A 57,671-nucleotide genomic window follows, 5' to 3' on the forward strand; every position below is an offset into this window, starting at 1 on the left:
AGCTAGCTTTTTAGAAAGAATAACGTTTTTTGTCACTTGGGGGTAGTGAAAATTCTTAAGTTGATGGGCATGGGGTCCCACCCACATTTTAACGAAAATATACACTAAATGAATTTTATCATAAAACGAGACATCTTTTTTCTTAAAATAAAAAGATGTCTCGTTTTATTTGAACTGTTGAATACTTACTATTTATTCCACTATTCATAGCCAAAAACCTTACAACACAAAAATATTTCTAACTATTTTTACGTATTTTCATTTTTCCAGAGGCAACTGTATATGGGCTTTTCTTAGTGCAAGTTCTCTTCGTTCATTGGCCATGCCAAATCTATGTTTGTTCATTGCATAAGCATAACTTAGCTTTTCATCTGGATCAGCAAAACAGAATGATCCTCGGTGCTGTACAAAACGTTCTGGGGGTAGTATGAGCTTTTAACTTGATGAGTATGGGTTATATACCCTATCTATACAAGTATTGTCTACATAACACATTATTATCGGTAGCAAGGACAAGAAGGCCTCTTCCCTTTACAACGGAACCTCCTTTCTTTGTTCTATCGATCTATGTATTTTTTTATACATTCCTATCCCGGCACGGTTTTAGGATTCTTTTTGTTGTTAGATAAATAAAAAACTGTATTACATCTTGCATCCTCCTAGGTGTAACTATATATGAACAGTACTTATTTGAACTTTCTCAATGACCAACATTACTTAACATAGTAAAATAGTATTCGGATGGAAATCCAATGTTATTAAAATTAAAGTGGTTATCAAGTCGGAGGAAGGCACCTTAAGGTGTCTTTTCTTTTTAAAATATATAAGCGAAGCGCAACTCTCCCTTCCCTCATGCCTCCTTACAGGGAGAATGATAAAGCTTTTTTTATTTACCCAATTACCGAGCTCTCAAATGTTTTAGCTAGTTACAATACATGTATTGCTTCAATAACATATAATCATTTTTAAGAATGTCATTGAAATATACCAATAGATGTTAGTGCAGTAAAATAAATTATGTTATGATGTGAGCAAATATAAAGCTATCTAACGGAGGGATTCATATGCCGCATGTTGTATTTCGTGGAATTACTACTGAACAATTAAAACGCATAAGCAAGCCATTAGTAGAAGAGCTCGCAGAGATTTGTGAGTGTGGTACGGATAATTTTACGTTGGAACTACCAAGTTCTACATTTGTATTCAATGGAGAAGAAATAGAAGCGTTTCCTCTTATTGAAGTGAAATGGTTCGAGCGCGGACAGGAAATTCGTGATCGATTTGCCAAGGCCATTACTACATATGTAATGGATTTTGGACTTCCAGAAGTAGAGGTTGTATTTACGGTTTTCACAGAATCAGCGTATTATATTAACGGGAAGCATTGTGCAAGTTAGAGCTATTTGAAAGATTTTTGTACGGTTTATAAGGGGGAGGGCCACATTTCCATCAAGCCAAGAAAAGCGAATATCCACACACAAAAAATGAACTCTATTTTCATAAACAACTAACTGTGAAGAAACAATTTTTTTGTTTGGGGGACATCAAAATATTATCTTGATAGGTATGGGTACCGCCAGTATTTCTAAAAAAACACGCTAAGCACATTTCAATACAAAAAAGCCGAGTTTTATCCCACTAAGGATAAAATTCGGCTAATTGTAATTTCCATTGAAGGACTCGTTATATAAACTCGCCATTTTCATAGAAAAATATAACTTTAGCTAATGCATCGGCCTCACTCTTACCTAATTGTTAATTAACATACACATGTCGTTTAAATTGTCCTTTTTATATAAACCAGTCATTTTCCACATTTCTTTTTACATATATTTTTTAAAAGAAGGTTTCCATTCTGACAAATCTTGATAAACAAACGTTATGTTGTTACATATTTCCTCTGCAACTTCGTACATATGTTTTATATCATTAGCCGTAAATAATATAGACCCTTTGCGTTGCGTGCTATCTACAATAGTTGGTATGGTGTCGCCCTCTTTTACTACTAGATCAATTAATACGACCTCGGATATGTTAGTTAATCCTTTATACTTGATTTCTTTTAAGCAACCTGGTTTTGGAATCAAGCTTAAAGACATAGCTTGACATTTTGAAGGTACACATCTAAATTCATCTATAGTCTCAGTAGCTAGCGCATCATAATAGTATCCAAATTGAGATATGCCAGTTGTTAGTTCCACCATCTTCCAGATGTTGCCGCCACCTATTCTAACTTGAGACTCTATAATTATTGGTTTATTGTGTTTGTCTATCTTTATTTCTGTATGAGTAATGCCGTTTTCCATTTGCATATCATCCAAAAATAACATTACTTTCTCCATAATGAATTGCTTTTGAGATTCATCTATAGGTGCCGGCATAATCGTATAGTTTATTATAAATGTATCTTCTTTAAATACTTCAGCTGATATAGCAAGTATAGAATGTTTTTTGTTATAAGAAACGGTTTCAACCGTATAAACTATATCACCTTCAATATACTCTTCCACTAAAACAGGTAGTTGAATACCATTTTCTTTAATAAACACTCCTACGTCATCTCTCGAGTTTAGCTTACATACTCCTTTACCCCCTGCCCCAATCGGCGGCTTTATTATAACACTATCTTTTTTATTCAAAAATTCATTAATATCTTCAGTGTTATTACAAACTATCGAATCTATTGAAAAGTCTTTACTTGCTAGCATTTCACGCATCATGTCTTTATTGCGAGTTATCATATTAGCATTGTAAGAAGGCCCTTGAACATTAAAAATCTTTGCAATTATGCAAGCTGTATCTAATGCTATTTCGTTAAAAGATACGACCACATGAAAGGGTTTCTCTTTAAATAATTCTTCAGCATAGTATATAGACAAGGGTATGTTTGTTGTGTCTATTTCTTTTTTATAGAAACATTTTTCTAAGATAACTCCATCAAAATATATGTGTTTAGCGTAAGATCCTATATACGAAACGGTATACCCACTATCTAATGCATCTTGTATAGGTTTTGTCCATCCCCCTATAAATAAAATGTGTGGTTTATTTTCTATGTCATTTTCTTTTAATACCTTATACATCATAATCATCCCCTCTCAAATGAACTCGTATATTCAATGTCAGTTCCTTTTGATACGCCTCGTCTTAACAACGCCACTAAACACAATGTTGTTCCGAAACCTCCTATAAATAACGTAGTTTGAAGGCCGAATATAGAAATTAAAAATGCACTAGTAAAACTTCCCAATGCCCAAGCTCCCCAATTAAGCGTGCGCTGTACAGCATTTACTCGGCCCAGCATGTGATTTGGTGAGGCAAGTTGTCGTATAGTTGCAGCGTAAGGGCCAAATACACCTTCTCCCATACCATGTATGATACTTGCGGCTACTATACCGTAAACTGTTCCCATATATCCCATTATCGGTATAAAAGCCAAACCGGTAACTGATACAGTAGCGCTATAAATAAGCATTTTTGTATTATTAATTTGTTGACTTTTTTTCATGAGAACCGTATTACCTATTAAAAATCCGACCGCTGCTGAACCTACAACAAACCCTATTTCAATTTCAGATAGACCCATTACCTTATAAAGGAATATTACTAAAATACTATTTAATATGTATTTAAAAAAACCGTAAACAGCACCACATGTCACAATTGGCTCTAATACAGGGTGTTTTTTGAAATATATCAAACCCTCATATATGTTTTCGTATATGGATTTTATATTTACGTCTTTTAAAGAACCCTCTGTATGCGGTTTAAACTTTGAAATAAATAATACAAACATAAAACAAACAAAATACGTTACTGCGTCAACAGTGAATGAACCTGTTAATCCGACTAGAGTAATGACGATTCCAGCTAGCATAGGACCAATTACTATAGAAAGAGACTCCGAAAGTGCTAGTTGAGCATTTGCTTTTTTTAAGTTGTCTTTATCTGTTACTATTTCTGGTAAGAAAGAAGGAATGGCAATGTTGTAAAACGTGGTGAATATTCCATTTAAAAACATGATAAATACCAGTAAAGGGAACGTTATTATATTTGTTACAGTCAGTATGAATACTGATAAAAACAATATGCCTTGACATATACTACAAATTAGCAAAACATTTTTCCTATGAAAAATGTCTATTAAAGCACCGGCTACTAACCCAAAAATTAGGTAAGGGACGAATATAACCCCACGAAGCATAGCAGCATTTGCTTCACTTGTTTGTAACACCTCTAATGCAAAAAGTGGCAAAGCTACTATTGTAAACTGAGTACCTAACAAACTTATAGACTGTCCTAGCCAAAGCTTGTGAAAATTAAAATGTTTGCTACCTTTCATAATATCCCCCCGTTAAATCCATCTTTATAAATGATCAAGTTTACGATATAAGTCAGAGTAGGCAAAAACTATCTTTCAACTAATGTCTGTACCACATAAAAATTCGAAACCTGCTATACAAGCGAGTTTAGTTTCAAAATGAAAACTTGATGTTTAAAAATTACCTGGCTAATGAAAAGCTCATCTTCCGAAAGATACTTCCGCATTTGTTTATAAACCAATTGGTATACTGATGGAATTCACTTGTAAGAATCTAATTGTTAATTAGTTTGTTTCGAATTCATTTCCCAATCGTATGTCACTTTGCATCACCTCCAGCATCAGTATAACCTTGAAGGCACGCTATTGTACGCATTTTGGAATGTAACCGCAAGATAACGAAGCTACGATGACGAAATGAATGGATTTAACCTTGTCATTGGAGGACATATTTACATGACATTTGATTAAAATAGATCATGCACTATGAAATAAATTTTTAGATAAACCAAAATAACATGCAAAAAGCCATTACCATGTTTGTTTAGATACTTCGCTTCTGTTAAATAACAATAAAGTTTTTTCCGTAGTCTTTTTAGTATAAATTAGTTAAAAACAAAGACTACTCACTATACGCGAAAGAGTATAAAATGGATGAATTATATAAACAAGTTTTCAAACAATATTTTTAGTCTCCTTAAGTTAATAGCTATAGACTGAAACCATACCCGCAAAAAGCGTTAGCCTAGAACGGACATAAAAAAGCGAGTCCATGAACGAAATTCGTTCATGGACTCGCTAATCATCTTTATTGGAATTTTCAGTGCCCTCCTATGCAGGTAGAGGAATTTTCATGGGAATATCAATCCCATGTTATGATTGCAGGCGTTCAAGAGCCGAGGTGCGGTAATTTGCATTTTGCTCAACAGTAGCTTCTGAAAGTGCCCTCTTCAATGCCACAGCGTTCAAATCCTTCTCGATAAAATCAGGCGTTCCAGACGCAGGGGTGCCAAGCTGAACACGCCATGAATCGTCTATGGAACCGCCATCGACAGGAGCGAAGCCGATTGAGTTGACAAGCTTCATCACAACCGCTTTGGCCTCAGGATTATCTGCAAAAACCGGTAGTGCAATCCGGTCCTCAGCGCCTTCCGGTTTCGCCAGATCAATAATACGCTGAGCTACGATGTTGCTGAACGCTCTGACGACTGGGGCACCGATTTGCTGCTCTACCCAACGGCTTTCCGTTTTTATGCTGCCATCAAGGAGTTGTTCAATTCTGCCATCCCGATGTATAGTATAATTGTTGGTATCGATGATAAAGGCTTTTGCTTGTCGAAGATCGAACAATCCACGAGGAAGTGACGCAATTTTGCCGAAAGGGATCGCCAGAATAATAAGCTCGGCTCCACGCACCGCTTCTTCATTAGTCACCGGACTCGCTCCAGTAAGAGTTGCGACCTCTGCCAAAGTGTCTGGCCCGCGTGAATTTGAGATGTTAACCTGATGCCCCAAAGCGACAAGCTGTTTCGCCAAAGTTGACCCAATAAAGCCAGCACCAATAATCCCAATATTCATACCCATATTCCCCCAACTCTAATATTCTTAACCGCTTTACAAATTTTTCATCTCCACAAATTCATTTATCTACAATAAGATTAATGTGCGCCACTTAATTTAACTAAAATTTTCGCTTGAGATTTATCATGAATTAACGCTTCAAAGCCTTGTTCAGCAATATTATCTATATCAATTTTGCTTGTAATAATTGATTGCGCGGGTAATCTTCCATTAGCAAATAATTCAATAACCTCATTGTAAGTTTCATTGCTGTATCCTACAGATCCCATTAATTTTGCACCACTAAAGATTAGTGAAGCAGGAACATTAAATTGGATATCTTGCGTGTGGAAGCTGATAACTATCATTGTGCCACGAACTTTAGTTGATTGAATAGCTTGATTAAATGTTGACTCGACACCTGCAGCTTCAATTGTCACATCTGCTCCATTTGGGAATAATTTTCGAATTTCTTCAACAGGATTTACTTCTTTAGCATTAAAGACGTGTGTCGCACCCATTTCAGTTGCTTTATCAAGTCGACTATCAAATAGATCGATAACAATAATATTAGAAGCACCTGCAGCTTTTGCACCTAAAACAGCAAATAGCCCAATAAGACCCGCTCCATAGACAACGACAGTATCCCCTTCTCTTACATTTGAATCCTTAATGGATTGGAAAGATACAGCTGCTGGTTCAACCATGGCTGCCAATTCTAGCGGTAAATGATCTGGAATTTTAAAAATCGTTTTTTGTGGAAGTATCACATATTCAGCAAACCCTCCGTCGATTTGTGCACCAACTGCGTCTAAAGTGATGAAACGTTCAGTTTCAGCATTTGAAGGATCTTTAAGCATCATTGGATAGATACATACTCTGTCACCTTTTTTAAATTTTGTTACATGAGAACCAACCTCTGCAATTTCACCAGAAAATTCATGTCCCATTACCGTATTCATATTTATTGGTACTGAACCTGGATGCAAGTATGCATGCAAATCAGAACCACAAATACCAGCCCATGCCACTTTAACTTTTACGTCATTCGGTTGTAATTCTTTCGTTTCTCTTTCCTCAATACGAATATCTCTTTCACCATACCACACTGCAGCTTTCATCAAAAATCCTCCTTTAAACAATTCAACTGTTGTATATTTTTTCATTGAGCATGAGATTGCAATTCATTTTTTTTAATATGAAAGCAGCTCTCTTTTGCTATGTTCATTAATCTATCATAGGTTTTGGAGGAATTCGATGAGCAAAAAATAATATATGTCTCAAAGTGAGACATATATTTTGAATTGGTTCATTTATTTAGAAATTTTTAGAAATCCTAATTAATTCTTCTTTTGAAAATGGATATTCATTCCCTATCCATTTCTTTATAATCTCAAAAAAACCACTACAGTAGAAATCGCATAGTACCATTGGATATTCAGAGTTTTGGATTCGTTTGGAAAGTGGGTCATTATATTTCATTGAGGTTTCATATAAATCTTTCGAACCATACTGGATCAATTTTTCGTATAACTCAAGGCTATTATTTTTACTGGTAATATTAAAAAACAATGTACGATTAACATCGATGTATTCAATTATTTCTTCAAATAATGTACGTTGTAAATCCATACCTTGCTTTGTTTGTTCAAAGAGGCTAATTGCGATGGAATTTGAAGCATCACTAAATAGCTCATATTTATCTTCGTAATGCCGGTAAAATGTGCTTCTATGAATCATTGCTTTTTCACAAATATGATTAATTGTGATGGATGAAAATGTTTTTTCTTTTAATAACTCCATGAACGCATCTTTTATTATGTTTTGCGTGCGTAAACGTGTAAAATTGCTCAATTCAAGTATCCTCCTATATTTAGCTCCCAAGTAATGCTTAAAATTATAATAGTTTAGACCGCATAGTCTTTTTTCTTTTAGTATGCCTAAATCCATAATAATATGGAATTCTTTTTCCTAAATATAATACTTTTTATAAAATAATTTTTAACTTTAGCTCGATAGCTCTAATTTATGAATAAAATTGGCCCTGGCACTTAAGCCAGAGCCAAAATGCTTATTTTATATGGAGTAGTTCACTTTTCACAGGGAAAGAACTTAATCCATATATAGTACTACTATTCGAGATAGGAGTAGGAAGATTCTCGTCAATAAACGAAAATGATTTATATCTTTTTATTAATTCTGTCAATACAATTTTAGCTTCTAATCTAGCTAGAGGCGCGCCTAAGCAAAAGTGGATACCATGCCCAAATGTTAGATGAGGATTTCGCCCACGATAGATGTTGAAACTATCACCATCTGTGAATTGATGCGAGTCACGATTAGCTGATCCTACCCAAGCTGAGATGATTTGATCTACTTGTAAAGTTTGTTCCTTTAATTGAATCTCTTTTTTTACTCTTCGTGTAATTCTTTGAACCGGTGAACGATACCGCAATACTTCTTCAATTGCTTTTGGAATAAGAGATATATCCTGTTGTAATTGCTCATAAACATTTGGATATTCTATAAAACAATATAATGCGTTTCCAAGTAAATTGGTCGTTGTTTCATTTCCCGCTACTAATAGTAGTTTACAAAACGATACTAATTCTTTACCTGAAATGCTTTTTTCCGCTTCACTTTGAACTAATAAAGAAATAATGTCTTTTGCATCTTTTTGGGATTTTTCTCGATTGAGTTGTATGATTTCTTCAAAAAAATCTCCTAATTCATTTTCTGCTTGTAAACGTGTATGAAAAAATTCTGCCAAATAATCCGGATCATCATGACTCGGTGAACTTACGATAATATCAGACCATTTCTTAAACCTTTCCATATCCTTAGCAGAAACCCCTAACATTTCAGCAATTACTATAACTGGTAACGGATAAAATAACTCCCTTACAATATCAAAAGTTTTACGATTGGATAATGGATTAAGTATATCGTTTGTAATTTGCTGGATTCTCGGCTCCCATTCTCTTAATGATTTAGGAGTGAAAGACCGATTTACAATAGAGCGAATTTGCGTATGTTTTGGCGGATCCATCCCAAGAATACTTTGTGGAAATGGAGACTTTTTCTTCTCGGGCATAATATTAGAGAAATGCTCTTTATCCTCTAAAACAGTTTTTACATCTTCGTACAAAAAAACATTCCACATATCAGCCTGATGGTTAAAACAAATGGGCTCTTTTTCCCGCATCTCTTTATACCATGCAAATGGTTTATAAGGATCTTCTAACGCCTTTTTTCCTATCAGCTTACTTGTAGGAATCATATCAATTGATTGGTAAGGTGTTTTCATATATAACAGTCTCCCCTCTAAAAATATTTTCACACCGAATGAAATTCACCGAATAACATTCGACGCATTGAGGATTATACACCAAAAAACAAAATATTCAAACTGATTTTCTGTTTTTAAGATATCAATTCATATATAATCAGCCTTCACCAATCGGGCTTTTATGGGTAGTTGATCCCCCACCTAACTTCTTTGCTTTCGCTAAATTTTGAGGTGGGGGTCTTACTGCCCATTAAAGGGGGATACATGTTGTATAAAAAATCCGGCACAAAGAAAACAACAAGCTCTACGAATTTCCACTTCATTTTGTACATTTAAATTCCACATTGATCCATTCCCTTTGAAAAGGAGAAGAACAAACAAATTACATGTAAAAAGAGACGCTACTTTAAAAACTCAGCATGATGATTAAAACAGATAGGTTCTTTTTCCCGCATTTCTTTATACCATACAAATGATTCAAATGGAGTTTCGAAGTCCTTTGTTCTATTCGCTTATTCGTAGGAATCATAACGATTGATTCATAAGTGGTTTTCATATGTAACATCTCCCCTCAAAAAAACATCTTCATTACACAGAATACAATTCACCGAATAACATTCTGTGTAATGAAGGTTATATAACAATCAACTATATTTTCAAACCACTTTTTCATTTCTAAAATATCAGTTAATATATAATTAAGGAGGAATAAACTTTGTGTAAAAAAAATTTGACCAAAAGAAAACAACAAGCACTACTAACACAGAACAATATATTTCATGTGTTTTTAAATTTAACGAAAGAAAAAAAAATTGAGAATATAACAATTGAAGATATTTGTAAAAAAGCAAATGTTTCAGTAGGAACTTTTTATCATTATTTTTCTTCCAAAGAGGATATTTATAAAAAAATATTTCAACAAATTGATGAAAACCTACATGCTGAATTAGAAAATATAGATCAAAATAAAACAGTGCAAACAACTATTTTAAACTTCTTCCACTGCATAGCTGAATATACGACTAAATTGGAGTTACATATAAATCTTCTTAATGATTTAAACAAAAGAGCATTTATATATGAGCCTTCATTAATTTACAAAGCTCTAAATGGTTTTGTTTATAAAGGACAACTTGAAAAAGAATTAACAAATGATATGAGTGTAGAAGAAATAACAACGTATCTTTTTACATTTGCTAGAGGGCTTATATTAGATTGGTGTATTTTAGAAGGAACATACTCTTTAGAACAGAGGATGGATACTTATATGAAATTAGCATTAAACTCTTTAAAACCCTAAATTTTAATCACATTCTACATTCTTTTGCTTCATTACATTAAATTCTGTTTTATTTTTTCTAGGTGTCAAAATATACAAAATAAAAGAAAAAGCATGTCTCTTCTTTATATCGCAAGAAGAGACATGCTTTTTTTATAATACACCCTCATCAATCCATTTCAAGATAGTTCATCCCTTCGGAAAGAGAAAAGAACGCTCAAAGTATATGTGAAAAGTTAAGAAAGTGGGTACTTCCTAAATGCTAATTTTTAAATGTACATCATTTATACATTTAAAAATTTATTAAAAAATGAACCATTTTGATATATATGTCTCATTTTGATACATATATACATTTTTGTTTATCGATTTCGATTAATACTTATGATAAATTGCTACACATAGCTAGTTTATAGCTTCAATTTAATTGTGGTGATTTCGTCACAATTAAATTAGTTAAAATAATATTTCATCTTTTATCTTTCATAAAAAATTAAAAAAGGAGTTTTTTCAAATGAAGAACCGAGTAAACCCAGCATTATTACCAGGCTTAGAAATGTATCCAGATCAAGATTTACGCCCAGAGTGTTTGCCAACAATGAGAGAAGAAGCGTCAAAAGTCTTCCCACCTACCATTGTTGATGAAACTCTTTCTGTAACAAATGAGGTCATTGAGGGACCTGATGCGAATCCATTACGATTAAAAATTTATCGTCCAAAATCAAATAATGAATCCTTACCTGCCCTGTTGTGGATACATGGTGGCGGATATATCTTGGGATCTATAAATGATAATGATGATCTTGCTGTAAAAATTGCAAAAGAGGCTAACTGTATGGTCGTTTCTGTAGATTACCGTTTAGCTCCTGAACATCCTTATCCAGCTCCAATTGAAGATTGTTATGCAGCATTAAAATGGATTGCTGATAACGCGGAGACATTAAACATTGATTCGAATCGAATTGGTGTTGCAGGAGTGAGCGCTGGGGGCGGACTAACAGCTGCATTAACATTATTAGCTCGCGATCGACAGTACCCTTCTATTTGTTTCCAAATGCCACTTTATCCAATGATTGACGATCGTAATAATACACCTTCTGCAAATGAAATTAAAAAAGGATTTATTTGGAATCAAAAATCAAATGAAGCTGGCTGGAAAATGTATTTAGGGAAATTACATGGAACAGATCATATTCCTGCCTATGCAGCCGCTGCTCGAGCAGAAGATTATCGTAATTTACCACGCACTTACACATGTGTTGGTCAATTGGACCCATTCCGTAGTGAAACACTAACTTATGTAACCAAACTTGCAGAAGCTGGTGTTGATGTTGAATTCCATTTATATCCTGGAGCTTATCATGGGTTCGAAATGATGCATCCAGATGCTGATATATCTGTTCACGCTTGGAATGATTATGTACGAGCAGTTAAGACTGGTTTCGCAAAAAAGTAGCTAAGGTAACAACTTCTTTTTGCAATGTATCATTTTTCACTTTCAGTTGTTGTACCTCTGTATTGTTAACAGCTTGAGTAAAACAAGCTGTTAACAATACAGCCCCAGAAATCCAAAGATCTCTGGGGCTTCCTTATATATTTAGCTCTTTTTGCTTTTTGTTTTGTTTATGTCTATACAGCAACTTTCGACTTATTAGAGAAATCACTAATAAGATTAGTATCAATACGAACAATTGCATGAATGATAAATCAAAATATTTAGCACCTGTAACGATTAAAAGTGTAGAAATCGTTCCTTTTACAACGAAAAAAATAATAACCCATAATCCGCCTTTTTTCCAATTCATTTTATATTACCCTTCCCTACTTTTAAATTCTTAAATGGGACACCTTATTAGAAATCTACTATATTAATAAAAAGTCATGTCTAATTAAATGCAACGATTCTATATTAAGTGAAAATGATATTCAATGTCAATTTTGTTGATTATATATATCTATTTTTCCATCTCAATCTCTTCCCACTTTGTTTCTTATAAACAATGAACTCTTGTCTTCAAATAAAAACACCTCCATTGCATTTGCACACTTAGTATGCGAATGCAAGAGGTGTTTTTTCCATGTACCATCAGATGCTTTATTTATTCGTTTAAGTTCTTAATACGTACCTATTTTCTAGTACACAATAACTGGATCATACGTGTTCAAGCTATCATACACAGTTTTTGCAACGTTAGGAAGAAGGTTCACACAACCACCTGATCCTCCTGTTAAATAAGCATTACTTCCCCAGTCTTTTCGCCAGCCGGCATCATGGAATCCTTGACCGCTATTTGTGAATGGAACCCAATAATCTACTTTCACTGCATAATCAGCTTTCCCTACTGCACTGCCTCTTAGCGTATATGGTGTTCGTTTGTATAAAACGTACCACACACCTGGTGATGTATCTTCACCTGTGCTATGTTTACCCGTTACTACATTTGTTGTGAGGACTAATTTACCCTCTTTGTAAATCCAAATTTGTTGATCTGCAATTGAAACTTCTGCATATGTGTCTCCGATGCCATTATTCGATGTTGTTTTATAACCGATCCCTTCCTTCTCCCAACCATTTCCGTGAATATTAGAAGCAGAAAGTGATTTTTCGCCTTTCTCAAAGGCTTGTTGAACTTGTTTTGTCTCTTTTTCAACATCTAGTGCCCAGCCGTATCCTTGACCTTTTACTGATATGACCGAACCAGAATGCGTTTTAAAAGCGAAGTCTTTATGTAATGTAGATTTAGCCTTATTAATTTCAGCAACCTTATTCTTAATTTCGCTCGCATCGATTGTCACCTTCATATCTTTTGACATAGAGGCATTTTGAATTAAATCTTTCGCTTTTAATGAATACACTTCATCCTGCACTTTATAATCAACAGACTGCGTAAGAAGATTTTGTAATGCTTTCTCTTCTTTTTTGATAATTGGATCGTCTTCTTTAATAGGCTGTATGTATGCAGACTTTAAATGAATTTCACTTTTATGCTTCTGCTTATCGTAATCTTTTAGTAAACTCGCAACGTCATACTGTTTTCCATCAACACTCTTCGAAATTACAACTTTTCCTTGTTCAAGCTTCGCCATAGCATCTTGAGGTGCTTTTAATTTTTCATTCATAGAAACAAGCTTTTCTTCTACAAGTTTTTTCATCGTTTCACTACGATACTGATCCGCTTCTTTCGATAACAATGAATACTCTTTTTCCTTTGAAGAAGGGAAAAATGTCCACTGGCTTTTTAATAGTTTCTTAACTTGCGGCAAATCTTTTTCCGTCAGTTCCGTCTTTGTCTCTTTTTCATCTAAAATTTGTTGTTGATCAATATAAACTTTGTTTGCTAATCCAGATGTTTTTAATTTCTGTATTGCCTGATCAGCGCTCAAACCACCGACTTTTGTATCATTAATCGTAACATTAGAATTGAAGTGAGTTGCCTGATAATAGCTCATTCCCCCAAGGAGAAGTGCAAGTACTCCGCCACCTGTTGCGATAAGCTTCCAATTTGTAAAACGTTTTTTGGATCTTACCCGTTTTTTCTCAACTTCTTCAACAGATTCATTTACTGTATTGTTGTTCATCAATCTTTCCCCCGTATACATTAACGTCAATTGATTTTAAACCAAAACCATTGATTAGTGTACCTTATTTTTCCTGAAATTTCATTGTTTTAACCAGATTTTATCTATTAAAGTTAGATTTTTTAATAGAAAGATATATAAAGATGGTAAATAACGCGAAAAAGGACCACATCAATCGAGTTATTATGGGACCCATCGCATTTTGAAGAATGAAACTCTATAAACATTTTAACCTAGTAAAGTAATTTTTAGAAGGTCCAAGTTAAAGACAGGTAGCATAGAATATCTCTTATTTATGAAAAATATCCACAAAAAATGACCTACATGTAGACTCTTTTTTGTGAATATTTTAATGCCGCATGTTTTATTAATTTAAATGCAAACCATGCTTCCTGCTTGTCACCAAGTTTCACAACCTCTACTATCGGCCTAACTAATTTCACCTTATGATATCTTTCTCATCAACAATTTCAAGTTTCTTGAAAACTATTATATATGTTTATACCACGCTTTATTGATACGTTTAATCTTTACAGGTGTTGAATTTTTAGACTCATCCTTTGTTGTAACCCTATTATTAGAACATCCTGCAATAGCGAGACAGCATGTAGCCAATAAAACTAATACTATTAATTTCTTCAAATAGCCACTCCTATATAAAGGAAATATTATATTAAGAAAATTAAACATAACATCGAATCTTTATAAAAACAATATATTTCCTAGTTTTATTATCCGTTGGCAGATTAAAGCACACCTTAAGGAGCATGAATCCAATGTCTAATTTCCATTTTATCCGATTCTCAATGTTTATTCCAACATAAAAAGATAGCTATTATTGTTGAAAACTAATTATCTCTCAAAATGAAAAATATAAACTGAATTCCTATAACCCAATATAGTTTACTCAGCTAACTTTTCCCCTGTAACAATCCGAAACAAAGTAGCCGCATTTTTTCCTTCTAATTGAGCGTACCGATTACCACCCGAGATGATTTCCACTTTATCCTTATTAGGGCTTATCCAAATTTGATACAACACAGCTTTCGCCTCTATTTTCGGATTTTTAAATTGAAAAACAAAATGATAATCAGCTGGACGAGACATTTCCACTTTTTTATTTTCAAAAGTAGTATCCTTTAATATTTTCTTTACTTGCATTACTTCATTATTATCTGTCACTACCTTAAAATCTTCATATTCATTATCACCAATATTTTTGTGCACTTCGATTCTTTGCTCTTCATTTTCTAGTCCAATTGAACAGCCGGTTATTATGAATATACAGATACTAATCATAACTAGAGGCCAATTTCTAACTTTCATATTAATAACCTCTTTTCAATACGAAATATTTTAATTTATAAAATAAAGGTAATTAATTTAAACTTAAAAATATAAATAATAAAGAGAAAGGAGTATCGTTCCATGCAGTTACAAACATACACTTGGAAAAGTTATACATTTCTTCTTGTAAGTATATTCGTTACTATTAATCTCTTTCTCTTCACACCTATTTTAGACCGAGTTGGAGTAGAATATATCGTGCCTTTCGCCTACTTCATATTAGCTTCCGCTGTCATAGCGATCCTATTAGCGGTCATCTCTTTTTGTAGCCGAGCTGAGAAAAAAATTTAGCCATTATCGGGTTATGTTTTACTCTATTTAACACAGCGATCATTTTATTTTTCCTTTGGTTTGGTTACCATTTCACTTAAGTAAAATATAAATAAATCCCATAAGCTACAAATAAAATTAGTAAAATAGAAATGCTGAGTACCGTGTATATAATCCATTTTAAGCTTGAACTCATATACGCCCTCCTCTCACCTTCTAATAATTCCATTATATAACAAAAAAGCATTGGATACCCAATGCTTTTTACACTTACACAAATAAAGACGTATTCGCATATAAAGCTGGTGAACCACCTGAATGTACGAATAAAATGTTGTCTTCTTTTTTAAATGTACCTTTTCTAATTAAGTCGATTAGCCCCGCTACTGCTTTACCTGTATACACTGGATCCAGTAAAATACCTTCTGTTTTCGCAAGTAATTGCACTGCTTCCACCATTTCCGGCGTTGGTAACGCATAACCTGGTCCTACATATTCATCAAAGCATGTAACAGCTTCGCGCGGGATAAAGTTTGGAATACCAACGTGAGCTGACGTTTCATCTACAAGTTTTGCTACTTTCTCTTCTTGCTCTGCTTTTCCTCTACTTACGTTAATGCCGATTACTGGAATGTTACTTTGTGTTCCAGCAAAACCAGTAATTAAACCAGCGTGCATACCGCCGCTACCACTTACGCAAACGACTGAACTGAAATCAATTCCTTGGTCAAATGATTGCGCCATAATTTCTTGCGCACAAGCAACGTACCCCATTGCGCCAGTAGGATTTGATCCACCAACCGGAATTACATATGGTGTACTACCTTTTTCACTAACTTCTTTCGCGACTTTATGCATCTCTTCCATAAGATCTGCTCCGTTTCGTACAACAATGACATTTTCAGCACCTAGTAAATGATATAAGAAATAGTTTCCGTTAAAATCTGGCTTCTCTTCTGGCTCAAGCCCTTCTTCTAATACAAGAATACATTTCATTTTTTCTTTTACCGCAGCTGCCAGTGTTAGGCGGCAATGGTTTGACTGAATACCACCAGCTGTAATTAACGTATCTGCCCCCTTTGCCTGTGCATCCGCAACTAGAAACTCTAACTTTCTCGTCTTATTACCACCAGCTGTTAAACCAAGTAAATCATCTCGTTTAAAATAAATAGTCGGCCCGCCAAGTGCCTCAGAAAAATTGTTTAATTTCTCAATTGGTGTATATGATTCTGTATATTTTTTTCTCGGGAATTTAGCTAAATTCATGAATAACGCTCCTTTGTACTTCTTTCACAATGTATGTAACGATACTATTATTGCATGTAAAAATGATGAAGTCATCTTTCTTGGATAAAAATGTGTTGGAATTCGGTTTTGGCGAATGGAATTGCATTAAAGGTTTTATCTTCAATACGGTACATGAAATTATAATAATGATTTTAACCATATTACGGTACATGAAATTTATATCGACGATTCGACATAAGATATCGATTTATCCACAAAAACTGGCAACATAGAAGGACCCACTCGATAAAAAGTAGGCCCTCTTCCAATCATTTATTTGCCGAAAAACGAAGTAGCTGTGTTAATCCTGGTTCTAAATTCATTTCGCCTTTATGGCGTACGTATACGATTTTGTCCCCGTCAAATTTGGGTGGGTTTCCTGGATTATAAGTATGCCACTCGTCCGCTCCTTCTACAGCGTACTCCATGTATTCTGTTGCACCGACGATTACGTTTTTACTATCATCTGCCGTTACATTTGGTGCTATTTGTGCAATTTTCGAATCACTAATTAACAATTTCTTTATTTCCTTATCACGTTTGTAATCGTAAGCTGTCACCATTACATCGCTGCCATATGCTTTCACTTGCAACCCTTGTTTGAATGAAGAGCCATCAGGAGCAGTCTTCTCTCCTCCATTTGGTCCAGCCGACATCCAGCCCGTTTCAATACCACCCGTATTTACAACTGTAAATCCTTTTTCATCTCCGCCTGCAATTTTCTTTTTACCAGCCCAATCCGGTAAATTTAAATCCCAGTGCGTGTGGCTCGTGAAGAAAACAACTTGCGGGTAATCTTTTAATATATCGTACAATTTATCCACGTTTAAATAGTCATTTAAATATGGTGACTGTCTTGATCCAGACACAGTATCAGGTAAAACGTGATGAGAAAAAATGAAAATCGGCTTGTTTTTATCTTTTTGACTATATTCTTCTAAATTTTGCTTTAACCAACCTAATTGTTCATCACTCATATATACTTCATCCCACATTTTTGAATCGTGGTATTTCATATATTTTTCCGTTCCTAAAAATAAAAGCGGATAACCGTCTAATTCTTTTTTATGATATACCTTTTCTTGTCCGCTAAATTTCAGATAGCGGTTAAATAAAGTTTCCTCAATTACACCATTTGGCCATGTACTTTGAGATAACTTCCCATCAGCTGTCCATTTTCCAGCGTAAAACTCATGATTCCCAACAGTTGACCATACATTCTCTGGATGCTTATTTTTGTTTAACACACGCTTCACATCATCATATTGTGACTGTTGTCCAGTTGGCGTTATATCCCCATTCATAATAAGCGCTCTAGAAAGTGGCGTCACTTTGTTCATATCTTTTAATACATGATCAAAATCTCCTAAATCACCTTGAATGTCACTAATAACGTTAAAAGTTGTAGCTGATTTTCGAACTTGCTCTTTCCCTTCCGCATATGCTGAAAATGTCGGTAATAATGCCGCCATAACCACTAACGAAGCAACTGTCTTTTTCATACAAATTCTCCCCCTAATAATAGAATGTACAAACTGACATGTTCTGCCTTCTCTTAGGTGCTTGTCCAATTCACATTATAGGGAGAGATTGTAAAGATAGATGGAGTTAAAAGTTAAGTGTTTTTTAAGAGGATTTGTTGGTTTTCAGTTTATCTCTTTAACTTTTCTTCATTTAATCCAAATAACTCTGGCAAAACAAAATCCCCATCTTTCCTAATCAATACATCATCAAACCAAATTTCACCCCACCATACTCTGGTCTTTGAATGTTTACTAAGTCCCAATGTATCGCTGAATTATTTCCGTTGTCTGCACCTTGCAATGAATCTCCAATCGCTAGATGAAAACTACCATTTATTTTTTCATCAAATAACGTATTATTCATCGGATGTAGTATGTAGGGGTTAAAAGCTAGCGCGAACTCTCCAATATATCTTGCTCTATCAAGAATTCGGTTCATTCCCTCTGTATCATTTGCATATGCCTCTATTATTTTCCCCTGTTTAACATGTAACTTTATATTTTGAAACGCATAACCTTGTTGAACGGAAACTGTATTAAATGTTATTACTCCATTTACAGAATCTTTGACAGGTGCTGTATATATTTCGCCATCCGGGATATTATCCGTACCATCCCCCTTTAAAACGCCTATTTCTTCAATGGAAAACTCCAAATCCGTTCCTTCTCCAATAATCCTCACTCGTTTTGTCTTTTCCATTAATTTTTTTAATGGCTCCATTGCTTTCGACATGTTGTTATAATCTAGCGTACATACATCATAGTAGAATTTTTCATAAGCCTCCGTGCTCATATTTGCTTCTTGTGCAGAAGCCGCATTCGGAATACGAGTTGTCACCCATCTCGTTTTATACACTGCTTCACTATGAGCTTTTCCAAATATTGTTTGATATAACTTCATTTTTTCTGCCGGTACATCCGCTAATTCATATGCATTTCTAGGACTACGAAGATTAATATACACTTGCATCTTACTTAATCGGTAACATTCCCAATCTGCTAATAACTTAAATTGTTCTTCAGATCCTGACAAAATTAATTGCCTCGTAACAGACACGTCGCGCATTGATACATGCGCATATCCACCTGCTTTTTCCACTGACTTAATAATTTCACGAACGACTCCGGGGGCTATCTCTGTAACACTTTGGATCAACACTTGATCACCAGGTCGCACTTTCGTAGAATGGTTGACTAATACATCTGCTAATTTCGATAACCTTTGCTTCACTACTTAATTTGTTACATTCATACTTCATATTCTTTACATTATCGAATTTCCCTTCCTAGTTAATATTTTTCCCACTTGTTCTTCCACAAAAAAAGACACAGAGATTTCTCCCCATGCCTACTAATCCTCTACTTTTTCACCGCATGCACATAATGCACCGTCTCAAAAGCTTTCAAATAATCATTTCGTCCTTCAAAATAGAATGCATTTATATCTTCTGGTGATAAATGCTCATAAATGAGTAAGCCCGCCTTCTCTAACAGTGCTTCCATTTCGGCGTAAGAATAACATGATTTCATCGGTTCTCCGCCTACTGCAGCCATTTTTACCATGTTTTCAACTCGATTAGACAGTCCCTTTTCTGTAAATAAGTTTTCATCTGGATAATCAAAAACGATAGAGCTCCCTTCCGAAACCATCTCGAATAAACATTCTATTAAACTAGAAAGCTCCCCTTTTGTTAAATAATACGACACACCTAAAAGGCTAAAGAACGTTTTTTTATTTTCAAATCCTTCATTCCGTAACTGTTCATAGGAAAATCCTTTCGTGAAATCCATCGCAACAAAATGAATATTATTTGGAACTTCAAGTTCTGCTTCTTTTATTCTTTCCTGCTTAAACTGTTGCGTAGAAGGATGATCCACTTCAAATATTTCTATTTTATTTTCTAATTCTCGGTGTCTAAAACTGAACGTATCTAAGCCTGCACCGAGTATGACATATTGTTTTGCACCTAATGTAATTTCATGTAATAAAACTCTTTCACAATATGCCGCACGCGCTAAAGGTGTTGGTGATAATTGAACTTGCGTAATCCATTTTAATATTTCTTTCAGATTGTCTTGAAACTGCTGTGCAATGTCTGTATTGAAAAAATGTATTCCTTGAACCATGTTCGTTTCAATGTCGTTACGTTCTTTTGGCGATATGAACTCTTTAGCTACATAATCATCAAATATTTTCGGACTATCAAATTCACTATGATATGCTCTTCCGAAAGCTGATACTAGCGACGTTACACTTGATTCACCTTTTTTCACGCACATACACTCCTTCATTTTCACAATAAAAATAGGGTTCCCCTGGCCAGGAGAACCCTATTATACACTTTATTTTTATATTGGTAAATTATAGCATAAATAAGTTTTTTTGTCAAGTTTCCAGCCTACTATCACTTCGGCGCTTTGTATATTCTCTAGCAGGAAAATTGTCAATTTACACCGAATCCCCAAATTATAACAATACACATGGAGGTCAATATGAAACGATTCGTCATTATTACAGTAGGAAAAACGCACAGCGGTAAAACTACATTTGCAAAAGCTTTAGAAAAAGAGTTACCCCACTCTTTCGTTATGGATCAAGATAACCAAGCTGAATTTATTAACACGCATTATGAAAAATTACAACCAGCTGAAGGCGCTAATACATTTAAGCACGGTCTTTCTAAATTCATTGTTGATTATGCGAAAGAACATACAAATTTACACCTTATTATTAGTAACTCCAATCGCAGTAAAAATGGAAGGTTATATTTACTAAACGAATTATTTCCACAAAATGAATATGTACGCATACTCGTTCACTTTGAAATTCCAGATGATGTACTTTACGAAAGAGTGGCTCGAAGCACACGAAGTACGAATATTTTTAGAGGTAGTTATTCTAGTTTCAAAGAAGTTCTGAATCGCCAACAGGCTGAGTCACTTCACGAAGATGTTGTAGATCCTATAGAAAACGAGGCTGATTATTTGTTTGTTATCCGCAATAATAAAGATGTAAACTTTACTATTGAAGAAATTGTTCATCTAGCTAAAGATTTGTCCCCTACCCAAAAATAAAAGATTATAAAAATTACATAATCATAGATTATTATGCAAATCCTTCCTCTAAGCGCCTAACATAGTATATAATGATAAGATAATCTACTTCTATATGCTCATTTTTACACAAAACAGTTCATGCATATGAAAGAAAAGAGGTACAAAAATATGAAAACAAAACAAACAATCGCTGCGTCTACACTAGCTTTAGCAATGATTGCTGGCGCAAACTCTGCTCATGCGGAAGTAACTGATGCTACTCCTCAGCAAAGTACGGGAGATCGATTAGCTGAAATTAAGCAACATAAACAAGAGTTAGATGCGAAATTGCAGCAACACAAAGAAAACGTGGATCAAACATTAAATGAACTTAACAAAGTTAAGGAAAATGTTGATACGAAGGTTAATGAACTACATGAACGCAAACAAGTTGCCGATGAAAAAATTAACGAGATTAAACAACATAAACAAGAATTAGATACAAAACTTCAGCAAGACAAGCAAATCGCCGAAGATAAAATCGCTGAAATAAAAGAGCATAAAAAACAAGTAGAAGATAAAGTTGCTGAAGTGAAAGAGCATAAGCAAAATATCGATAATAAGGTTAATGAGATTAAAGAACATAAACAAACTGTCGATGAAAAAGTGAATGAAATGAAGCAACATAAAGAGAACATCGATCAAAAGGTTAATGAACTTAAAGAAGTAAAAAAACAAGTAGATGACAAATTAGCTGAGTTAAAGAAAGCGAAACAAACTGCTGAGGACAAACTTGCTGAGCTAAAAGAAAACAAACCGAATACTGGTAACACGTTAGAGGAACTTAAGAAAATTAAAGGCAATTTAGATAGCCTTTCCGCTAACTTAGAACTAGCTAAACAAGATGTGAAAAATAAACTAGCTGAATTACAAAAAGCTAGAGAAGATTTACTAAATAAAATTAACGAAATTAAACAAACGAAACAAACTGTTTCAGACGATTTAACAAAGAAAAAACAAGACTTAGATATTAAAATCAACGACTTTAAACATACTGAGAAAAAAATTGAGGACAAATTAGCTGAGGTACATACTACGAAGCAAAATGTAGATAACAAAATTAATGAAGTATCTCAATCAAAACAAACAGAAACAAAGACTGGTACTACGAACACAAACAATAACGCTAGAGAACTTCCTAACGCTGGTAGTGAGCAATCAAATAATATGGCTTTAGGTATGTTATCTGTATTAGGCGGCGTTTTATTAGTAACTCGCAATAAAATTAAAACGTTATTCTCAAAATAAAGCCATTATACTTATTAGAAACAATTATACAAAGGCCAACCGCATGTACGGTTGGCCCTTTTCTTTATATTAACTTTCCATCTCTTAGCGTCAATATACGATCACATACATCAAGCATTCTTTCATCATGTGTAATCATAATGGCTGCTTTTTGGCTCTCTTTCACTTCACGTTTCATCATTTCAACAACTTCACGTGCGCGTTTTGAGTCTAAGCTTGCCGTTGGCTCATCTGCTAATATTAAATCTGGGTTGTTCATGAATGCACGAGCGATTGCTACCCTTTGTTTTTCCCCACCAGATAGTTGATTTGGATAATGATTTTTTCTTTCTCCTAATCCAAATGCCGCTAATAAATGATCCGCACGCTTTTCTGATTCTTGTTTACTTTCTTTTTTTAACTTCGCAATGTAAAGTAATTGTTCTTTTACATTTAAATATGGAACAAGATTTGCGAACTGGAAAATGAAACCAATTTTTTTCAAACGAATGTCTGTCATTTCCTTTTCGGATAACTGTGTAATATTTTGCTCACGAATGTAAATATCCCCTTTTGACGGTGATAATAATGCACCCGCGATTGATAATAACGTACTTTTCCCTGATCCAGAAGGACCGACGATTCCGATAAATTCTCCAGCTTTTACATCAAGCGATATCGGATGAAGGGCTGTTACTTCCGTATCCCCTTCTCCGTACACTTTACTTACTTTGTCTAGTTTTAATAATGAAGTCATTACATCCCGCCTCCAATTGCTTCTAGCGCATCAACTTTTAATACTTGATATAACGAAATAAGTGTTCCTAAAATACTAATGACGATAAAGATTGCTGCATATTGTGCAATCATCGGTGGTGTTAATAAGAACGGCATACCTGCTGGTAAAATTGTTTCTAATCCTTGTACAAGAACAATACTAATTACCATCGCAACGATTGATAAGAATAACGCCTGTACGACTAAACTATTTGCTAAATACGAGTTCTTCGTACCAATTGCTTTTAATACGCCTAATTGCTGTGTTTTTTGCAGTGTAATAACGTAGAAGAATACTCCGATTAATAGCGCAGCGATAACAAGTAAGAATGCAATGATCATCGTTAATGTTCCTTGCTCTTCTTTAAACCCTGGAATACTTTGCAGCACTTCTTTTTTGTCAATTACGTGTGCATTTTTAATCTCTTTATCTGTATTAAGTGCAATTGCACTATAATCTTTTTGGTTTGGTTGTGAAATAGCGCCCCATACGTCTTCATTTACATAAACGACTGGTGTATGGCTAAACATTTGATCTTTCGTAAATCCAACGATTGTAAATTCCTTCTTTGAAACAGGATCAATAATTGTATCTCCAATATCGATTCCTTTTTCTTTAATGGATTCGTCAGCAACCATTTCGTTATTTGCTGTGCCTAATTTCGCACCTTTTACAATGTTCGGTTCTAAAAATGAATCACGTTCACTTGAGAAAATCGCAACATCCACTTTTTTCGAACTATCTTTCTTTTCATACGTTGAAACTTTCACACGAAACGGAACAGCCTCTTTCTCGCCTACTTGATTTACTACGTTATCTACATCGTCTTTCTTAATTTGTGAACGAAGTAATTTATTTTCCGCATCATCTGCTAAAACGAACTTATTTGCCTCCATATTTTGAATCGATGAAGCATTATCATATGATAATCCATTTGCTAATCCTGAAATAACAAGAACTAAAAATGATAATAACACCATAATCAGTCCGATTAATCCGTATCGTAATTTTGATTGTTTTAATTCACGCAGAGCTAAAAACATTTCGCTCGCTCCTTCCTCTTTCTTTCTATGCACTTATCATAAAAAAGAAATATGAACGGAATATGAACAAAAGATTACAGAGAGTAATATTTAATTTTCAGAAAGTATTGAAAATAATCAAAATCCTTGATACAATTCAGTCAAATAATCTTGACCGAGTAATTTCATTTAAGGAGTTGATCATTTTGAAGCCCATGTTCACACTTACTACTTATAGCCAACTAAAAGCAATGAGCGATCCACTACGTGTCGAAATGATGATGCGTCTATGCGAACGTCCTTATACAGGGCAACTACTATCTGAGAAATTCGGCATTCCAAGGGCTAAAATTCATTATCATTTAAAGGAATTAGAAAAGAATGGTTTTATAGAAATTGTATATACAGAGGAAAAGAATGGCATCGTTCAAAAGTTTTATCAATCTGTCGCTAGGGGCTTCACCCCTGCCGCAGACCTATTACCTCATTTAGAAATGGTAAGCGAATCTGGCCGCCAAATCTTTTTACAAATGTCAGAAAGAACGAAAAGCCATATTCTCGCTGCACCAGAAGAAGCTTTTACATTACGAAAAGAAAGCGAAGACCCTGCTGATTGGAATTATGTTTCATCTTGCTGGGAATTTGATGCTACGCCAGAACAATTTCAAGTATGGGTGAAAAAATTTCATGAATTGATGGCTGAATTAAATGAAATCGCCAAAGACGCGGATAAAGATCCAAATAGTAAATCTTATTATATTTCTACTACTGCACTTCAAATCGCTGAGAGAACAATCCAGCAATTTATTAAAAAAGAAGAAAAATCGTAATACGATTTTTTTTACATAAAGTGAAACTTTAATCAGTGGGGGTTTTCTTTATCCCCCACTGATTATTAGTTGAACCAATCGGACTTTAATGGGCAGCCCGACCCCCACCTAACTTCTTTGCTTTCGCTGCATTTTGAGGTGGGGGTCTTACTGCCCATTAAAGTCGGATAAACGGTCAAATTTATTTTACCGAATAAATTTCTTATAAAGGAGTAGATTAAATGGACATATTGAAAAACCGGAATTTCCTCTTATTATTTTTAGGAAGAATTTTTACAAACATAGGAGATAGTTTGTATTATGTAGCGGCGATGTGGCTCGTATACAAATTAAGTGGTAATCCTTTTTATTCTGGATTAGCTGGTTTTCTTACGTTATTACCTTCTGCACTTCAATTTCTTACCGGTCCATTCGTTGATAGATGGTCCATTAAAAACACCCTCGTCATCACACAAGTTTTGCAATGCATTCTTATATTAATCATTCCTATTACACACTACTTCGATCTATTAACAGTCCAACTACTACTCATCATCATGCCCATCGTAGCCTTTATCGAACAATTCGCCTATCCCGCACAATCGAAAGCTTTACCACTTCTACTGCATAAAACACAATTATTAAAAGGAAATTCACTCTTTTCATTTGCATATCAAGGCATTGATTTAATTTGCACGACGCTTTCTGGCATATTAGTAACACTATTTGGAGCAATCACTTTATATGTAATCGACTCTTTCACATTCGCGATTACTGCCCTTTTGTTCTTTTCATTAAAAATGCCAAAGCAAACCGAAACGGGCACCTCACTTTCAACGAAACAATATTTCTCTGATTTAAAAGAAGGGTTTTCAATCGTCTTCCGTTCATTAATGGGCGTTTTCTTAATTGGTTCCGTTGTTGCCAATTTTTCAATCGGTATGACGATGGCAATACTCCCTTCTTTCGCTGATTCTTTAGGCGGCGTGAAATCATATGGTTTCTTCTTAGCAGCTATATCCGCCGGCAGTTTAATTGGAGCACTATTCAGTTCATGGGTTGGCAAACGTAACGTTGGCCGCGTCTCCATTATTAGCTTTGCAACTGGCGCTATCTTTTGGTTTCTCTCTACAATTGTACCGTTTCAATGGCTGTCTATTTTCTTATTCGGCCTAGCTTGGATTCCGATTGGAGCCACGAACATATTATTTGCGACAATTAGTCAAATTGTAATTCCAAATCAATATATTGGACGCATCAACTCTGTCATGCGAAGTATGGGCACAATTGCGATGCCGTTCGGTTCTTTAATTGGCGGATACACCGCAAATGTATTGAGTAGCCAACTCATTTTCGCGCTCGCTAGCATCGGGATTTTCTTCATTTCTCTCGTATGGTTACTTCATCCGAAATTACGAGCATTGCCGAAAGCTGATGAAATTACAGCGGATACTTTCGGGGTGCAGTTTAAGGAAGAGCGCGGGAAAGGTGCGGCTTTATAACAGGAATGAGAGTACGTGAAATTTATATCAGCGATTTTTCAAATATATCAGCGCAACTCGAATTATATCGGCGATTTTCACAATATATCGGCGCAACTCGAATTATATCAGCGATTTTTCGATTATATCGACTTACCGACAAAAAACGACAAAAAGAAGAGGCCGTTTCCAAACAGCCTCTTCCATCTATTTAGGAAGTTCCACCCGAACGGTCGTCCCTTCCCCTTTCGTGCTATAAACTGAAACGTTTCCGTTATGCAGTTCCACAATCTTTTGCACGATCGATAATCCTAAACCGCTACCTTCTACATTTCTTGCCCTTGCTGTATCCACCTTGTAAAAACGATCAAAAATACGATCCATTTCTTCTTGTTCCATACCGATTCCGTTATCGGATATAGAGATTATAACGCTAGACTCTAACTCTTCGACAAAAAACTCAATGGTCCCACCATCGTTTGAAAACTTAATGCTATTCGTGAAAATGTTACTCCATACTTGATGAAGAAGGTTTTCGTCACCTTTTATGACGATATCCGGCACATCAAATTCAACGGCGATATCTTTTTCACGCCATTTCCATTCGAGCATAAAAATGACGTCTTTAATTTGCTTCTGCAAATTGAATTCTTTTATTTGTAACACTTTCTCTTCTTTATCTAATGAAGCGAGCGTAAGTAACTGTTTACATAAACTAGACATTCGCTTACTTTCACCTTCAATAATTTGTAAGTAATGATTTCTTTCTTCCACGCTCATCTTTTCTGTTTGCAACGTTTTCGAAAAACCTTGTATAGAAGAAAGCGGCGACTGGAATTCATGTGAAACGTTCGAAACAAATTCTTGTCTCATTTCATCTAATTCTTTTATACTTTTCGTCATCTTTTGGAAGCTTGTAGATAACGTTCCTATTTCATCTTTTCGTTTTACATCTAATTCGATTTCATATTCACCACTCGCAATTTTTTGCGTAGCCTTCGTAAATTTACGAATCGGACGAACGATGTAACCTGCTGCAATCGCTATAAAGATAATACTTAATAGTACGATAAACCCAAGTAATACCGCTAAGAAAATTCGCATTTCGCCAAATTGGTTCTGAATGTCAGGACGAATAAATAAAGCGTACTGTTTATCACCGTGTTTTACCGGGACACCAACACTATTTATTAATTCATTATCGAAAAAACCAGTAATAAATAGGCGAGTCGGATATGTAGAAACACCATTAAACGTTTCACCTTGCAATACTTTATGAACGGTATCATCACTAATAGACGTCTTACGAAACGCATTGCCGATACGCTTTCCATTCTTTTGATCATCGACAATATAAATTTCATACCCTAACTTCGCAATAGATTGTAAGTACGCCTCTTGATTTTCTTCGCTTTGCTTTTCATATAATGACTTAACTTCTTCCGCATACTTTAAAATCTTTTCACTGTTATATGGCTTTAACTTCACTTGATAATATACGTTTGTTAATAAAAAGCCGATAATACTACTAAGTAGCATAATACCGACTGTCATAAATACAAATCTAGAATATAGTGATTTCATCTTATTTCAGCTCCAACTTATAACCGAGTCCGCGCACTGTCGTAATTTGAAAATCATCCGTTCGTTTTGAGAAACGATCTCTTAGTCGCTTCACATGAACATCAACTGTCCGTTCATCCCCTTCAAAATCCATTCCCCATACTAGTTCAATTAACTCTTCTCTTGAAAATGTTCTCCCAGGATAACTAGCTAGTTGTGATAATAATTCAAATTCCTTTAATGGAAGTAAAATCGTCTGGCCGTTACACTTCACTTCAACACCTTTACGATCAATTGTCGTTCCATGGAGTGTAATTATGTCAGCGCTCAGCATTTGATAACGGCGTAATAAAGCTTTCATACGGAAAATGACTTCAGCTGGTTCAAATGGTTTTACGATATAATCGTCCGTACCAGAAATGAATCCTTTCTCTTTATCGACTAACTGATCCTTTGCTGTTAATAAAATAACAGGAATATCATGATACTTCCGAATTTCTTCACATAACGTATAGCCATCAACGAACGGCATCATAATGTCCACGATCGCAAGATGAATATTTTCCTTCTCTAGTACTTCTTGCGCTACCTTTCCGTCTTCCGCTTCAAAAACTGTAAACCCCTCTTTTTGTAAATGGTAATGCAATAATTCTCTAATATGCTTATCATCATCAGCTAATAAAATATGTATCATCTTCATTAAACCCTCTCTCGTTCATCCTTCTACATCACTACATTAAGAAACAATTGGTTTTTTTGCAAGAAAAAGAAAAGGATTCCTTAGAAGATACGTTTCTTATCATTGTGGTCAGCTGCTTTATTTTTCTTATAATTTGATGAAGTACTCTGGTGTACGAATAAGTGATTTATTACTTTTTTAGTAAGTGGCATAAATAAATTCAGTAATAGCCCACCTAAACAAACAGTTAATATAGTTCCAACACCAATTGGTCCATGTAAAATCGTTGCCATTATTAAGAATATAAGATAAATAAATGTTCTTGATATAAAGATATTCGTTCTCGTTAATTCTTGTATGATTAAAGTTAATCGGTCAATTGGAATGGGAGCAAAATTTGTCTGTAAATATATTGCAGTTCCTAATCCTGTAATAACTAATCCGATTCCAAAATAAATCATTTTACTGTGCCATATTTCAGGTGTAATTAGATTGCATAATAAAAATAGCCACACATCAATACCAATGCCCGTTATGAATGCTGTTAACAACCCTAGTACTTCTGGTCTTTGTCTTTTTAATATCGAATTACAACATATTAATAATAAAGCTATTATTATTTCCCAGCTTCCCACAGTAAGCCCCACATTTAAAGAAAGTCCTACTAAAAGTGCATCAAAAGGTGAAGTACCAAGATCTGATTGTATTGTGAAAGAAATACCAAGGGTTAATATTAAAATTCCTAATACATAAAAAACATACTTCATTTTAATCAGCCTCTTCATCGTCATTTTTGTTGCATTTACAATAAAAATATTTTATATTAAATGTAACTTCAAATTGTTGCATTTGCAATAAAAAAGAAAGATGAGGAGTTCATTATGAAAGAAATTCTTCGTGAAATTGGCATGATTGCAAGGGCATTAGATTCTATTAGTAATATAGAATTTAAAGAATATGAGCTTACAAAAGGTCAGTATTTGTACCTTGTGCGAATATGTGAAAACCCAGGAATCATTCAAGAAAAGCTATCTGAGATGATAAAAGTAGATCGTACAACCGCAGCCCGTGCCATCAAAAAGCTTGAAATCAATGGATTTATCGAAAAGAAAGAAGATGAATCTAACAAAAAAATCAAAAAACTTTTTCCAACAGAAAAAGGAAAAAACGTCTATCCTTTTATTAAAAGAGAAAATGATTATTCCAATACTGTTGCATTAGAAGGATTTTCGGAAACAGAAGCGGAAACTATTTCTAATCTTCTTCAAAGAGTAAGAAAAAATATAGAAAAAGATTGGGAATTTGTAAAAAAGGGACATAAGAGAAATTATTGATTATATAAAGGAGCTAACTATTCAAATGACTACACATATAGAAAAGTGCACCCTTAAAGATATACACAGACTTCAAGAAATTAGTTATGAAACATTTAATGAGACTTTTAAACATCAGAATTCACCCGAAAATATGCATCATTATTTGGAAAAGGCATTTAACTTAAAGCAATTAGAAAAAGAATTATCCAATATCTCTTCTCAATTCTTTTTTGTCTACTTCAACGATGCAATTGCTGGGTATCTGAAGATCAATACTGATGATGCTCAGTCTGAAGAAATGGGCGATGAATCACTTGAAATCGAGAGAATTTATATAAAGAGCTCCTTTCAAAAACATGGTCTTGGCAAATATCTACTAAATAACGCTATGGAAATTGCAATAGCAAATAATAAAAAGAATATTTGGCTAGGCGTATGGGAGAAAAATGAAAATGCTATTGCTTTTTATAAGAAGTTAGGTTTTGTACAAGCTGGCTCTCACTCCTTTTATATGGGAGATGACGAACAAGTTGACCTTATAATGATTAAAACACTCATATAACTTTTTTGAGAGGTGGGCTATTATGTATATTCCAAAATATTTTAAAGTCACAAATGTTGATGAAATTTGGGAGTTTGTTCAAAAAAACTCTTTTGGAACAATCGTCACAACCAAAAAAGAGAAACCAATCGCAACTCATTTACCTTTTGGGTTAACTAAACAAGGTGATGATTATTTTATTACTGGACATATGGCTTATGGGAACCCCCAGTGGAGAACATTTGAAACTTGTGAGGATGTTCTTGTAATGTTTCAGGGACCGCACTCTTATATCTCTTCTTCTTGGTATGAAAATGAAGAAGTTCCAACATGGAATTATCAAGCTGTCCATATATATGGTAAAGCAAGTATTTTAGATAAAGAGGAATTAATAGATGAATTAACAACAATGCTGAAAAAATATGAAGAGCATCGTGAAAATCCAGTATTATGGGATAAACTTTCCCCCACTCTCTTAGAAAATGAACTGAAAGGTATAATTGGATTTAAAATTAAGGTGGAAGACATTCAGGCTGCATATAAATTAAGCCAAAATCGAAATGAGACGGATTATATTAACATTATTGAGAAATTGTACGATGAAGAAAATCCAGATGCAAAACAAATGGCGGAACTCATGGGGAGTAGATTAAAAAATCACATATAATCCATTGTTATTCAACTCTCACATTTCAAAATTAAAGAACAGACTGGAACGTTCTATCGGCAGTTTTCTTTAAAATGTAAAAGTTCGAACTGAAAGTGAATGGTGTTTAATAAAAAAGAATCTATTTTGAAAACAGACGATTCAAAATAGATTCTCACGTTTTAGTATTAAGATTATTTTAATGAAAAGTAATTTTTAAGCCTTCGAAATATCAACGAATCCTTCTCCAAATACGTCACGAACATCATGTATAGCAATGAACGCAGCCGGATCTGTAGTTTGAACAATTCGCTTTAGCTTCACTACTTCTTGCTTATTAATAACAACATAAAGAATGTCCTTCGGCGTTTTCGTGTAATAACCATGACCTGAATACACAGTAACCCCTCTGCCCATTAAAGAAGTTACCTTCCCAGCAATTTCATCCGGTTTATCCGAAATAATCGTAATGGCCTTTTTTGGATTTAACCCTTCAATTACAAATTCCATTACTTTCGTTCCTACATATAACATAATAATTGTCAGCATCAGTTTTTCTGCACCAATGATGAAATAAGATGAAAACGCAACGATTAAATCGAAGAACAGTAGACCATAGCTAATGCTCCATCCTAAATATTTATGCGTCATCCGCGCTAAGATGGTAGTACCTGCTGTCGTTCCACCAACGCGAATGATAAGACCAATCCCGCACCCGATAAATATTCCACCGAAAATGGCATTTACGAGCATTTCATCAGAAGCAATCGTCCATCCTTCTGTTAAATGAAGGAATAGCGAGTTCGTAACTACAGCAATAATCGTATAAATTGTTGTAATCTTATTTAAAAATTTATAACCAACTATTAACAAAATCGCATTTAAAATTAAATTGACTAAACCTGGTGACCACTCAAATAAGTAGTACGTAATAATCGTGATCCCTGTTACCCCGCCTTCACCGAATTCATTCGGGATAACAAACAAATTGACACCTAAAGCAAAAAGGAATGCACCAATAATAATAAAAATAATGTCTGTCGTTCTTTTTTTCATATAGTACCTCACTTCTTATGCAAATATTTCTTCAGATATAAACTCTCACCATTATATCGTGGAATATTCAAATCGAACAGTAGTTTATTTTTATTTTCATATAGGATGATACATCAACTTTATTCTATATCTACATGAAATTTAAAAAGGGTAACAACTGTATTTATTATGTACTACAAGTAAAGTTTTGATTTCGTATGCTATTTACGCTGAAAAGTGAATAGGAACACTCTCAATCGCACAAACTTCGAATACAAAACAAATAGGCGAAGCTATAGGATAGGCTTCGCATCAAGCGTGTGCTCACAGAGGTTTATATTCATAAATTTACTTATCTTTCTCCATATACTCTTTAATCTTTCGTTCTTCCCACTCTTTTCCGAATATGCCAACTGGAAAAGTTGTCAAAGCGTGTATAACAATTCCGATTCCCCAACCTGCAAGTGGATATAAAAACCATAATTTACTTGAATCAGAACTTATATTTATGAAAAAAAGCATTAAGTTCACTAGTATATAGACCGTTAAATGAATGTAAAACGCTTTTAAATTCTCCACTCTTTTTTTAGCTCGTAAATAATTCTCATCTCGCTCCATATGTAAACACCTCTTTCATTATTGTATTTTTTAAATTCGCTCCGATTTAAACATCATATTCTAGTTAGGAATCCCTTATTCTCAAAAAATACAAAACAAAAAAGCACCTAGCAAATAGTCATGTGTATGACCATTTGCTAGGTACTGCATAATCCATTTATTATTTACAGGCGTCTAATTAAGACCAAATCCAAACATCATCATTATTTTCAACGTTGCTCTTTACCTCATGAACTTTTTCAATATGATCAACTGTGTTCCAATTAATAGAACTTCCACCCCAGCCTACATAATTCATATCAATTTTCACTTTCTCACTCGTATGAAATACTTGTCCCTTTGTTAAGAAAACATCAATAATAACTTTCTTCCCGTTTAGCGATGGATACTCAACTACAACATATTTAGTAGCACCGTCTGTTCCTACTTTTGATACTTCCCCAATTACATAATCAGGTGAGCCATCTTCTTTCATGTGCATACCTAACTTGTTTGTTGTATTTTCAATTGCAGTTGCAACCATATATTCTGTAAAATTACGCATCATAGATCCAGTAGCTTTTACTTCATCTCCTACTTTCACATTTGAAAATGAATCTATATATACACTAACAGGTTCTTCGTATTGCTTAGATTTTACAACAATTACACCATCATCTACTTCTACTACTCGTCCTTCTAACGTCGAGAGATTCGATTCAATAGAAGCTGCACTCGCTTTTGTTACTTCTAATCCTGGTACATTCGTTCCTGATAATGCTGCGATTCCTAAAGCACCTGCTAAAATTATTTTTTTCATACCCATTATGAAACATCTCCATTCATGATGATTTTATTTTTGATTGGATACGACTAACCTGTAACCATTATAGTTACAGGTTATAGAAAATAGCAACTCTCTTTCTTATGCAATGATGCATACTGTAATTTTTAAATATACAGCAAGAGGGCTTTAATTTAATTCAAAGCTAAAATAACCTTATGACCACGGTATAAAGAAATTAAGAACCACTTTCGGTCCTAAGGTTAACGAATAGCTTTATAAAAACTCAATCAAAATTTATTCAACTAGTTGAATAATGAACCATGTCGAATTTTATTTTCATAAAATTCAAATTTCAAGGAGGTTTTACAAAATATTACACAGAATTATTCGTATATCGTAATATATTTGGAATTTTTTTACGATTCGTTTCATTTTATCTACCACGTTTAGACAAAATGAAATAAAACAATAAAAAGGAGAGAGATAGATTGAAAAGAAAAATTAGTACAGCTGTTGTAGGGTTATCAGTGTTTAGCTTTGGTCTTTTTGGTGTAAATATTGGGGATGGCGGCGTTGTAAAAGCTGAGCACGGTGAAACTTTTTCTCCGAAATTAGAAAGCCATGCTGATTTCGCTGCTCCTAAACTAGAGACACATGCTGATTTAAGCTCGAAATTAGATTCACATGGCGACATTTGGGCTCCTTCTTATACAAATACTCATGGGGAAGGAATGGCTCCTAAAAAAGAGAGTCACGCTGACTTCTTTGCTCCTACGTTAGAAGCGCATGGTAATACTGGCGCTCCTGCTTTAAATGTTGGTGATACGCCGACTCCGAAACTTGAGAGCCATGCTGATACTCCTGCTCCGAAGCTTGAAGGACATGGCGATACTCCTGCTCCGAAGCTTGAAGGGCATGGCGATTTTCCTGCTCCTAAATTAGATGCTCATGGCGATACTCCTGCTCCGAAACTTGAAGGGCACGAACATTTTCCTGCGCCTAAACAAGAAGCTCACGGTGAGACTATTTAACACAAAAATCCTAGCTATTGTAGCTAGGATTTTTACCTTCTTACCCTATTCACACCTCATGCATACTTTCTCAACTTTTATTTTAGCATTGTACATGTGGCATCATCTTATTAAGATTCTATAGTCAATTGTGTCCTTTTCTTCATAAAAACACATGGACTGACAGGTTTTACCGACCTATATAATTCTGAATATTTTTTATCAATAATAAATTCCATATAATTACTTTTAATTGTGTTACCATTATAGTTACAATTATATAAAAAAATATACAAGGGGGCTAATATGAACATTTCATTGAAGGGACATACATATACAACAAAACATTTAGAAGCTTGGTACCATGCAATCTTAACGCAAAACGTTAAGGAAGCACAAATTCAGTTTCAAGAAGCTAAAAAAGAACATGAAGAAATGCTTTTGAAAGAAACAGAAACGATTCCACTTTATCAGTTATATTACGCATTACTGCAGTTCCGACATACAGCTCTGACAGATGGACTATCAATCACGAAAGATAGTTTTCAAATCATAGAAGACCAGGAAAAAACAGAAGATAAACACTTATCTTATCTATATTATTATTATAAAGCGATTCACTTAACAGCTATCAATAAATATCAGGAAGCAGACGAATATTTCTTAAAAGCACAGGCGCTTTTATCTGGACACAGCCAAATTGAACAAGCTGATTTCTATTACCGATTTGCAACTTATCATTACCATCAACAACAACCAAGTTTTGCCATTGTAAATGCTTCTAAAGCATTAGAAATTTTTGAAATGCAACACGGATGTGAAAGAAATATTTCTTCCTGTTTAAGTGTACTTGGTGCTTCTTATGCAGATGTTGGACATTTTGAACAAGCTGAGGAAAGTTATAACAAAGCGTTAGATATTCTTCAAAAATTAAATGAAGAATCCTTACAGCTTTTTGTTCGTGGTAATTTAGGACTACTATATGCAAGCCAGAATCTATCTGAAGAAGCAATTCGTCATCTGACACAAGTCATTGAAAAACTCCCTTCTCACTACAAAGCTATATTCTTACTTGCACAAGAACATGAAAAATTAGGACTTGTAGACAAAGCAAACCACTACATTAAAATAGGGAAACAACTTATTTCTGAACTCGATAATGAAGAGTATAAACATCACTTTGCTATATTAGAAGTTTTCACGAATCAAAATGAATTAGATCAAATTGAACCGATTGTTTTAAAAGGAATTGAATACTTCAATAGAGAATCCTTATATAGTTACGTTTCTGAATATCTTGAAAAACTAGCTCTTGCGTTTTATAACAAACAACAACATGAGAAAGCAAGTTTATACTTCTTTAATAGTACAGTAGCAAAAAAATCAAATGAAAGAGGGTTAAAGAAATGAAAAAAACAATTGGTAAAATCGCTATAGGTATTGCTTTTACGGGTATTGCTGCATTTGGCTTAAACGCAGGTTTCACAAATCAAGCTGGACATGCTCACTTCCCTTCTCCACCTGCTCCTTCTTTTTCTGAGGGACATACTGGCGGCGCTCCTGCATTAAACATCGGCGACACTGGTGGAGCTCCTAAACAAGAAGGGCATACACATTTCCCTGCTCCGAAAGTTAAATCTCATGGCAATACTGGTGGCGCCCCTGCTAATTCTGAGCATGGTACAGGTATTTAAGTTACCAAAATTGAAATTTATTTAGTTTTCAATTTCCATATCTATTCGGAAACCATTCAATATAGCACCTATTATGTATACGCATGATTTCTGTAATGATACGCTGTACCCCAGAGAAATCTCCAATACATATGTGGTTTTCAAGTCTAAAAAATACACCTATTAATTAGGTGTATTTTTATTTTACCTCTCTATTTAATAATTAAAGAATGACCCAAAAAAAATCCCAACAAAAAACGAAGAAACTACCTATACTTCGGTCACTTAAAGTACCATGAACGTTGCAATTTTTAGTGACACTCCGTATCCAACCTCCCTTTCCTCCCCTGCCTAAAGGCGATAGCTTTCTTGTTCAGAAAAAGCTGTAACCTCTCCATTCATGATGATTTTATTTTTCGGATTGAATACGACCAACTTATAATCATTACAGTTACAGATTGCAGAAAATAGCAACTTTCTTTCTCATACAATGTTGCATACTGTAATTTTCAAATGCAATTCAACACTAAGATTGAATTCTTGAATCCCAGCAGGTAAACGGATTGATGATGAAGAAACTAATGACATGCATCATATTTTTCAATGCTACGGTTTGTATAATCGTATTTCATTACATTATGTAGAGGCGGAATTCATATGTTAATAAAACCAAAGAGATTACAGCCAGGTGATATTGTAGCAACAGTAAGTCCTTCATGGGGAGGCGCGGGTGATTCTGAAATAAGATGGCGATATGAGCAAGGAGTAAAGAGATTAGAAGAAGTTTTCGGTCTTACGGTTGTTCCCATGCCGAATAGTTTAAAAGGTAGCGAATTCATTTATAACAACCCACAGGCTCGTGCGGAAGATTTAATGACAGCATTTCAAGATACGCGCGTGAAAGCAATTATTGCTAATATTGGCGGTCAAGATAGCATTCGCCTACTTCCCTATATAGATTTTAATGCAATACGTGAAAATCCGAAAATTTTTATGGGATACTCTGACGTTACCATTTCACATTTATTTTGTCATAAAGCAGGTCTTTCCTCTTTTTACGGTCCAGCAATTTTGACCGACTTTGCTGAAAATGTAGAGATGGATCCATATACGGTTGAAATGGTAAATCGAACTCTCTTTTCCAATGAAGTGATTGGCGAAATTCAACCAGCTCCTGAATGGACGAGTGAGCGTTTAGAATGGATCGAAATAAATAAGGATACAAGACGAACGATGCAGCAAAACAACGGGTATAAGTTACTTCAAGGCTCTACTACTGTACAAGGGCGTTTAATTGGTGGTTGCATTGAAGTACTAGAATTTGCAAAAGGAACGGAACTTTGGCCTGAGAAAAAACATTGGGAGGATAGTATTCTCTTCTTTGAAACTTCTGAAGATCATCCAGAACCAAGTTATATAAAGTATTGGTTACGAAATTATGCAGCGCAAGGCATTCTGCAAAAAGCAAAAGGTATCATTTTCGGTAAACCGAAAGATGAACAATACTATGAAGAATATAAAGATGAAATACTGAAAGTTATGAGAGAATATAACTTAGAAGATTTGCCGATTCTTTATAATTTAAATTTTGGCCATACTGAACCGAAGTTTATTTTACCTTACGGCGCAATGGCAGAAATTGATTGTGGAAATGGATCGTTCTCTATTTTAGAAAGTGGCGTGGAATGAATAAAATCACTCCTATGAGATATGAATGTGAACGGATACTTTTTAAAAGTATATAATTGGAGGGAGATTACGTGTATGGAAGTAACATTTACAGTAAGTAAATGGGATGAAAAACCAATTGATGATACAAAAAAGATTTCCCTATTAATATTGCCCATGTTGAATATGATATTGATGGGGAATTAAAAGGAAAAGCTTTTGTTGAATACTTATTATATTATTTAGACTCAAATATAAATGATGGTCACTTAGCTACTGCTAAAATTTCTGGTTTTTTACACTTTGAAGGAATTTATAAAGGGCAACAAGGAACATTTACAGCTATAGAGCAAGGTATATTTGATAAAGGAAATTTAGATTCCCCAGGAACAATTATTAAAGCTACCGGTAACTTAGAAAACCTACGAGGATTCTATAATTATCAGTTTACAGGTCAAACTAGTAAACTAATTTTAGAGTTTAAATTTTAGCAAAACATCCTATAAATTAGTGGAAAGGACATTTCTTGTAATACTAGGAATGTCCTTAACTCTTTTAAAATAAGAAAAACCGAAACTAAAATCATTTCGGTTTTTCAAACTAATGAAGTCTATCATTATTTTAAAGAATGTACAAATAACCCACTACGCAGTTTCGGTTCAAACCACGTTGATTTTGGCGGCATAACTTCTCCAGCGTCTGCGATTGCTAATAAAGATTCCATTGATGTCGGATATAATGAGAACGCCGCTTTATATGCACCGCTATTTACAAGGCGTTCTAGTTCTTCTAATCCGCGGATTCCTCCGACAAAGTCGATACGTGAATCAGATCGCGGATCATGTATTTCAAGTACTTGGCTTAATAAGTGATCTTGCAAAATAGATACATCTAAACCTTTCACAAGATCATTCGCATCAAACGTTTCCTCTTTCACTGTGAGCTTATACCACTTCTCATTTACATACATACCAAATGTTTTTGGCTCATTTGGTTTATACGGAGAAACAGATGCTTCTTCTACATAGAAGTATTGCTTGATTTGCTTTAAAAACTGTTCTTCTGATAATCCATTTAAATCTTTTACAACTCGGTTATAGTCCCAAATAGATAATTCATCATGAGGGAATAAAACTGATAGGAAGAAATTAAACTCTTCTTCTCCTGTGTAATTCGGATATTGTTCTCTTCGCATGAGCCCTACTTTTGCGGCTGACGCGGAGCGGTGGTGTCCGTCTGCAATGTACAAGTTAGGGATATCTTCAAATAAGTTTACTAAACTTGTAATTACTTCTTCATCAGCTATTTTCCAAGCAACATGCCTAACGCCGTCTTCTGCTGTAAATGTATAGATTGGCGCATGTTCTTCTTTCCAGCTTGCGATGAAACGTTTCACTTCTTCTTTTGTACGATACGTTAAAAAGATAGGACCTGTATTTGCGTCACATACATCTACGTGACGAATACGATCTAGTTCTTTTTCATGACGCGTTCTTTCATGTTTTTTAATTGTATCGTCTTCATACTCATCAATAGACGTACAAACGACAAGACCGGACTGCTTTCTACCTTGCATCGTCAGTTCATAAATATATAGTGCTGGCTCTTCGTCTTGAATGAACACTTCTTCTCGTATCAATCGATTTAAATTTTCACCCGCTTTTTCATATACGCGATCATCGTACGGTGAAAGCGCTGGGTCTAAATCAATTTCTGCTTTATCAACGTGTAAGAAAGAATACGGATTCCCTTTTACAACCTCTCTTGCCTCTTCACTATTTAAAACGTCATACGGTAAAGCTGCCACTTCCGCTGCTTTTTCTTCTACTGGACGAATGGCCCGAAACGGTCGGATTTTTGCCAAGTTCCTCTCTCCTTTACACAATCATTCGAACGGCTACAACACCTGTAATTTTGCTTATATTTTCCACAATGTTCTCTTTTATTATATCATCAATTCCGTTATCAATATCAATCATCGTGTACGCCCAAGAATGTTTACTACGATTAATCATATCCGCAATATTTATATGATGTTCTGCTAAACATCCTGTAATTTGTCCTACCATGTTCGGAACGTTTTGATGCATGATTGTAATACGTTTCTTTCCGATATACGGCAATTCTACGTTTGGATAGTTGACTGAGTTACGAATATTTCCTGTCTCTAAATATTCACGTAATTGACGCGCTGCCATGACTGCACAATTTTCTTCTGATTCAGACGTAGATGCACCAAGGTGAGGCGTCGCAGTTACATTTTTCATCTTTATCACATTTTCATTTGGGAAGTCCGTTACGTAATGTGCAATAACATCTTCTTCTAACGCTTTTTGAAGAACCTTTTCATCTACAAGTTCACCTCTAGAAAAATTGAATAGACGCATCCCTTTTTTCATCTTCTCTACAGCGTGTTCACCAATAATCCCCTTCGTTTGATTCGTAAGAGGAATATGCAGTGTAATATAATCACACGTTGCAAAAATTTCATCTAAACTAAATGCTCTTTGCACATGTGTAGAAAGGCGCCAAGCTGTTTCAACTGAAATGTAAGGGTCATATCCGACAACGTCCATCCCTAAAGCTAACGCATCGTTCGCAACTAAAGCACCTATTGCACCAAGCCCGATAACTCCTAGACGTTTTTCCGCAATTTCAGATCCAACAAATTGTTTTTTTCCTGATTCAACAAGCTGCGGTACTTCTTCACCTTCTAAATTTTTCGTCCAGCTTACTCCGTTAATAATGTTACGTGAAGACATAATAAGACTGGCGATAATAAGTTCCTTTACTGCATTAGCATTCGCCCCTGGCGTATTAAAGACTACAATCCCTTTTTCTGTACATCGCTCGACAGGAATATTATTTACACCAGCACCAGCTCTGGCAATCGCCTTTAAATCTTTTGAAAATTCTTCTTGATGTAAAGAATAGCTGCGAAGTAAAATACCGTCTGGGTGGTCCATTCTCTCCCCTACTTCATAGCGCTCTCCGCTAAGCACTTGCAAACCTTTTTCTGCAATTTGATTTAACGTTTGAACACGAAACATATCCCCATCTCCCTATCTATTCTCAAGCTCAAATTCCTTCATATAATTTACTAATTGCTGTACGCCGTGTGCTGGCATCGCATTGTAAATACTTGCGCGCATACCACCGACTGAACGATGTCCTTTTAGTGTAACAAGTCCTCGTTCTTTCGCTTTTTGTAAAAACTCACTGTTCAGCTCTTCTGACGGTGTTGTAAACGGAATGTTCATAAGTGATCGATACGTAGGATCAACTGGTGAAGTAAACAATTTTGATTCATCTAAGAAATTGTAAAGAAGTGAAGATTTTATTTTATTTTGTTCTTCAATCGCAGATACTCCACCTTGCTCTTTCAGCCACTCTAGTACAAGTTTCGTTACGTAAATACTAAAGGACGGCGGTGTATTATATAAGGAGTTATTTTTACTGTAAGTTTCATAGTTTAACATCGTAGGACAAGAGCGATCTGCTCCCCCAATTAAATCTCTTTTTATAATTGCAATCGTTAAGCCTGCTGGCCCTAAATTCTTTTGCGCTCCCGCATATATAAGACCAAACTTCGAAACATCATATCGTTCTGATAAAATATTTGAGGACATATCCGCAACGAGCGGTACTTTATCTACATGTGGAATGTCCACATACTTCGTTCCCTCAATTGTATTGTTCGTTGTAATATGTACATAATCTAGTTTTTCATCGCCTAGTAAACCATCCAGTTTAGGAATTGTAGTAAACTTCTCATTTTCAGAAGAAGCAATCACTTGCACTTCTCCTACTTTTTCAGCTTCTTGCATCGCCTTTTTAGACCATGAGCCAGTCAATATATATCCTGCTTTTTTATACGTATTCATTACATTCAGCGGTATCATAGAAAATTGTAATGACGCACCGCCTTGTAAAAACAATACTTCATACTCATCAGGAATGTTCATTAATTCACGAAGTAAGCTACTCGCTTCCTCTATAATACTTTGAAAATAAGAAGATCGATGACTCATTTCCATAATAGACATGCCTGTCCCGTTATAATTTACTAGCTCCTTTTGCACTTTCTCTAAAACTGGCAAAGGGAGTATTGATGGTCCTGCTGAAAAATTATACACTCTTTCCATCACCCGGATGACCTCCCTATTTCTCATTTTGGTATTTTTTAAACTTTCTGAATTATAACCCACAATACAAGACACGGTCAATTTGTTTTCTATTATTACGGCGTAAGACGCAATGGAATCGCTTGCAAGTGCCAATGTTTTTATAAACACATAAAAAAGTGTTAAGTACATAATCGTACTTAACACTCTAGTAATAAAGTATAATTGCTAATTGTCCGTAAAGAACCGATCAAAAATTTGATAAATTGCAGAAAGACCAATGAGCCAATAAATAGTGTCCACAAGCGCCGGCATAGAACCAAACCATTTCTCAACTACATTGTAATCTAACGCTACAAATAACCAATTCAAACCGCCAAGAATCACCAAAATTACTGTAAGGTAAGACAAAAATTTCATTATGATTGCCCCCTAGGTGATAAGATGGTGAAAGGCCTTTCACTAGAAATATATGTGCCAAACTTTAAAACTTACCTATTTTATAAAAATTATTTTCGGTACCAGCCGTTAATAACTGCCGCCGTTTCTTGACTATGTATTTGATACGCATGCGTACTATCATTAGAACCAATAAACCAAATTGAAAAACCTTTAAAATATGGCTTTGGTTCTAATACGTCACGGTAAGCGCGCCATCCGTTTAATTGTACGTTTTTTGAAAACACATTAGAAACATCTGGATTCCACGGATTTTGCAAGCCTAGTTCACGCGCTGGAACGTTAAATCCGCCAAAATAAACCGGTTTTCCTGTTGCTTTATGTAATTGTTCTAGTTGTTGAACAACATTTTGTCCACGGTTATACACTGTCGTCGCAAATAAACTTTGCTTCACTTCTTCGTATGATGGATTTCTTTTTTCCGAAACTTCAAACCAACTATCGATACTAACAATGTCTACCTTCTTTAAATACGGACGATTTATTTTCTCAACAAACTTCGCTTCATATGAAGGATCCCAGCTTGCTGTTAACCACCAATTCATTTGATACAAAACATTTCCTTTATACTGCTGGCGAACAAAATCAATTGTATCGCTCCAATATCCTTCTGCATATTCCATATTCACGAAATTAGAAGCAATCTTGAGCCCGTACACATTGTATTTACTTGTAATCGAGTTAAAGATGTCTTGCAAAATAACCGTTTTCCAATTCCAGAAGAAATCATTAATATTACTTGGATTCCATTCCGTTTCTCCAACATTTCCTTGCTGAATATATGGGAACGGTTCTACTATAACTTGAATATTACGCTTTAATAATTCTTGAATTAAAATAATAGCCTGTTGCTTTTGCGCTTGATTAATTACCATGTTCGTAGAAGTCACATTCGGAATATCTACCTGAATTGGTACATTTACTGTATTTAAATTTAAGCGCTCTACATCAGCTAACACTTTCGCTACATTTCCAACTTCCCATACCGTTACATTTCCTGATTTAATTTTTCCAGATTGAACAGTATTTACATCTGCCTGTACATTTCCTTGAAAACAAAAAGAAAACAGCATAATAAACACTCCTAAAAAACTTATTAAACTCTTATTTTTCTTCACAACTTTCCCCCTGTAATTTTTGGCTTTCTTGATTATTTTATACAACGTTTCATATATATTCCACAAAAAAACCAATAAATTTTTATTGATAAAAATGCTATTCATCCCTTATTCACATTTTATTCACAATAAGTTTCCAAAAATAGTAAGATAAATAAAAAAAGGAACGGGTTTCCGCTCCTTTTTTATCTTTTTACGATTATCAATCCATTTCCCTTTTAGGCTCTACCAACATAATGTGGGATTCCTTTTCAGTGAACGGTTTATGCTCAACGCCCCTCGGGACAATAAACATCTCGCCTTTAGAAATTTTCACCTGTCCATCACGAAAATCGATGAACATCTCCCCTTCAAGCACAATAAATAGCTTATCTGTATTAGGATGCTCATGCCATATAAAATCTCCATTAGCTTTAAAAAGCTGAATTTGATCGTCATTCATTTCACTAATCACTTGTGGATACCAATAATCGTTAATTTTAGATAACTCGTCATTTAGTTTAATAGGTTGGTAATGGATAATGATCCCTCCTCATTTTCAACTTCCGCTATATTACAGTAATCTAAGTAAAAAAGTCGTTATTACGCTTAAAAAGAAAATGCTCAGGCCAGAACTTTTCATTCAGATAGTACAAAGGAGTAATTTCAATGAAAGTACTTTCAATCTAATGTTTCCTTTAACTCTCCATAAGTATAGAACAGTGATTTTCAAATAAGAATGGACCTCTGTTGACATTAGTATGGATTATTGATGAACTTCTCGCGATATTTAGTAGGCGAAATGCCAACTCGCTTCTTGAAAACTCTACTAAAATAAAAAGGGTCTGCGATTCCAACAGCCTGCGCAATTTGTTGTACAGGTACACCACTTGTACATAACATTTTTTGAGCCATCTTTATACGATAGTTCAATAAATATTCTGCTGGCCCCATACCTGCATGCTTTCTAAACACGTAAGAAAGACGATTTCGATTAACATTATTTTGTTCTGTAAGCGTATTTATTGTAATATCTTTATAATAGTATTTATGAACGTAACTAGATATTCGTTCGAATAAAGTATGCGATTCATAGTTGTTTTCTCTATTGACAACACTTAATAAAGCTTCATTCAACGCTTCGCGAAACAGCATTTCAGTCTGAAACATCGAAATGCCTCCTCGCTGATTATACACATCCCAAAGACGCATAAGTAATTCGACAAGACGAGGAGATTGTCCTGTTAACAATTCAAAATGCTGATGAGTAAAGCCAGAGTCTTCTCGTTCTGAATTGCTTATCCGATATAAAACAAGAATATATTCCCAGTTTATTTCACCAAGCATTTTATGGGCTAATGTCATTTTTGCACCCCCATGTATAACTTTTCCTGGGGAAAGGATATACGGCGTACCATTAAATTGAAATTGCGTCTTCCCTGTAAGTGGAAATACAAATCCTGGGAAAGAATCTGTAGACTCAGCACAAGGCACACCTGGATTTTTAGCATAACGATATACTCCTTCTACTCGGAAAGGAGTATTGGCAAGATACTCTGCTAACTCATTCACGTCCAACTTCACAATGCAAGCCTCATTTCAATTATAGTTTTCTTGTAATTCGTGAGATTAATTGGTGTACATTCTGGGCAACGCTAAACTAAAAATAGTACATACGACTTAACAACATCTAGTTATTAACCTATAAATATATTGTTTTTCATTTATTGACAAAAATATCCTCCCTATATTATTGATAATGATTTTCATTGTAGTTTGATAAAAAAACATTTGTCAAGTTGAATGGCCTAGAAAAATGATGAAACAAGGGGTACAGAGGAACAGTTCTGTTGCAAATAATATCTGGTCTTTGTTAACTAATTTCCCTTAAAACTGAAATGATCATGTTAATAGTTGTAATGGCTTTATTAGTTACAGTACTTGCAGCATGTAGAAATAATCGTAATCCTGAAGAGGTTGCTACAGCGTATTTCGAAGATGGAAACAGCCTACTATCCAATTAAATGATAGTAGGCTGGCTGTTAAAATGATTTAAGAACTGGGTTATGTTCTAAATGATAAGATTTCATTATCAAAAAGATTATTACTAGTCCTCTCCACAAACAAAAACACTCTATCACTTCGGCTCCAAATTTAACACCTTCCCTTCTATCCCCTCCGTATTCAATGTGGTCGTATGATACGTGCCATTTACCCAATCATCTATTTGATCATGATACCAATCACTTCTAAAATGTCCTGATTGTCCTGGTCCTACAATATGATAACCGTTTGACATATCTTTCGTATCAATAACGAATCGCCAAGAAGCTCCGTGATTGACAATACCGTTATCTCCGTAACTCGCCGCTTGAACGGTAACTTGACTTCCGCCAATTGGAACTGGTTTCTCACGATTAAATGCTAGTAACGCTAACATACTAGATGATTTTGAGATTGGATGTGTAAAAGCAAGTTGATGGTAATCGCCCCACTTCCACTCTGTAACATCGGGTCCATATTCCTTCTGTAATTTCTTCATTACATTCTCGTACGATGTATGCACAACTTTTGTGAAGCCCCCGTATTTCTTAAACCAAGCGCTATTTTCTCCTGCTACTTCTTTTCGAATTAATTCATCCACAACTTGTGACTTCCCTTCAAATAACTCCATCACATCTTTCGGTATTTCTTTTGAAAATAACGTATTTGAAATCTCTTTCATTAACAAATGGAATAGTAACGGTGCCGCTTCATCTTTACTATCGTAAAAATTCCACTTCGTTAATTGTTTTACGCCCTCTTTCTCTACTTCATTTAAAGATGCTTTATTTAACTCTTTTAAAAATATAGGAGCAAACTCTTTCCCGTATAAATTTTTTTGATCCATCTGTAATTTTTCTAAATCTTTCACTGTATATTTTTCCTTCTCTTGTAAAAACTCTTGAATACGCATTTGCCTATATGGCTGCGCCCACGTATTACTAATATGATACGGATAATTATCATCTACAATTTTATTATTCGCAGTTGAAATAAACCCTTGTTTTGGATTGATTACTTTTGGAAGCTGATCATACGGAATATACCCTTCCCATTCATATTCATCTGTCCATCCTGGAACAGGTAAACTACCATCACCTTTTTTACGCACTGGTATATTTCCATTTGCTTTATAAGCAATTGTGCCGTCGTTTGATGCAAATACAAAGTTTTGAGTTGGGGTATGGAAATCTTGAAGAGCCGTTTCAAACTCATTCCAGTCTTTCGCCTTATTCATATTTAATACAGCCTTTAATTCAGCGGAAGGCTCCAAAGCAGTCCATTTCAAAGCGAATACGGTTTTCGTTTTCTTCTTCCCCTTATCCGCAAACTCTGAAATGACTGGACCATGCCTCGTAACGGTAACGTTATACGGTATTGTCTTTCCGCCTTTTACTTTAATAGATTTATCCACAACGGTAGCTTTTTCCCACTTATCGTTATACAGAAATTCATTTTCATTATTAGGATTTCTCTTCTCAATATATAAATCTTGCACATCAGGACCTGTATTCGTAACGCCCCATGCTATTTTGTCATTGTGTCCTAATATAACCCCGGGTACGCCAGCGAAAATAACGCCACTCACATGTAAATCTTTCATCTCAAGTTTCGATTGATACCAAATAGAAGGTGTCGCAAGTGATAAATGAGGATCATCCGCTAAAATTGGCTTACCAGACGCACTCTTCTCACCGCTTATAACCCAGTTATTACTACCATTAAACTCTGGTGGAATGATTGCTTTTGCAAAACTTTGTGCAACATTCACATTTGTATTCTCGAGTTCAGCTAGCAATCTAGGCGCATCTTTCGGATATGTAGGAAATAACTCATTTGCTTGCTCTTTCGGCAAATTTTTCAGCACCCAATATCGAAATGCCTGTCCATGCCAATGTCCACCTAAATCAAACGCCATATACTTTCCAATTGTTAACGTATCAACAATAGACCATTCAGCAGGTTCATAGCCTAATATAGTAAACTCGACCGGCAATTTCTTTTCCTCTTTTGCCTCGCGTATAAAAGCGTTCACCCCATCAGCAAATGACTGCAGAGCATCTTTCGCCTCCCCATCATATTGACTAACAGACGCTTCGGCTGCTCGCCGTAAACCGAGCGTTCGAAACAACTTATCTCGATCAACAGCTGCTTCCCCCACAACTTCACTTAACATCCCAGAAGCCTGCCTTCTACTTAAATCCATTTGAAATAATCAATCTTGCGCTTGTACATACCCTTGCGAAAAATATAAATCATGTGCATTTTCCGCTTTAATATGTGGTACTCCTTTACTATCTCGCTTTACCGTAACAGCACGTTGTAAATCCTCTAGTTTTATCGTTCCATCTATCTTTGGCACAGATTTCAGCGTATATATGTTTAAAAAATCGCTGTACAAATAACTAATAAAAGAACGGTACTACTAGACCAAATGAAAATTTTCTTACCCCTAGTTCGTTTCTTCTTTATAACAACTTCCATATAACCCCTCCTTTCTCAAACTATTCGCTTCTATTTTGAAAGAACCTTTTTGAAAAGGAAAAATCCTTCTTTTCCCATGTTATGGATCATGTAAACAAACTTCTCCTTCCTTTCCTTCAATTAAATTCCCCTGTCCTTTCTTACACCAATTCCTCAAAATCCCCTTCACATAAGCAAACGTTCGCTTATTCTGTTCAAACGCAATTTTAAGTGCCTCTAGTACGGTATTTCCTGAAACTTTTCGTATCCACCCCTTCAATTCCTTCACAATATATGGAGATAGACTACTTATATTTTGTTCGTAAAATTTGTAAACTTCACTATGTTGAGTATCCTCTTCCACTTCCATATCTTCTATTTTTTCAACAACTTCTTGTAAACTACTAGTATCCTCTTCCTCTGGCATACCAAAATGTTGCAACAACAATGGAATCTTCCATTCTTCTTCCAGACATTTACGTAAAAACATATGTATGAATTCTTTATTTTTTACAGTCTTTAACTCACGTAACACACATTTTTCTACATTCGTATTTAAAATAGGGTTATAGTGTAACCAATTTAGTATGTATAACTCTTTCGTTTCCGCATCGTATAAAATTTTCCCATATGCAACAAACCTATTTAACAGCTTCTCAACAGTCTCCATACTGTAGCCTGTTTCCAGTTCTGCTAAACGTTTCGGTAATACGTAAATTCCACATTGCTTCGTTTTCGTACCAGTTAACAAATATATGTAAAAATAACGCTCCTCTGGCGTTAAATCTAATATGAATTCATCTTGCCAAAAGTTCACTTGCACATTACGGTACACCGCCATATGTTTACCTCCCCCTCGCACTTATAAAAAGGCAGATTTCAATCCTTCAATATACATATAGGAGTGAGGGATTGGTTTTTGCAGTTGAATTCCAAACTTTTTTAACTACTACAACGACGGTTTTATTTTTTCGCGCTTTTTTGTTCTTGTAGTTGTTTTTGTTTTGTTTTTTCTTAGTGATTTATTACTTGGTAGGTGCTTATAAGGGGCTTAATAAGGGCTTATATAAAAAGGAGCTGTTCCAAATTCTCATTTTGGATAGCTCCTTTATCATTCTTTCTATTTTTGACTTGCATCTAACATCTTCACTAAAAAGGCAGCTGCTTCACCACGAGTTGCTGTTCCTTTCGGATTAAATTCATTATTTCCAACACCAGTAACTACTTTTAAGCTATATAATCGTTGAACAGGCTGTTTATATGTGATCAAATGTTTATCCCTAAATGGCAATGCAACTAATTCACCTGTAACACCGTTATACTGTAATGCGTTGTCAATCATGATCGATGCTTCTTCACGTGTAATAGATGCGTTAGGATCAAAAATCCCGCCGCCACGACCGTTAATAATTCCCGCACTTGCACTACGTTTAATACCGCTATGAAGGGATGGATGCGCTTTATTAATATCTACAAATGACTTATTTCCTTCCGGTAGCTTGAGAGCATTTGAGATTAATGTTGCAAACTCAGCTCTCGTAACATTACGATAAGGCGCAAATACACCATTTCCTTCACCGTTCATAATTCCTAGGCTGTTCAGCTTACGAATGTTCCCTTCAAACCATCCACCTGTAATATCATCTTTTGGTTTTTGTACTTCTTTATGTGGCACATTATAGTTTATTTTAATCCAACTTGGGTTATAGAAAATCCACTCATCGTTACCTACTTTATACCAACCATTTTTAACTGCTAACACTTTGTAACGATCTCCGTTTGAAGCTTTACGAACGATATGATGTTCAAGTCCCGAACCACTGCGTACGTTTATACCATCACCATTCACTACAAGCTCCATATTAGGTTCAGCTGGATTATATTCATTGGAATCAAATAGCTCATTTCTTTCTTGTAAAGGCGAATCAATTTGTGCGTTAACATTTGCATACCATTGAATACCTTGTACGAAGCCAGTCCAATTCCCACGAGAAATTAAAATATCAGGACAGTTTTTCCCGCTCCATTGTTGATGCCTATAAATGTGGTCCGCACTAATACCTTCTTTGTTCATTAAATAACCTGCAAGTCTCTTTGCATTCTCTAACGCTTTATTGTAATCTCCATCTTGGTTAACTGAAATTTCAATCCCGATAGATTCTCTATTTCCTGATCCATCCCCATCTCCTGCATGCCAACCGTTTTCATTTGTTGGTAAGTGCTGATAAATTTGTTTATCGTCTACAGTAAAATGCCATGAAGCTGTTCGGAACGTACCTTCCGTTGCTTGTTTATACAAATATTTAGCATGATTTTCAGCATTTGCACCACGAGCTGTGTTTGCAGTCTCATGAATTGTAATGTAGCGTGCTTTCATCGGATTTGCAGGACGAATATCAGGATTTCCAGCTGGAACAATCCACTCTACAAACGGGACACCTGCAAGTGTTCCATATTTCTTTGTAGTCATCGATGCACTATACTGAATAGCTCTTGGTTTTTCAACCGGTTTCATTTCACGAGTAGAGCCATCATTTCGACCGTCTACATGTTCAAAAGCTTTTTCAATGTTTGAAATAGCTTCTTCTTCCGCTACTTGGCCTTTTTTCGCTTCTTTCATTTTATGTAATTCTTCTGATTCAGAATATTTATGCTTATATTCTTCTAAAAGAATTTTCTCATTTCCTGATACTTCCGCTTCATTAATTTGCATGTGATCTGGAGTTTCTAGATTGAAATTAGAATAACGTAATACGTTCGTTCTACGCTCCCCTTGTGCAATACTAAGCTGGTCAGTATGAGATTTATTTATCTCTTCTGCTGATATTGATAAAGGTGCACTCCCTAAAATTACTAGACTTGTTGATAGTGCGATTACTCGTTTTCTCATATTCATTGCTGTAATCGATACCTACACTATCCGTGTAAATATCTCAACCTCCCTTTATTTTCTCATTCGTGAAAGACTATGAATCTACTATGTATGAAAATATGTTTATTCCACCTTTTCATTTTATCCCCAGAAGGCGAATTATATTTTCTAGAAAATCCCTTAACAGACATTATTTTATAACCAATTGCTATTGCCGTCAAAAGAATTTGTCCCCTTTTGCACACTACTACTTCTCAAAAAATAGATTAGGATACCTTTTACTGTTTTGCTTCAACAAGAAGGATGTTTATAATTTTTCATAACTATCAAGTCTCTATTAAATAAATGCTGTTTCCTTGTACTTTTCTCTTTGAAAATATTAACATTTTTACATTCTTGCGATAATATAGATGTAACCTTTTACATTGAAATGAGTTTTATTTGGAAAAGATTTCTCATATTGATACCTGAAATGAAGAAGACCAAAAAATGATGAAGAAAAACGAGGGTACACATGATATTCAGCAGATGGTATATATTTTGAAGAACTAGAAATAACACCGCTAGAATGGCTTGAAAACATAGTTGAACTATTAAAACAAACAGTACAAATTTATTAGAGAATACGTTATTTAAAGGGGATGAACGAATTGTTACATACGATTGTTTACGATAAAGCGAAGTACCATTATCAAGGTGATTTTCCTGCGGACTTATCAATTGATCAAGCTTTTGTACATACTGGTATGTTTTTAGGATGGATAATTGAACATCATTTATATAGTGAAGAATTTGAAGAAGAGTCTCAAGACGAAATGAACCAGTTTAAACTTAGACAAATGACTGGCACAGAAATTTATATGAACTGGGATGGCGTTTTAGCAGACGACATGTTAAATGATGAGGGCAATCAATTCGCAATGTACTACTTTAACCATGACGAGGACTGGAAATATATAAATGATTACAGTAATGTTTTTATAGATGAAGGCGAAACTCTCTACCATGTGCAAGATACTTGGGAAAACTATTTCAAATTAAAAGAAGTTATTGATAATAGCTATAATTTTTGGAAAGACAACATACAAAATAAATAATTATAACAAGTCGATTTCTTCTTTTAATAAGGAATCGACTTTATTAATAGTAACCTTAAATATTTTTTATTTTAGCTTCTATTACAAATTCCCTTTAACATTTTCAACAATCTCATTTATCGTATTTCGATCAAACTTATCACTAATTTCGTATGACTCACGGTCTCTTACTAATTGTACGCCTACGATATCATTGCGGTCCTTACCATATTGTACTTCAATAATAGATCCACGCTCTATTTGCTTCCAAACAAGACCTGCTTCATCTTTATTATCTAACACTATACAGTCCTCAATATTTTCGTCAATCCCAATTAACTTGTTATCATCCATATATCCAACCTCGTATTGTTGACGTTCTTTCGCTTTGCCGCTTACTACTATACCTTTACTTCCATATGAGTAATCCGTATAGTCCTTTTTCTCCGCCGTCTTCGGTTCTTCTGCTTTAGTTTTTTCAACGTTCCCACAACCCATGATAAGACCAATTGGCATCACCGTAGTTAGTACTACTCTAGTAAATTTCTTTATCATTTATAAACAACTCCTCATACTTACCTTTAAATTCCGTTTGTAAATTTATTAAAAAATAACATGCATACTAAAAATTCATTGAAAAAACTATACAAATGTATTTTTTATTCTACTGCAATTTTCTTGTATCTATAGATAACTTGTAGCAGTTACAAAATTAAAACCTTCACAATTACTTACTGAATTGTCATATTGAAAATTATAAATTAAAACGATAGAATTATAGGATTTATTTAATTTAACTACTTCCTTAATTCGAGAAAGTATTTTATCATCATATGAACATCCCGTTAATAACATAGAAATGTCATCACTCGCTTCTTCTAACACTTCCTTTTCAATAAAATCTTCATCTACATCAATCATATCAATATTAAAATCAACAAAAAATCTTGCTGGTATAGAGTCTCCTTCTTCATCATACGTAACATCTATATATGAATCCAACTGATCTTGCGTTTGCATATTACCGAACCATATTGAAACCATTCCGTGTACTTCCATTAATAGCGTCCTCCATTATGAATATATATTCTCATTCAACTTACGCTTTAAAATTCATGATTTTTATAAAAACCATTTCTTCTTTCCTTTCAGTCAAATAGGATTATTCGGAAATTCATTGTCATACTTATGAATTAGCTCTTTATCATTTTCATCAATTGGTACTTCACCTAAGTATTTATGTTTCCAAATAATCATCTGATCACTAAAACTATATTCTGTATCGAACCAATTTGTATAATCGAAATGCATGTTAAATTCCCCACTATGTTCCAGAGACATTGTAAAAGAGTACCAAAGCTCTTGCTGATTATCTTTGAAAACATTTCTTAATTCCTTACTCAATTTATATAAAAAATCTTCTTTCCTTTCAAACTCCTCTTCATCAACTTCGTATTTAAAAGGAATTTCTACACTATACTTATAATTCTCTTTATTTCTGAAGTTGTTATAGAAAAAGTAAGTTCCCCCTCCATCTTCTGATATTTGTGCATAAAAATAAAATTTCTCCCATTCTTCTGGAATCATGGCATGAACCGTTTCCGCTATCTCTCTATATAATTGATTCAGTTTTATTTCCAATTAAATTCCCCCTATTTAATTTTCATCACTTACTTTTTCTATATTATACCATTCTTTTAATTAGCTCTTTATTTACACTAAAGTGTAATGTAGTTCATCTAAAAATCAAACCAAGTTTCGATGCCTTTAGAAAGTAGACATACCTCTTAAATACAATTAGTATTAAAATAAGAAATATGAAAGACTTAAAAAGGCTCTTACATGAAGGAAGGAAGTGCACAACTTTGGATTTTAAAACAGTTATGCAAGAACTTGAGGCTCTAGGTAAGGAACGTACGAAAAAAATATACATATCTAACGGTGCCCATGAGCCAGTTTTTGGCGTAGCTACAGGTGCTATGAAACCAATTGCTAAGAAAATAAAAATCAATCAAGAGTTAGCCGAGGAACTGTATGCCACTGGCAACTACGATGCTATGTACTTTGCAGGCATTATTGCTGACCCAAAAGCTATGAGTGAATCGGATTTTAATCGTTGGATAGATGGGGCTTATTTTTATATGCTATCTGATTATGTTGTAGCCGTAACTTTATCGGAGTCAAATATTGCGCAAGACGTTGCTGATCAATGGATTGCAAGTGGGGACGAGCTTAAAATGTCTGCCGGCTGGAGTTGCTACTGTTGGCTATTAGGAAATCGCAAAGACAATGAATTTTCCGAAAGTAAAATTTCCGATATGCTTGAAATGGTGAAAGATACAATTCATCATTCTCCAGAACGAACAAAATCCGCTATGAATAATTTCCTAAACACTGTGGCAATTTCATATGTACCACTACATGAAAAAGCAGTCGAGATTGCAAAAGAAGTTGGTATAGTTGAAGTCAAACGTGATAATAAAAAAAGCAATTTGTTAAATGCTTCTGAAAGTATTCAGAAAGAACTTGATAGAGGAAGACTTGGTTTCAAGCGTAAGTATGTAAGATGTTAAACAGATTCGTATTTGGGTGTCAATTTGATAAAGATTGACACCTTTTTCATTCAGGTTATATATCCCCTTATTTACTTTTAACTTATATTAAAAAATAATATCCTGATAACCTACTTCCATTACCTTTTCATTTAATAAACGAACTCCTACACCATTTTCTATATCCCACGTACAATTAAATGTAATTCCAACCTCTCGTCCTTCCGTAATATGTGCATACGGAACAACAATACCATCTAAACTGACCATCTCTAGCATTTGATCAGTTGTTTCAACTAATGGATAACTTTCTCGCACTCCAATATCATATCCTAATTCACATCGCCTTTGTTTATAATAGTCTAATATAGACTGTAGTAAACTTATTTGTACCTCTTCCCAATTTTTTATTAATGATTGATACGCTACATACTGCCCTTCATCAAACACTCCATCTTCTTCACCATCTATCATCAAATCAATCTCAGTTACATTGCCTATAAAAGTTATAGGCATACACTTAGCCCAAGCATAATTATATTCAATCTCTCCAAAAACTGAATTGTTAACTTCCATCAACACTTAACACTTGAAATACTCTTTCAAAAACATATAAAACGTTGGCCAACTCTCCTTTAATTCTCCATTTAAAAGTAATTCATCTCTACCTTCAAAATTTACTGAGTAAACTTTATCGGTTACACTATGAAGGGCCAATACAGCATTTGCTGTCATTTCCGTTAATACTAAATACTTATTAGGAAATCCATGTTCCTTTCGAGCAATAATTGTGTAATATTCTATATTATTCTCTTCATCTATAATGTCAAGTAATTCATAAGGAACATGCTCTTCCCAAAATGGTCCTGCAAATCGATAATAAAACTCTCTAAATGTATTAGACACTTCTACACCTAACCTATTTATTACTTCATTCACCTGACCTTTATCTTCCCGTTTATATATATCTTCTTCCAAGATTTCTTCTAAACGATTTGGCAAAGCATGCATTTGTATCCCTCCTTTACAAGGTTGTTTATGAAATGAATTTGCAGCTCCCTGCAAACTACCTGTACGGCATAGAACCAATAAATGTAACCTCTAAACCATCAAACATATCCTCTCTTTTCACTTCATTATATTTAAAATCATAAAGAACAATAGCAAAGTTAATATCGTTCGCTAAACTATCTCCATTTACTAGCTTTTTTATTTTAGGAATAATTCGTTCACTATAAGAAAAATCACTTAAAATATGTTCAACGTCCCTTTTATTATTCTCATAAAAACAAATTTCAATATTATCTTCATCATAATAACCGAATTCAAAGCTTGTTCCAAACTTTGAATGAACTGAATCACCATTTGTCGTGTAATCTATTTCGACATACTCCTCAAGATTTTGGAGTGATTTAGAAATTCCAAACCAAACTGAAGCCATTCCACTATATTCCACTTTTCCACGCCCCTCTAGCCGGTCTATAATTCATATAAACATTCTTCACTTTACTATTTTTGTAATCTCAAACTAGAAATCAACTCATTTAAACTATTCGAAACCTCTATAAACAACCACGTTCGAAATCCTCGAATTCGTTCTTTCCACTTACATTATTTAAAACAAATAGTGAACCATTTCTTTCTACCACTATAGGAACCTTATCTTGTCCCTTAATAACTCGTGATTAAGTCTTCATCCTCATATCTAGGGTCTTTCTCCACTTTACCATCTTTTGTTTTGATGACTTTTAGTCTACCTAACCACTCTGCTCCGTTATATGTCTCTTCACTTACCCATACATTATGCTTTTTACCGTCTACCTCAACTACTAATGTTGGGTGTGTAAATATGAATTCCTCCTCTACATGCCTACCTACAATTTCTGCATGTAATGATGTACCTTCTTCAACTAGTTTACTATTCTGATACCCTTCGATAATAGGTAATCCAATAAATACAAATAATCTCAGCCCAAATACGTTCACTTTCTTCTTTGTACTCCATTTATTCTTTTCTTTCACTTCCAATTATTCATATAAGCTCTCAATTTCCATACACCAAAAAGAACCCTTTTCCATACACTTATCATCAATTTTTTTAAATTCTTCCTTCAACCAACTTATTGTACACTCTGGTATATTATTATCGATAAAGGCATCCTCACCATTTATCTCTACTGCCTTATCAATCATTTTTGAATATACTAATAAACATGCTGCAAATTGTTGTATAGAAGAATTCATAAACACTTCTTTATACGCATCACTATTATTTAGAAATACTATTTTTTCTTGTTTTTCAATTATACAAATTGGATCTCCAGAGCTTGTTGTTCCTAAATACCAATATTTTCGAAACTCTTCTGGCATATGAAATACATTTATAATAGACCTTACGAAAGACTGAGATGAAGTAAATTCTAAATATGGTAGCGGTGTTTCTGGCAAGCCTCCTATAGACAAAAATCGTTTCACTTCAGCTGAAAAGTTTTTGTTTATTAATTCTTTTTCAGGAAATGTAATGAGTGGGCCATCTTTATTAACATCCCATTTCTCTCGAAAATCCTCTGGTAGTATCATTTTTCCACCTTCTTTATGTGTT

52 protein-coding genes and 7 pseudogenes are annotated in these 57,671 nt (G+C 34.6%); 18 read left to right on the forward strand and 41 right to left on the reverse strand.

Translation table 11 applies throughout. The annotated features are described in order from the left end of the window. Positions 1-1,064 precede the first annotated feature (1,064 nt). Positions 1,065-1,397: a DUF1904 family protein gene (locus PDQ68_RS18415; RefSeq protein WP_001120967.1), complete on the forward strand. Its 333-nt coding sequence runs from the start codon at positions 1,065-1,067 to the stop codon at positions 1,395-1,397. A 426-nt stretch (positions 1,398-1,823) separates the two neighbouring features. Here PDQ68_RS18415 and PDQ68_RS18420 read toward each other — a convergent pair whose 3' ends face one another. The 7 genes and pseudogenes from PDQ68_RS18420 to PDQ68_RS28890 all read right to left on the reverse strand — a co-directional run. After that, on the reverse strand, positions 1,824-3,083 hold the full coding sequence (locus PDQ68_RS18420; RefSeq protein WP_016717974.1) for an ATP-grasp domain-containing protein: 1,260 nt from the start codon (positions 3,081-3,083) through the stop codon (positions 1,824-1,826). 5 nt (positions 3,084-3,088) lie between these two features. Beyond that, entirely contained in the window at positions 3,089-4,342 is a 1,254-nt protein-coding gene (locus PDQ68_RS18425; RefSeq protein WP_016717975.1) for an MFS transporter, read from the reverse strand. 852 nt (positions 4,343-5,194) lie between these two features. After that, the gene (locus tag PDQ68_RS18430; RefSeq protein WP_061182959.1) at positions 5,195-5,899 is read right to left on the reverse strand and encodes an NADPH-dependent F420 reductase; all 705 of its coding nucleotides are present in this window, start codon (positions 5,897-5,899) and stop codon (positions 5,195-5,197) included. A gap of 80 nt (positions 5,900-5,979) precedes the next feature. Continuing rightward, the gene (locus PDQ68_RS18435) at positions 5,980-7,002 is read right to left on the reverse strand and encodes a 2,3-butanediol dehydrogenase (protein WP_270786911.1); all 1,023 of its coding nucleotides are present in this window, start codon (positions 7,000-7,002) and stop codon (positions 5,980-5,982) included. A gap of 196 nt (positions 7,003-7,198) precedes the next feature. Beyond that, positions 7,199-7,735 (reverse strand): TetR/AcrR family transcriptional regulator, encoded by a 537-nt coding sequence (locus PDQ68_RS18440; RefSeq protein WP_061182961.1) that lies wholly within the window; start codon positions 7,733-7,735, stop codon positions 7,199-7,201. 217 nt (positions 7,736-7,952) lie between these two features. After that, positions 7,953-9,188 carry a cytochrome P450 gene (locus tag PDQ68_RS18445; RefSeq protein ID WP_270786912.1) on the reverse strand — a complete coding sequence of 412 codons (1,236 nt, stop codon included), beginning with the start codon at positions 9,186-9,188 and terminating at the stop codon, positions 7,953-7,955. 395 nt (positions 9,189-9,583) lie between these two features. Further along, positions 9,584-9,726: pseudogene (locus PDQ68_RS28890) on the reverse strand (cytochrome P450); the annotation flags it as partial. Positions 9,727-9,885: 159 nt separating this feature from the next. On the opposite strand from PDQ68_RS28890, the gene PDQ68_RS18450 reads away from it, so the two are divergent. Further along, positions 9,886-10,470, forward strand: a complete 585-nt coding sequence (locus PDQ68_RS18450; protein WP_061182963.1) for a TetR/AcrR family transcriptional regulator — start codon at positions 9,886-9,888, stop codon at positions 10,468-10,470. 493 nt (positions 10,471-10,963) lie between these two features. Next, entirely contained in the window at positions 10,964-11,905 is a 942-nt protein-coding gene (locus tag PDQ68_RS18455) for an alpha/beta hydrolase (protein ID WP_061182964.1), read from the forward strand. A 133-nt stretch (positions 11,906-12,038) separates the two neighbouring features. On the opposite strand, the gene PDQ68_RS18460 is transcribed toward PDQ68_RS18455, so the two are convergent. The 3 genes from PDQ68_RS18460 to PDQ68_RS18470 form a co-directional block, all read right to left on the reverse strand. Continuing rightward, a complete protein-coding gene (locus PDQ68_RS18460; protein WP_001104101.1) occupies positions 12,039-12,254 on the reverse strand; it encodes a hypothetical protein in 216 nt (71 codons plus the stop codon). A gap of 328 nt (positions 12,255-12,582) precedes the next feature. Next, positions 12,583-14,028, reverse strand: a complete 1,446-nt coding sequence (locus PDQ68_RS18465) for a L,D-transpeptidase family protein (RefSeq protein WP_061182965.1) — start codon at positions 14,026-14,028, stop codon at positions 12,583-12,585. A gap of 903 nt (positions 14,029-14,931) precedes the next feature. Next, on the reverse strand, positions 14,932-15,354 hold the full coding sequence (locus PDQ68_RS18470) for a YhfM domain-containing protein (RefSeq protein WP_061182966.1): 423 nt from the start codon (positions 15,352-15,354) through the stop codon (positions 14,932-14,934). A 102-nt stretch (positions 15,355-15,456) separates the two neighbouring features. On the opposite strand from PDQ68_RS18470, the pseudogene PDQ68_RS18475 reads away from it, so the two are divergent. Further along, positions 15,457-15,746 (forward strand): annotated as a pseudogene (locus PDQ68_RS18475) (hypothetical protein). A gap of 169 nt (positions 15,747-15,915) precedes the next feature. Here PDQ68_RS18475 and cuyA read toward each other — a convergent pair. The 4 genes and pseudogenes from cuyA to PDQ68_RS18495 form a co-directional block, all read right to left on the reverse strand. Then, the gene (gene cuyA, locus PDQ68_RS18480; RefSeq protein WP_001046592.1) at positions 15,916-16,911 is read right to left on the reverse strand and encodes a D-cysteate sulfo-lyase; all 996 of its coding nucleotides are present in this window, start codon (positions 16,909-16,911) and stop codon (positions 15,916-15,918) included. A gap of 290 nt (positions 16,912-17,201) precedes the next feature. Further along, complete coding sequence (locus PDQ68_RS18485) at positions 17,202-18,434, reverse strand: DUF4073 domain-containing protein (protein WP_061182968.1); 1,233 nt, start codon at positions 18,432-18,434, stop codon at positions 17,202-17,204. 149 nt (positions 18,435-18,583) lie between these two features. Then, positions 18,584-19,686, reverse strand: a pseudogene (locus PDQ68_RS18490) (aminopeptidase). A gap of 128 nt (positions 19,687-19,814) precedes the next feature. Continuing rightward, a complete protein-coding gene (locus tag PDQ68_RS18495) occupies positions 19,815-20,735 on the reverse strand; it encodes a class I SAM-dependent methyltransferase (RefSeq protein ID WP_033677850.1) in 921 nt (306 codons plus the stop codon). Positions 20,736-20,936: 201 nt separating this feature from the next. On the opposite strand from PDQ68_RS18495, the gene PDQ68_RS18500 reads away from it, so the two are divergent. Both PDQ68_RS18500 and PDQ68_RS18505 read left to right on the forward strand, forming a co-directional pair. Then, on the forward strand, positions 20,937-21,530 hold the full coding sequence (locus PDQ68_RS18500) for an ATP-binding protein (RefSeq protein WP_141114915.1): 594 nt from the start codon (positions 20,937-20,939) through the stop codon (positions 21,528-21,530). Positions 21,531-21,680: 150 nt separating this feature from the next. Beyond that, a complete protein-coding gene (locus tag PDQ68_RS18505) occupies positions 21,681-22,799 on the forward strand; it encodes an LPXTG cell wall anchor domain-containing protein (RefSeq protein WP_016717984.1) in 1,119 nt (372 codons plus the stop codon). Positions 22,800-22,863: 64 nt separating this feature from the next. Here PDQ68_RS18505 and PDQ68_RS18510 read toward each other — a convergent pair whose 3' ends face one another. Together PDQ68_RS18510 and PDQ68_RS18515 are read right to left on the reverse strand one after the other, a co-directional pair. Further along, positions 22,864-23,535 (reverse strand): ABC transporter ATP-binding protein, encoded by a 672-nt coding sequence (locus PDQ68_RS18510; protein ID WP_061182971.1) that lies wholly within the window; start codon positions 23,533-23,535, stop codon positions 22,864-22,866. Further along, on the reverse strand, positions 23,535-24,599 hold the full coding sequence (locus tag PDQ68_RS18515; protein ID WP_061182972.1) for an ABC transporter permease: 1,065 nt from the start codon (positions 24,597-24,599) through the stop codon (positions 23,535-23,537). Before PDQ68_RS18515 ends, PDQ68_RS18510 begins: the two co-directional genes overlap by 1 nt. A 185-nt stretch (positions 24,600-24,784) precedes the next feature. Here PDQ68_RS18515 and PDQ68_RS18520 point away from each other — a divergent pair, with 185 nt between their 5' ends. Beyond that, positions 24,785-25,408 (forward strand): ArsR/SmtB family transcription factor, encoded by a 624-nt coding sequence (locus PDQ68_RS18520; protein WP_061182973.1) that lies wholly within the window; start codon positions 24,785-24,787, stop codon positions 25,406-25,408. Between the two features lie 221 nt (positions 25,409-25,629). After that, positions 25,630-26,889, forward strand: a complete 1,260-nt coding sequence (locus tag PDQ68_RS18525; RefSeq protein ID WP_061182974.1) for an MFS transporter — start codon at positions 25,630-25,632, stop codon at positions 26,887-26,889. A gap of 186 nt (positions 26,890-27,075) precedes the next feature. Here the strand turns inward: PDQ68_RS18525 and PDQ68_RS18530 are convergent, their stop codons facing one another. From PDQ68_RS18530 to PDQ68_RS18540, 3 genes are all read right to left on the reverse strand, one after another. Beyond that, a complete protein-coding gene (locus PDQ68_RS18530) occupies positions 27,076-28,452 on the reverse strand; it encodes a sensor histidine kinase (RefSeq protein WP_061182976.1) in 1,377 nt (458 codons plus the stop codon). 1 nt (position 28,453) lies between these two features. Beyond that, positions 28,454-29,131 carry a response regulator transcription factor gene (locus PDQ68_RS18535; protein WP_000781974.1) on the reverse strand — a complete coding sequence of 226 codons (678 nt, stop codon included), beginning with the start codon at positions 29,129-29,131 and terminating at the stop codon, positions 28,454-28,456. A gap of 80 nt (positions 29,132-29,211) precedes the next feature. Next, positions 29,212-29,877 (reverse strand): YczE/YyaS/YitT family protein, encoded by a 666-nt coding sequence (locus PDQ68_RS18540; RefSeq protein ID WP_270786913.1) that lies wholly within the window; start codon positions 29,875-29,877, stop codon positions 29,212-29,214. A 114-nt stretch (positions 29,878-29,991) separates the two neighbouring features. Here PDQ68_RS18540 and PDQ68_RS18545 point away from each other — a divergent pair, with 114 nt between their 5' ends. From PDQ68_RS18545 to paiB, 3 genes are read left to right on the forward strand one after another with little or no spacing between them, the layout of a single operon-like run. After that, positions 29,992-30,444: a MarR family winged helix-turn-helix transcriptional regulator gene (locus tag PDQ68_RS18545; RefSeq protein WP_016717991.1), complete on the forward strand. Its 453-nt coding sequence runs from the start codon at positions 29,992-29,994 to the stop codon at positions 30,442-30,444. Positions 30,445-30,469: 25 nt separating this feature from the next. Beyond that, the gene (paiA, locus tag PDQ68_RS18550) at positions 30,470-30,988 is read left to right on the forward strand and encodes a spermidine/spermine N(1)-acetyltransferase (protein WP_061182978.1); all 519 of its coding nucleotides are present in this window, start codon (positions 30,470-30,472) and stop codon (positions 30,986-30,988) included. Between the two features lie 22 nt (positions 30,989-31,010). Further along, complete coding sequence (gene paiB / locus PDQ68_RS18555; RefSeq protein ID WP_000275832.1) at positions 31,011-31,634, forward strand: protease synthase/sporulation negative transcriptional regulator PaiB; 624 nt, start codon at positions 31,011-31,013, stop codon at positions 31,632-31,634. Between the two features lie 195 nt (positions 31,635-31,829). Here paiB and PDQ68_RS18560 read toward each other — a convergent pair whose 3' ends face one another. The 3 genes from PDQ68_RS18560 to PDQ68_RS18570 all read right to left on the reverse strand — a co-directional run bounded on the left by PDQ68_RS18560 (position 31,830) and on the right by PDQ68_RS18570 (position 34,071). Beyond that, on the reverse strand, positions 31,830-32,669 hold the full coding sequence (locus PDQ68_RS18560) for a YitT family protein (protein ID WP_000747495.1): 840 nt from the start codon (positions 32,667-32,669) through the stop codon (positions 31,830-31,832). Between the two features lie 327 nt (positions 32,670-32,996). Continuing rightward, positions 32,997-33,266, reverse strand: coding sequence for a 2TM domain-containing protein (locus PDQ68_RS18565; RefSeq protein ID WP_000438993.1), 270 nt, complete (start codon positions 33,264-33,266; stop codon positions 32,997-32,999). Between the two features lie 178 nt (positions 33,267-33,444). Next, complete coding sequence (locus tag PDQ68_RS18570; protein ID WP_061182958.1) at positions 33,445-34,071, reverse strand: ATP F0F1 synthase subunit alpha; 627 nt, start codon at positions 34,069-34,071, stop codon at positions 33,445-33,447. Between the two features lie 449 nt (positions 34,072-34,520). Here PDQ68_RS18570 and PDQ68_RS18575 point away from each other — a divergent pair, with 449 nt between their 5' ends. The 5 genes and pseudogenes from PDQ68_RS18575 to PDQ68_RS18595 all read left to right on the forward strand — a co-directional run bounded on the left by PDQ68_RS18575 (position 34,521) and on the right by PDQ68_RS18595 (position 38,874). Next, a complete protein-coding gene (locus PDQ68_RS18575; protein ID WP_061182957.1) occupies positions 34,521-35,063 on the forward strand; it encodes a hypothetical protein in 543 nt (180 codons plus the stop codon). 285 nt (positions 35,064-35,348) lie between these two features. Next, positions 35,349-36,452, forward strand: a complete 1,104-nt coding sequence (locus PDQ68_RS18580; protein ID WP_061182956.1) for a tetratricopeptide repeat protein — start codon at positions 35,349-35,351, stop codon at positions 36,450-36,452. Further along, positions 36,449-36,736 (forward strand): hypothetical protein, encoded by a 288-nt coding sequence (locus PDQ68_RS18585; RefSeq protein ID WP_016717998.1) that lies wholly within the window; start codon positions 36,449-36,451, stop codon positions 36,734-36,736. Before PDQ68_RS18580 ends, PDQ68_RS18585 begins: the two co-directional genes overlap by 4 nt. Before the next feature lie 636 nt (positions 36,737-37,372). Further along, entirely contained in the window at positions 37,373-38,404 is a 1,032-nt protein-coding gene (locus tag PDQ68_RS18590) for a S66 family peptidase (RefSeq protein WP_061182955.1), read from the forward strand. Positions 38,405-38,479: 75 nt separating this feature from the next. Then, positions 38,480-38,874, forward strand: a pseudogene (locus PDQ68_RS18595) (DUF3224 domain-containing protein). Positions 38,875-38,999: 125 nt separating this feature from the next. Here the strand turns inward: PDQ68_RS18595 and PDQ68_RS18600 are convergent. From PDQ68_RS18600 to PDQ68_RS18645, 10 genes and pseudogenes are all read right to left on the reverse strand, one after another. Next, positions 39,000-40,247, reverse strand: a complete 1,248-nt coding sequence (locus PDQ68_RS18600) for a DUF1015 domain-containing protein (RefSeq protein WP_061182954.1) — start codon at positions 40,245-40,247, stop codon at positions 39,000-39,002. A 13-nt stretch (positions 40,248-40,260) separates the two neighbouring features. After that, a complete protein-coding gene (locus PDQ68_RS18605) occupies positions 40,261-41,433 on the reverse strand; it encodes a 3-phosphoglycerate dehydrogenase family protein (RefSeq protein ID WP_061182953.1) in 1,173 nt (390 codons plus the stop codon). 12 nt (positions 41,434-41,445) lie between these two features. Further along, on the reverse strand, positions 41,446-42,528 hold the full coding sequence (gene serC, locus PDQ68_RS18610) for a 3-phosphoserine/phosphohydroxythreonine transaminase (RefSeq protein ID WP_061130605.1): 1,083 nt from the start codon (positions 42,526-42,528) through the stop codon (positions 41,446-41,448). Positions 42,529-42,735: 207 nt separating this feature from the next. Beyond that, positions 42,736-42,927 (reverse strand): DUF378 domain-containing protein, encoded by a 192-nt coding sequence (locus PDQ68_RS18615; protein ID WP_000670803.1) that lies wholly within the window; start codon positions 42,925-42,927, stop codon positions 42,736-42,738. Positions 42,928-43,016: 89 nt separating this feature from the next. Then, positions 43,017-44,084, reverse strand: coding sequence for a glycoside hydrolase family 113 (locus PDQ68_RS18620; RefSeq protein ID WP_048556815.1), 1,068 nt, complete (start codon positions 44,082-44,084; stop codon positions 43,017-43,019). 202 nt (positions 44,085-44,286) lie between these two features. Beyond that, a complete protein-coding gene (locus PDQ68_RS18625; protein ID WP_000997182.1) occupies positions 44,287-44,526 on the reverse strand; it encodes a cupin domain-containing protein in 240 nt (79 codons plus the stop codon). A gap of 293 nt (positions 44,527-44,819) precedes the next feature. Next, positions 44,820-45,647, reverse strand: a complete 828-nt coding sequence (locus PDQ68_RS18630) for a helix-turn-helix transcriptional regulator (protein WP_000762809.1) — start codon at positions 45,645-45,647, stop codon at positions 44,820-44,822. Positions 45,648-46,200: 553 nt separating this feature from the next. Next, a pseudogene (locus PDQ68_RS18635) lies at positions 46,201-48,590 on the reverse strand (penicillin acylase family protein). A gap of 79 nt (positions 48,591-48,669) precedes the next feature. Further along, the gene (locus tag PDQ68_RS18640) at positions 48,670-49,410 is read right to left on the reverse strand and encodes a DnaD domain-containing protein (RefSeq protein ID WP_048556812.1); all 741 of its coding nucleotides are present in this window, start codon (positions 49,408-49,410) and stop codon (positions 48,670-48,672) included. Between the two features lie 279 nt (positions 49,411-49,689). Then, positions 49,690-51,465, reverse strand: coding sequence for an S-layer homology domain-containing protein (locus PDQ68_RS18645; protein ID WP_061182952.1), 1,776 nt, complete (start codon positions 51,463-51,465; stop codon positions 49,690-49,692). Between the two features lie 626 nt (positions 51,466-52,091). Here PDQ68_RS18645 and PDQ68_RS18650 point away from each other — a divergent pair. After that, complete coding sequence (locus tag PDQ68_RS18650; protein ID WP_061182951.1) at positions 52,092-52,538, forward strand: DUF7832 domain-containing protein; 447 nt, start codon at positions 52,092-52,094, stop codon at positions 52,536-52,538. An 81-nt stretch (positions 52,539-52,619) separates the two neighbouring features. Here PDQ68_RS18650 and PDQ68_RS18655 read toward each other — a convergent pair whose 3' ends face one another. The 3 genes from PDQ68_RS18655 to PDQ68_RS18665 all read right to left on the reverse strand — a co-directional run bounded on the left by PDQ68_RS18655 (position 52,620) and on the right by PDQ68_RS18665 (position 54,158). Further along, positions 52,620-53,072, reverse strand: coding sequence for a hypothetical protein (locus PDQ68_RS18655; protein ID WP_061182950.1), 453 nt, complete (start codon positions 53,070-53,072; stop codon positions 52,620-52,622). Positions 53,073-53,201: 129 nt separating this feature from the next. After that, positions 53,202-53,576, reverse strand: coding sequence for an immunity 22 family protein (locus PDQ68_RS18660; RefSeq protein WP_061182949.1), 375 nt, complete (start codon positions 53,574-53,576; stop codon positions 53,202-53,204). A 93-nt stretch (positions 53,577-53,669) separates the two neighbouring features. Continuing rightward, positions 53,670-54,158: an antitoxin YezG family protein gene (locus tag PDQ68_RS18665; protein ID WP_061182948.1), complete on the reverse strand. Its 489-nt coding sequence runs from the start codon at positions 54,156-54,158 to the stop codon at positions 53,670-53,672. A gap of 224 nt (positions 54,159-54,382) precedes the next feature. Here PDQ68_RS18665 and PDQ68_RS18670 point away from each other — a divergent pair, with 224 nt between their 5' ends. Then, complete coding sequence (locus PDQ68_RS18670) at positions 54,383-55,090, forward strand: DNA alkylation repair protein (protein WP_061182947.1); 708 nt, start codon at positions 54,383-54,385, stop codon at positions 55,088-55,090. A gap of 87 nt (positions 55,091-55,177) precedes the next feature. On the opposite strand, the gene PDQ68_RS18675 is transcribed toward PDQ68_RS18670, so the two are convergent. From PDQ68_RS18675 to PDQ68_RS18700, 6 genes and pseudogenes are all read right to left on the reverse strand, one after another. Next, entirely contained in the window at positions 55,178-55,645 is a 468-nt protein-coding gene (locus PDQ68_RS18675; RefSeq protein WP_061182946.1) for a DUF6985 domain-containing protein, read from the reverse strand. Between the two features lie 6 nt (positions 55,646-55,651). After that, positions 55,652-56,080 carry an SMI1/KNR4 family protein gene (locus PDQ68_RS18680; RefSeq protein ID WP_061182945.1) on the reverse strand — a complete coding sequence of 143 codons (429 nt, stop codon included), beginning with the start codon at positions 56,078-56,080 and terminating at the stop codon, positions 55,652-55,654. Between the two features lie 55 nt (positions 56,081-56,135). Further along, on the reverse strand, positions 56,136-56,525 hold the full coding sequence (locus PDQ68_RS18685) for an immunity 22 family protein (RefSeq protein ID WP_061182944.1): 390 nt from the start codon (positions 56,523-56,525) through the stop codon (positions 56,136-56,138). Between the two features lie 53 nt (positions 56,526-56,578). Next, positions 56,579-56,733: pseudogene (locus PDQ68_RS18690) on the reverse strand (SecY-interacting protein Syd); the annotation flags it as partial. A 7-nt stretch (positions 56,734-56,740) separates the two neighbouring features. Further along, positions 56,741-57,094 (reverse strand): annotated as a pseudogene (locus PDQ68_RS18695) (hypothetical protein); the annotation flags it as partial. 3 nt (positions 57,095-57,097) lie between these two features. Further along, entirely contained in the window at positions 57,098-57,649 is a 552-nt protein-coding gene (locus PDQ68_RS18700) for an SUKH-4 family immunity protein (protein WP_061182943.1), read from the reverse strand. Positions 57,650-57,671: the final 22 nt, after the last annotated feature.

The organism is Bacillus cereus group sp. Bc010 (assembly GCF_027716745.1).
Classification (GTDB): domain Bacteria; phylum Bacillota; class Bacilli; order Bacillales; family Bacillaceae_G; genus Bacillus_A; species Bacillus_A pacificus.

What these genes read in the sequence shown, in the direction of transcription:
- PDQ68_RS18415 (WP_001120967.1), top strand. Translation starts at nt 1,065, where the DNA reads ATGCCGCATGTTGTATTTCGTGGAATTACTACTGAACAATTAAAACGC.
- PDQ68_RS18420 (WP_016717974.1), bottom strand. Translation starts at nt 3,083, where the DNA reads ATGTATAAGGTATTAAAAGAAAATGACATAGAAAATAAACCACACATT.
- PDQ68_RS18425 (WP_016717975.1), bottom strand. Translation starts at nt 4,342, where the DNA reads ATGAAAGGTAGCAAACATTTTAATTTTCACAAGCTTTGGCTAGGACAG.
- PDQ68_RS18430 (WP_061182959.1), bottom strand. Translation starts at nt 5,899, where the DNA reads ATGAATATTGGGATTATTGGTGCTGGCTTTATTGGGTCAACTTTGGCG.
- PDQ68_RS18435 (WP_270786911.1), bottom strand. Translation starts at nt 7,002, where the DNA reads ATGAAAGCTGCAGTGTGGTATGGTGAAAGAGATATTCGTATTGAGGAA.
- PDQ68_RS18445 (WP_270786912.1), bottom strand. Translation starts at nt 9,188, where the DNA reads ATGAAAACACCTTACCAATCAATTGATATGATTCCTACAAGTAAGCTG.
- PDQ68_RS18455 (WP_061182964.1), top strand. Translation starts at nt 10,964, where the DNA reads ATGAAGAACCGAGTAAACCCAGCATTATTACCAGGCTTAGAAATGTAT.
- PDQ68_RS18460 (WP_001104101.1), bottom strand. Translation starts at nt 12,254, where the DNA reads ATGAATTGGAAAAAAGGCGGATTATGGGTTATTATTTTTTTCGTTGTA.
- PDQ68_RS18465 (WP_061182965.1), bottom strand. Translation starts at nt 14,028, where the DNA reads ATGAACAACAATACAGTAAATGAATCTGTTGAAGAAGTTGAGAAAAAA.
- PDQ68_RS18470 (WP_061182966.1), bottom strand. Translation starts at nt 15,354, where the DNA reads ATGAAAGTTAGAAATTGGCCTCTAGTTATGATTAGTATCTGTATATTC.
- cuyA (WP_001046592.1), bottom strand. Translation starts at nt 16,911, where the DNA reads ATGAATTTAGCTAAATTCCCGAGAAAAAAATATACAGAATCATATACA.
- PDQ68_RS18485 (WP_061182968.1), bottom strand. Translation starts at nt 18,434, where the DNA reads ATGAAAAAGACAGTTGCTTCGTTAGTGGTTATGGCGGCATTATTACCG.
- PDQ68_RS18495 (WP_033677850.1), bottom strand. Translation starts at nt 20,735, where the DNA reads ATGTGCGTGAAAAAAGGTGAATCAAGTGTAACGTCGCTAGTATCAGCT.
- PDQ68_RS18500 (WP_141114915.1), top strand. Translation starts at nt 20,937, where the DNA reads ATGGAGGTCAATATGAAACGATTCGTCATTATTACAGTAGGAAAAACG.
- PDQ68_RS18505 (WP_016717984.1), top strand. Translation starts at nt 21,681, where the DNA reads ATGAAAACAAAACAAACAATCGCTGCGTCTACACTAGCTTTAGCAATG.
- PDQ68_RS18510 (WP_061182971.1), bottom strand. Translation starts at nt 23,535, where the DNA reads ATGACTTCATTATTAAAACTAGACAAAGTAAGTAAAGTGTACGGAGAA.
- PDQ68_RS18515 (WP_061182972.1), bottom strand. Translation starts at nt 24,599, where the DNA reads ATGTTTTTAGCTCTGCGTGAATTAAAACAATCAAAATTACGATACGGA.
- PDQ68_RS18525 (WP_061182974.1), top strand. Translation starts at nt 25,630, where the DNA reads ATGGACATATTGAAAAACCGGAATTTCCTCTTATTATTTTTAGGAAGA.
- PDQ68_RS18530 (WP_061182976.1), bottom strand. Translation starts at nt 28,452, where the DNA reads ATGAAATCACTATATTCTAGATTTGTATTTATGACAGTCGGTATTATG.
- PDQ68_RS18535 (WP_000781974.1), bottom strand. Translation starts at nt 29,131, where the DNA reads ATGAAGATGATACATATTTTATTAGCTGATGATGATAAGCATATTAGA.
- PDQ68_RS18540 (WP_270786913.1), bottom strand. Translation starts at nt 29,877, where the DNA reads ATGAAGTATGTTTTTTATGTATTAGGAATTTTAATATTAACCCTTGGT.
- PDQ68_RS18545 (WP_016717991.1), top strand. Translation starts at nt 29,992, where the DNA reads ATGAAAGAAATTCTTCGTGAAATTGGCATGATTGCAAGGGCATTAGAT.
- paiA (WP_061182978.1), top strand. Translation starts at nt 30,470, where the DNA reads ATGACTACACATATAGAAAAGTGCACCCTTAAAGATATACACAGACTT.
- paiB (WP_000275832.1), top strand. Translation starts at nt 31,011, where the DNA reads ATGTATATTCCAAAATATTTTAAAGTCACAAATGTTGATGAAATTTGG.
- PDQ68_RS18560 (WP_000747495.1), bottom strand. Translation starts at nt 32,669, where the DNA reads ATGAAAAAAAGAACGACAGACATTATTTTTATTATTATTGGTGCATTC.
- PDQ68_RS18565 (WP_000438993.1), bottom strand. Translation starts at nt 33,266, where the DNA reads ATGGAGCGAGATGAGAATTATTTACGAGCTAAAAAAAGAGTGGAGAAT.
- PDQ68_RS18570 (WP_061182958.1), bottom strand. Translation starts at nt 34,071, where the DNA reads ATGGGTATGAAAAAAATAATTTTAGCAGGTGCTTTAGGAATCGCAGCA.
- PDQ68_RS18580 (WP_061182956.1), top strand. Translation starts at nt 35,349, where the DNA reads ATGAACATTTCATTGAAGGGACATACATATACAACAAAACATTTAGAA.
- PDQ68_RS18585 (WP_016717998.1), top strand. Translation starts at nt 36,449, where the DNA reads ATGAAAAAAACAATTGGTAAAATCGCTATAGGTATTGCTTTTACGGGT.
- PDQ68_RS18590 (WP_061182955.1), top strand. Translation starts at nt 37,373, where the DNA reads ATGTTAATAAAACCAAAGAGATTACAGCCAGGTGATATTGTAGCAACA.
- PDQ68_RS18605 (WP_061182953.1), bottom strand. Translation starts at nt 41,433, where the DNA reads ATGTTTCGTGTTCAAACGTTAAATCAAATTGCAGAAAAAGGTTTGCAA.
- serC (WP_061130605.1), bottom strand. Translation starts at nt 42,528, where the DNA reads ATGGAAAGAGTGTATAATTTTTCAGCAGGACCATCAATACTCCCTTTG.
- PDQ68_RS18615 (WP_000670803.1), bottom strand. Translation starts at nt 42,927, where the DNA reads ATGAAATTTTTGTCTTACCTTACAGTAATTTTGGTGATTCTTGGCGGT.
- PDQ68_RS18625 (WP_000997182.1), bottom strand. Translation starts at nt 44,526, where the DNA reads ATGAATGACGATCAAATTCAGCTTTTTAAAGCTAATGGAGATTTTATA.
- PDQ68_RS18640 (WP_048556812.1), bottom strand. Translation starts at nt 49,410, where the DNA reads ATGGCGGTGTACCGTAATGTGCAAGTGAACTTTTGGCAAGATGAATTC.
- PDQ68_RS18645 (WP_061182952.1), bottom strand. Translation starts at nt 51,465, where the DNA reads ATGAATATGAGAAAACGAGTAATCGCACTATCAACAAGTCTAGTAATT.
- PDQ68_RS18655 (WP_061182950.1), bottom strand. Translation starts at nt 53,072, where the DNA reads ATGATAAAGAAATTTACTAGAGTAGTACTAACTACGGTGATGCCAATT.
- PDQ68_RS18660 (WP_061182949.1), bottom strand. Translation starts at nt 53,576, where the DNA reads ATGGAAGTACACGGAATGGTTTCAATATGGTTCGGTAATATGCAAACG.
- PDQ68_RS18675 (WP_061182946.1), bottom strand. Translation starts at nt 55,645, where the DNA reads ATGGAAGTTAACAATTCAGTTTTTGGAGAGATTGAATATAATTATGCT.
- PDQ68_RS18680 (WP_061182945.1), bottom strand. Translation starts at nt 56,080, where the DNA reads ATGCATGCTTTGCCAAATCGTTTAGAAGAAATCTTGGAAGAAGATATA.
- PDQ68_RS18700 (WP_061182943.1), bottom strand. Translation starts at nt 57,649, where the DNA reads ATGATACTACCAGAGGATTTTCGAGAGAAATGGGATGTTAATAAAGAT.